The 44897-nt window shown below is 72.4% G+C and carries 31 protein-coding genes, 1 tRNA gene and 1 riboswitch (1 of these 33 only partly in view); of the genes, 6 read left to right on the top strand and 26 right to left on the bottom strand.

The features are described 5' to 3' along the window. Nucleotides 1–437 precede the first annotated feature (437 nt). Nucleotides 438–1274: a hypothetical protein gene (locus ACFZCF_RS28495; RefSeq protein ID WP_388449086.1), complete on the top strand. Its 837-nt coding sequence runs from the start codon at nt 438–440 to the stop codon at nt 1272–1274. 71 nt (nt 1275–1345) lie between these two features. Here ACFZCF_RS28495 and ACFZCF_RS28490 read toward each other — a convergent pair whose 3' ends face one another. The 3 genes from ACFZCF_RS28490 to ACFZCF_RS28480 form a co-directional block, all read right to left on the bottom strand. Further along, nucleotides 1346–1675 (bottom strand): hypothetical protein, encoded by a 330-nt coding sequence (locus ACFZCF_RS28490; protein ID WP_388449088.1) that lies wholly within the window; start codon nt 1673–1675, stop codon nt 1346–1348. An 86-nt stretch (nt 1676–1761) separates the two neighbouring features. Beyond that, complete coding sequence (locus ACFZCF_RS28485; protein ID WP_388449090.1) at nt 1762–2664, bottom strand: Bax inhibitor-1/YccA family protein; 903 nt, start codon at nt 2662–2664, stop codon at nt 1762–1764. 185 nt (nt 2665–2849) lie between these two features. Then, a tRNA-Leu gene (locus ACFZCF_RS28480) sits at nt 2850–2935 on the bottom strand. Nucleotides 2936–3337: 402 nt separating this feature from the next. On the opposite strand from ACFZCF_RS28480, the gene ACFZCF_RS28475 reads away from it, so the two are divergent. Continuing rightward, nucleotides 3338–4108 (top strand): ABC transporter ATP-binding protein, encoded by a 771-nt coding sequence (locus ACFZCF_RS28475; protein WP_388449092.1) that lies wholly within the window; start codon nt 3338–3340, stop codon nt 4106–4108. A 58-nt stretch (nt 4109–4166) separates the two neighbouring features. Continuing rightward, nucleotides 4167–6698, top strand: coding sequence for an ABC transporter permease (locus ACFZCF_RS28470; RefSeq protein WP_388449094.1), 2532 nt, complete (start codon nt 4167–4169; stop codon nt 6696–6698). Between the two features lie 55 nt (nt 6699–6753). On the opposite strand, the gene ACFZCF_RS28465 is transcribed toward ACFZCF_RS28470, so the two are convergent. The 9 genes from ACFZCF_RS28465 to ACFZCF_RS28425 all read right to left on the bottom strand — a co-directional run bounded on the left by ACFZCF_RS28465 (nt 6754) and on the right by ACFZCF_RS28425 (nt 17375). Next, on the bottom strand, nt 6754–8049 hold the full coding sequence (locus ACFZCF_RS28465; protein WP_391289757.1) for a class I SAM-dependent methyltransferase: 1296 nt from the start codon (nt 8047–8049) through the stop codon (nt 6754–6756). A gap of 162 nt (nt 8050–8211) precedes the next feature. Beyond that, a complete protein-coding gene (locus ACFZCF_RS28460; RefSeq protein ID WP_189950587.1) occupies nt 8212–9600 on the bottom strand; it encodes an NAD(P)/FAD-dependent oxidoreductase in 1389 nt (462 codons plus the stop codon). 368 nt (nt 9601–9968) lie between these two features. Beyond that, on the bottom strand, nt 9969–10883 hold the full coding sequence (locus ACFZCF_RS28455; RefSeq protein ID WP_391289754.1) for an exopolyphosphatase: 915 nt from the start codon (nt 10881–10883) through the stop codon (nt 9969–9971). Beyond that, nucleotides 10880–11431, bottom strand: a complete 552-nt coding sequence (locus tag ACFZCF_RS28450; RefSeq protein WP_388449100.1) for a DUF501 domain-containing protein — start codon at nt 11429–11431, stop codon at nt 10880–10882. Before ACFZCF_RS28450 ends, ACFZCF_RS28455 begins: the two co-directional genes overlap by 4 nt. 20 nt (nt 11432–11451) lie before the next feature. Next, nucleotides 11452–11922 carry a septum formation initiator family protein gene (locus tag ACFZCF_RS28445; protein WP_388449102.1) on the bottom strand — a complete coding sequence of 157 codons (471 nt, stop codon included), beginning with the start codon at nt 11920–11922 and terminating at the stop codon, nt 11452–11454. Between the two features lie 90 nt (nt 11923–12012). Continuing rightward, entirely contained in the window at nt 12013–13299 is a 1287-nt protein-coding gene (eno, locus tag ACFZCF_RS28440; protein ID WP_031013622.1) for a phosphopyruvate hydratase, read from the bottom strand. A 288-nt stretch (nt 13300–13587) separates the two neighbouring features. Next, nucleotides 13588–14316, bottom strand: coding sequence for a transglycosylase family protein (locus ACFZCF_RS28435; protein WP_388449105.1), 729 nt, complete (start codon nt 14314–14316; stop codon nt 13588–13590). Between the two features lie 4 nt (nt 14317–14320). Beyond that, nucleotides 14321–14497, bottom strand: a riboswitch (cyclic di-AMP (ydaO/yuaA leader). A gap of 264 nt (nt 14498–14761) precedes the next feature. After that, entirely contained in the window at nt 14762–15892 is a 1131-nt protein-coding gene (locus tag ACFZCF_RS28430; RefSeq protein ID WP_391289751.1) for a transglycosylase family protein, read from the bottom strand. A 142-nt stretch (nt 15893–16034) separates the two neighbouring features. Next, nucleotides 16035–17375, bottom strand: a complete 1341-nt coding sequence (locus ACFZCF_RS28425; protein WP_388449282.1) for a cytochrome P450 — start codon at nt 17373–17375, stop codon at nt 16035–16037. Nucleotides 17376–17563: 188 nt separating this feature from the next. Here ACFZCF_RS28425 and ACFZCF_RS28420 point away from each other — a divergent pair, with 188 nt between their 5' ends. Beyond that, nucleotides 17564–18769: a globin domain-containing protein gene (locus ACFZCF_RS28420; protein ID WP_391289750.1), complete on the top strand. Its 1206-nt coding sequence runs from the start codon at nt 17564–17566 to the stop codon at nt 18767–18769. A 102-nt stretch (nt 18770–18871) separates the two neighbouring features. Here the strand turns inward: ACFZCF_RS28420 and ACFZCF_RS28415 are convergent, their stop codons facing one another. The 3 genes from ACFZCF_RS28415 to ACFZCF_RS28405 all read right to left on the bottom strand — a co-directional run bounded on the left by ACFZCF_RS28415 (nt 18872) and on the right by ACFZCF_RS28405 (nt 21668). Next, nucleotides 18872–19831, bottom strand: a complete 960-nt coding sequence (locus ACFZCF_RS28415; RefSeq protein ID WP_391289747.1) for a nucleoside triphosphate pyrophosphohydrolase — start codon at nt 19829–19831, stop codon at nt 18872–18874. Nucleotides 19832–19857: 26 nt separating this feature from the next. After that, nucleotides 19858–20550, bottom strand: a complete 693-nt coding sequence (locus ACFZCF_RS28410; RefSeq protein ID WP_391289745.1) for a SurA N-terminal domain-containing protein — start codon at nt 20548–20550, stop codon at nt 19858–19860. A 122-nt stretch (nt 20551–20672) separates the two neighbouring features. Further along, nucleotides 20673–21668, bottom strand: a complete 996-nt coding sequence (locus tag ACFZCF_RS28405; protein WP_391289743.1) for a glycosyltransferase — start codon at nt 21666–21668, stop codon at nt 20673–20675. A gap of 126 nt (nt 21669–21794) precedes the next feature. On the opposite strand from ACFZCF_RS28405, the gene ACFZCF_RS28400 reads away from it, so the two are divergent. Beyond that, entirely contained in the window at nt 21795–24257 is a 2463-nt protein-coding gene (locus tag ACFZCF_RS28400; RefSeq protein ID WP_391289741.1) for a YfhO family protein, read from the top strand. Nucleotides 24258–24268: 11 nt separating this feature from the next. On the opposite strand, the gene ACFZCF_RS28395 is transcribed toward ACFZCF_RS28400, so the two are convergent. From ACFZCF_RS28395 to ACFZCF_RS28375, 5 genes are all read right to left on the bottom strand, one after another. Beyond that, a complete protein-coding gene (locus ACFZCF_RS28395) occupies nt 24269–25213 on the bottom strand; it encodes a helix-turn-helix domain-containing protein (RefSeq protein WP_391289739.1) in 945 nt (314 codons plus the stop codon). 370 nt (nt 25214–25583) lie between these two features. Continuing rightward, nucleotides 25584–25988: a VOC family protein gene (locus tag ACFZCF_RS28390; protein WP_388449121.1), complete on the bottom strand. Its 405-nt coding sequence runs from the start codon at nt 25986–25988 to the stop codon at nt 25584–25586. 56 nt (nt 25989–26044) lie between these two features. Beyond that, complete coding sequence (locus ACFZCF_RS28385) at nt 26045–27634, bottom strand: protein kinase (RefSeq protein WP_391289737.1); 1590 nt, start codon at nt 27632–27634, stop codon at nt 26045–26047. Further along, nucleotides 27631–28230 (bottom strand): hypothetical protein, encoded by a 600-nt coding sequence (locus ACFZCF_RS28380; protein ID WP_391289735.1) that lies wholly within the window; start codon nt 28228–28230, stop codon nt 27631–27633. Before ACFZCF_RS28380 ends, ACFZCF_RS28385 begins: the two co-directional genes overlap by 4 nt. Before the next feature lie 78 nt (nt 28231–28308). Then, nucleotides 28309–30366 carry an N-6 DNA methylase gene (locus tag ACFZCF_RS28375; protein WP_391289734.1) on the bottom strand — a complete coding sequence of 686 codons (2058 nt, stop codon included), beginning with the start codon at nt 30364–30366 and terminating at the stop codon, nt 28309–28311. A 189-nt stretch (nt 30367–30555) separates the two neighbouring features. Here ACFZCF_RS28375 and ACFZCF_RS28370 point away from each other — a divergent pair, with 189 nt between their 5' ends. Then, entirely contained in the window at nt 30556–31272 is a 717-nt protein-coding gene (locus ACFZCF_RS28370; protein ID WP_388449130.1) for a hypothetical protein, read from the top strand. Nucleotides 31273–31337: 65 nt separating this feature from the next. On the opposite strand, the gene ACFZCF_RS28365 is transcribed toward ACFZCF_RS28370, so the two are convergent. The 6 genes from ACFZCF_RS28365 to ACFZCF_RS28340 form a co-directional block, all read right to left on the bottom strand. Then, a complete protein-coding gene (locus ACFZCF_RS28365) occupies nt 31338–31790 on the bottom strand; it encodes an SUKH-3 domain-containing protein (protein ID WP_391289731.1) in 453 nt (150 codons plus the stop codon). After that, on the bottom strand, nt 31787–42436 hold the full coding sequence (locus ACFZCF_RS28360) for a LamG-like jellyroll fold domain-containing protein (protein ID WP_391289730.1): 10650 nt from the start codon (nt 42434–42436) through the stop codon (nt 31787–31789). Before ACFZCF_RS28360 ends, ACFZCF_RS28365 begins: the two co-directional genes overlap by 4 nt. Nucleotides 42437–42727: 291 nt before the next feature. Beyond that, nucleotides 42728–43342: a BMP family ABC transporter substrate-binding protein gene (locus ACFZCF_RS28355; RefSeq protein ID WP_391289728.1), complete on the bottom strand. Its 615-nt coding sequence runs from the start codon at nt 43340–43342 to the stop codon at nt 42728–42730. After that, nucleotides 43339–43683 carry a hypothetical protein gene (locus tag ACFZCF_RS28350; RefSeq protein ID WP_391289725.1) on the bottom strand — a complete coding sequence of 115 codons (345 nt, stop codon included), beginning with the start codon at nt 43681–43683 and terminating at the stop codon, nt 43339–43341. The genes ACFZCF_RS28355 and ACFZCF_RS28350 overlap by 4 nt, the downstream gene beginning before the upstream one ends. A gap of 148 nt (nt 43684–43831) precedes the next feature. Further along, nucleotides 43832–44593: an N-acetyltransferase gene (locus tag ACFZCF_RS28345; RefSeq protein WP_388449140.1), complete on the bottom strand. Its 762-nt coding sequence runs from the start codon at nt 44591–44593 to the stop codon at nt 43832–43834. A gap of 136 nt (nt 44594–44729) precedes the next feature. Continuing rightward, nucleotides 44730–44897: the end of an HNH endonuclease family protein gene (locus tag ACFZCF_RS28340; RefSeq protein ID WP_388449283.1), read on the bottom strand. 612 nt of this gene lie beyond the right edge of the window; only the last 168 of its 780 coding nucleotides appear in the window; its start codon lies off the right edge, out of view; its stop codon occupies nt 44730–44732.

Genomic DNA, 44897 nt, shown 5'->3' with positions numbered 1-44897 from the left:
CCTGAGGAACGAAGGCGGCACCTGCCCGCAGCGGAGGCGAGGCTCAGCGCGACCATCGAAGCGAGCGGCTGAGCTGAGCCGTAGCGGAGGGTAGGGGTCGCCTGAGGAACGAAGGCGGCACCTGCCCGCAGCGGAGGCGAGGCTCAGCGCGACCATCGAAGCGAGCGGCTGAGCTGAGCCGTAGCGGAGGGTAGGCGGCCGCTTTCTCCATGGGCCGAGGGCGTCAACCACCCCGCGTCCAAGCCGTGACCGAATCTCCCCCAGGATGTGACATACATCCCGGGGGAGTTCGTTTTCGCAGGTCAGGGTAGTTGTGGGCCCAAACGCCCGGCCAAAATACCTGTCCGTTTCGTGACGTAATGCACTGACAGGGGCTCCCGAGGCGCGACAAGCTGATGTAGGAAGTCGGGGGATCGACTCGAATCGGGAGTACGTCAGTGAGCGCCATGTCTCTTGCCCTGCTGCTGACCACGGCCGCTGCCACGGCCGTGGGCGCTGCTGCCCTGCACCACGTGCGGGGTCTCCGCAAGGAGGTCACCGCCCTGCGCACCGAGCTCGCCGCGGACCGCGGCGTGACGGTCCCGGCGGCCCGCACCTCGCCCGCCGCCGAGATACGGGCCGCGGTCGCCGAGGCGCTGGCCGAGGAGCGCGAGCGCGAGCTCGCCGAGGCGCGGGCCTTCTGGGCGGCGCAGGAGGCCCGGGACGCGGCCGACGCGCCCTCCGCCCTCCTGGGCGGCCTGGGCGGCGAGGAGCCCACCGGGCTGTTCGTGCCGCGCCAGACGGACTTCGTGGGCCTGGAGGCGATGGCCCTGGAGGCCCTGGAGGCCGAGGCGGCGGCGCTCGACGGCATCGCCGACCCGGTGGACGACTTCCCCGAGTACCCCGAGGATTCGGCGGAGCTGGCCGCCGCCCGCCGCCGGCACCCCTCGCACCCGGACTTCGTGCCGGTGCAGACGCCGGTCGTCACGGACCACGAGCGCACGGTGGCGCGCCTGGAGGAGCTGGCCGACACGGCCACGGCCCTCACGGACGTCCGCCCCGGCCCGCTCGGCACCCTCGACGTGTACGTCTTCGCCGACGGCACGACGCTCTGCATGACCCCCGGCCACCGGGAGACCGCCGAGCGCCTGGCGGAGGCCCTCCGCGCCGGCCGCACCCCGGTCCTCCTCGGCGGCTCGGGAGTCTCCGGCGCCTTCGCCCTGACCTTCTCGTACGGCGACACGGACGAGGAGAACGTCTACATCCTCGCGGACCGCGTCATCGCGTCCCTCTGATTCACCGCGCGCCGGGGTGACACCCCGGCCGAGGGGATCCCGAGCGGGCCGCCGCGGATCCCCCGCCGCCGCTACAGCCCCGACCGCTCCAGCGCCTCCCGTACCAGTCGCACGGCCTCGTCCAGCTCCCGCTCGCGGGAGGGGGACGGGGCCGTTCGCAGTACCTCGGCGAGGTCCGTGCCGGCGACGGCCAGCTGGTCGGCGACCGCGAAGACGCCCGCGTCGGGGATGATCCGGGGCTCCTGGCCCGGCGTCTCCGCCGCCTGCGCCCGTACGGCGAGCTCCCGGGCCAGGGCCAGCCCCTCGTCGGCCGCGCCCCGCTGGAGGCGGCTCTGCGGGGCCGCCCGCAGCCGGTCGGCGAAGCGTTCCACGGCGGCGGTCAGTTCACTCGTATCCAGCACCCGGCCGACCCTACCGCCCGGCGCGCACGCGGAAGGGCCCGCCCGGCGGCTGCCGGACGGGCCCTTCCCCCGAGTCACGGGGTGCGTCAGTCGTCGCCCTGCAGGATCGACAGCAGACGCAGCATCTCCAGGTAGATCCACACCAGGGTCATGGTGAGGCCGAAGGCGGCCAGCCAGGCCTCCTCGCGCGGGGCGCCGTAGGTGACGCCGTCCTCGACCTGCTTGAAGTCGAGGGCGAGGAAGCAGGCGCCCAGGATGACGCCGATGACACCGAAGAGGATGCCGAGGCCACCGCTGCGGAAGCCGAGGCCGTCGCCGCCCGCGAAGACCGCGAACAGCAGGTTGACCACCATGAGCAGCATGAAGCCCATGGCCGCGGCCATCACGAAGCCGGTGAAGCGGCGGTTGACCCGGATCCAGCCCATCTTGTACGCGATGAGCACACCGGCGAAGACCGCCATCGTGCCGAGCACGGCCTGGATGACCACGCCGTCGGCGATGTACGTCGAGACGGCGGCCGAGATCACGCCGAGGAAGACGCCCTCGAAGGCCGCGTAGGCCAGGATCAGCGCCGGCGACGGCTTGCGCTTGAAGGACTGCACGAGCGACAGGACGAGCGCGACCAGGGCGGCGCCGATGGCGATGCCATAGGACTTGCCGAGGTTCGCGGGGTCGACCGGCAGCAGCAGCCAGGACAGGACGGCGGTGAGCACGACCGTGCCGAGCGTCATGGCCGTACGGCTCACGACGTCGTCGATCGTCATCACATTGCCGCGCGCCTGCTGCGGGGCGCCCGCCTGGACGTCCTGCGGCGCGTAGGGGTTGGTGGCGTACGGGTTGGTCGTGCCCTCGGCGTACGGGTTGCCGGTCGCGTACGGGTTCGTTCCGACGGCGGGGCCCCCGGCCTGCGGCTGCTGCGCGTTGAAGCCCGCGTAGCCGTTGTCGCGGCTGAACCCCCGTCGCGAGAAGACCGGGTTGCTGCTCCTCATCTCACTCCTCCATGGACGGCCGCACTGCGCGGCCTTGCGTCAAGGGTAATGCGTAGGCAAAAGAAACTCTCTAGTGCTCGGGGAGGATCTTTTGGGAAGGCGGTGGAGAGGGCGAGCGGGGCCGAGGAGAGAGGGAGAGCGGGGGGAGGGGCGGTGCGTCCGGCCGCAGGGTCTCTGGGGCCGGGTGGTGCCCGGAACCGGACTTGAACCGGTACGGCCCGAAGGCCAGCGAGGTTTAAGCTCGCCGTGTCTGCTATTCCACCATCCGGGCGTTGCCGCGATTGCTCCGCGTTGGCACAGGAGCCTATCGGGGCCCTTCCCTCGTTCAGCGGTAACGAGGGCGCGATGTTGTCTTATTTTATTGACGTCTGAGGGTGCGTCAGCGCAGGTGAGCAGGGTTTTCGCGAACTGCCGCCGAGGTCGCGGGCGCAAAGCCACCACCCCCGGATTGACCAGATCTCGCCGCAGGTGTGTCACCTCGCGCCGCGGCCCTCTCGTCGGGGTCGCCGTCATACCAGAGGAGGAGGCGCGAGGGGCGCGGTCCGACCCGAGAGGGCCCTGGGAACGGGCACGTGGGCGGACGACCGGAGCGCGAACGTTCGAAACGATGGAGTGGTTCCCGGAACACCGGGTCGCCGCTCATCCGATCGAACGTCGTGACAGGAGTCCCCACGTGACCACCACCCCCACCGTGCCCCGCACCACCGCGGTGGCCGCCCGCGCCACGGAGCTCTCGAAGGTCTACGGCCAGGGCGAGACCCAGGTGGTCGCGCTCGACCGGGTCAGCGTGGACTTCCGCCAGGGCGAGTTCACCGCGATCATGGGCCCCTCGGGCTCCGGCAAGTCGACGCTCATGCACTGCGTCGCCGGCCTCGACTCCTTCTCCTCCGGTTCGGTCCGGATCGGCGACACCGAGCTGTCCACCCTCAAGGACAAGCAGCTCACCCAGCTCCGCCGGGACAAGATCGGCTTCATCTTCCAGGCGTTCAACCTGCTGCCGACCCTCACCGCCATGGAGAACATCACGCTCCCCATGGACATCGCCGGCCGCAAGGCGGACCAGGAGTGGGTCCGGAAGGTCATCGACATGCTCGGCCTCTCCGGCCGCCTCAAGCACCGCCCGACCGAGCTCTCCGGCGGCCAGCAGCAGCGCGTCGCCGTCGCCCGCGCCCTGGCCTCCCAGCCGGAGATCATCTTCGGTGACGAGCCCACCGGAAACCTGGACTCCCGCTCCGGCGCCGAGGTCCTCGGCTTCCTGCGGAACTCGGTGCGCGAGCTCGGCCAGACCGTCGTCATGGTCACCCACGACCCCGTCGCCGCCTCCTACGCCGACCGGGTGATCTTCCTGGCGGACGGCCGGATCGTCGACGAGATGCTGCACCCCTCCGCCGACGGCGTGCTCGACCGCATGAAGGCCTTCGACGCCAAGGGCCGTACGAGCTGACGCGGACGCGCCGGCCCCGCACCTGACTTCCGTCCCGCCTTCCTCCAGGACCTCACCCATGTTCCGTACCGCCCTGCGCAACGTGCTCGCGCACAAGGCGCGGCTGCTGATGACCGTGCTCGCCGTGATGCTCGGCGTCGCCTTCGTCTCCGGCACCCTCGTCTTCACCGACACCCTCTCCCAGGCCTTCCGCGGCCAGGCCGCGAAGAGCTACGACGACGTCGCCGTCGCCGTGAGCATGCGGCCGGACCCGGAGGAGGCCGCCGAGAACCCGGGCCTCTCCCAGGCCGTCGTCGACAAGGTCGCGAAGCTCGACGGCGTCACCGGCGTCCAGCCCCGCGTCGACGGCTTCGCCGGCGTGCCGGACGCGAAGGGGAAGCTGATCGGCTCCGGCTGGTCCAACAAGGGCACCAACTTCGCCCCCGGCGCCGACGGCAAGGACCCCGCCCTCGCCTTCACCTCCGGGAACGGCCCCGCCGGACCGGACCAGATCGCCCTCGACAAGGAGACCGCCGACAAGGGCGGCTACCAGGTCGGCGAGCGGGTCCGCGTCGCCACCAACGGCCCGGTGAAGGAGTACACCCTCGCCGGCGTCTTCACCACGGAGGACGGCGCCGTCAACGCCGGCGGCAGCCTCGTCGTCTTCGACGCCCCGGTCGCCCAGAAGCTCTACCTGAAGCCCGGCTACTACTCCGACCTGAACGTCTCGGCCGCGGCCGGCGCGGACGACGAGAAGCTCCGCGACGAGGTCCTGAAGGTCGTCCCGAAGGCCGCCACCGCGCAGACCGGGCAGGCCCTCGCCGACGAGCAGGCCCGCGACATCGAGTCCGGTCTCGGCGCGCTCAACCAGACGCTCCTCGCCTTCGCCGGCATCGCGCTCTTCGTCGGCGTCTTCCTGATCTCCAACACCTTCACCATGCTGGTCGCCCAGCGCACCAAGGAGCTCGCCCTGATGCGGGCCGTGGGCGCCTCGCGCAAGCAGATCACCCGCTCCGTCCTCGCCGAAGCCGGGATCGTCGGCCTGGTCGCCTCCGCCGTCGGCTACGTCCTCGGCATCGGGCTCGCCGTGGGCCTGCGCTCCGGCATGGCCGCCTTCGACATGAAGGTCCCGGACGGCGAGCTGGTCCTCGGCGCCACCCCGCTCCTCGCCGCCTTCGGCGTCGGCGTCGTCATCACCATGCTGGCCGCCTGGCTGCCCGGCCGCCGCGCCGCGAAGATCCCGCCGGTCGCGGCCATGAACAGCGTGCACGCCACCCCGAACGCCAAGTCGCTCGTCGTGCGGAACGCGATCGGCGCGGCGATCACCGCGATCGGCGCCGTCCTGATCGTGCTCGGCGCGAACGCCGGCGGCGACGAGGGCCGGATGACCATCGCGGGCGGTGCCTTCGCCACCCTCATCGGCGTCATCATCCTCATCCCCTTCCTCTCCCGGCCCGTGATCGCCCTGATCCGCCCCTTCTTCGTGAAGGCCTTCGGGATCTCCGGCAAGCTCGCCGGCCTCAACGCGGTCCGCAACCCGCGCCGCACCGGCGCCACCGCCTCCGCGCTCGCCATCGGCCTCACCCTGGTCACCGGCCTCACCGTGATCGGCGTCAGCGCCGGGCAGGCCCTCGACAAGATGACCGTCGAGCAGATCAAGGCCGACTACATGGTCTCCATGGCCAGCGGCGGGGGCCTGTCGAAGGAGACCCTGGCGGCCCTGGAGAAGGCCCCGGGCGTCACCGCGGTCTCCCCGCAGCAGGCCGGCGCCTTCGACCTCAAGGGGACGTACGTCTCCGCCTCCGGCGTCACGCCCGGCGACATCGAGAAGGTCCTGAAGGTCGACGTGCTCCAGGGCTCGCTCGCCGGGCTCGCCGACGGGCAGATCGCCGTGGCCGACAAGACCGCCGCCAAGCGCGGCCTGAAGGTCGGCGCCTCCGTCCCGGTCGAGTACCTGGACAAGAAGAAGGGCGCGCTGAAGGTCACCGCGATCTACAAGGACAGCGAGTTCCTGTCGCCCGTCCTCGTGGACGCGAAGATCCTCGACGCGCACGACCCGCAGAAGTACATCCCGCAGATCTTCGTCTCCACCGACGGCGGCCCCAGCGGCGCGCACGAGCGGGCGCTGACCAAGGCCCTCGGCGACAACCCCGCCATCTCCGTCATGGACGAGAAGGACATCCGCGACACCTTCGGCGGGCAGATCAACCTGCTCCTGAACATCATGTACGGCCTGCTCGCGATGGCCCTGATCATCGCCGTCCTCGGCGTCGTCAACACCCTCGCGATGTCCGTCTTCGAGCGGCAGCAGGAGATCGGCATGATCCGGGCGATCGGTCTCGACCGCCGCCGGGTGAAGCGCATGGTCCGCCTGGAGGCCGTGGTCATCTCGGTCTTCGGCGCGATCGTCGGCATCGGCCTCGGCACCTTCCTCGCCTGGGCCATCGGCAAGACCTTCGAGTCGAGCCTGCCGGGGTACGCCCTGGTCGTGCCCTGGGACCGGGTGGGGATCTTCCTCCTCCTGGCCGGCCTGGTCGGCGTGCTCGCCTCGCTGTGGCCCGCCCGCAGCGCCGCCCGCCTGAACATGCTCTCCGCCATCAAGGCCGAGTAGCGGCGGCGGTACGAGAAGGAGGGCCGGTGTCCCCGAGGGGGCACCGGCCCTCGCGCTACTCCGTCCACTCCCGGGACCGCAGCGGCAGCCCGCTCGTCCCCGACGGCGTCGTCCTCACCGCCAGGAACTGGTTCACGCCGATCCGGTTGCGCTCGAAGGAGACCGCCGAGGCCGCCATGTAGAGCCGCCAGATCCGGGCCCGCCCGGGCGAGGTGAGCCGCACCGCCCGCTCCCAGTCCCGCTCCAGGTTCGCCACCCAGCGGCGCAGCGTCAGCGCGTAGTGCTCGCGGAGCGCCTCCACGTCCCGGACCTCGAAGCCGGCGTCCTCCAGGGCCGTCAGGGTGCGGCCCATCGGGGCGAGTTCGCCGTCGGGGAAGACGTACGCGTCGATGAACGGGTCCACCCGGTACGCCTCCTCGTCGGGCTCCGGGCGGCGCGAGATCTGGTGGTTGAGGAGCCGTCCGCCGGGCTTCAGGAGGCCGTACAGGAGGTCGGTGTACTCCCGGTACTTCGCCGCTCCCACGTGCTCGGCCATGCCGATCGAGGAGATCGCGTCGAACGGCCCGTCGGGCACGTCACGGTAGTCCTGGACCCGGATCTCGATCCGGTCGGTGAGCCCCTCCTCGGCGATCCGCTTGCGGGCGAAGGCGGCCTGTTCGCGGGAGAGGGTGATGCCGACGACCCGGGCGCCGTACTCGCGGGCCGCGTGGATCGCCATCGAGCCCCAGCCGCAGCCGACGTCGAGGAGCCGGTCGCCCTCCTTCAGGGCCAGCTTGCGGGCGACGAGGTCCAGCTTGGCGCGCTGGGCCTCCTCCAGAGTCCCGCCGTCGGTCCAGTAGGCGCACGAGTAGACCATCGACGGGCCGAGGACCAGCGCGTAGAAGTCGTTGCCGACGTCGTAGTGGTGGCTGATCGCCTGCCGGTCGCTGCGTCTGCTGTGCCGTCCGCCGCTGCGGCCCCTGGCCTCCTCGGCCGGCGGCTTCGGCGGCGGCAGCGGTCCGGCGAGCCGCAGCAGCTCCCCGGCGGCGGCCCGCATCCGCGGGTCACGCGCGGTGGCGAGCAGGCCGCGGGTCTCCTCGCCGCGTTCCCAGATCAGTCCGGAGAGCCGGTCGAGGGCCTCGTAGAGATCGCCCTCGACGTCGATCTCGCCGGCCACCCAGGCGCGGGCGAGGCCCAGTTCGCCGGGCTTCCAGATCATGCGGCGCAGCGCCTTGCGGTCCCGGATCACGAGCACGGGTCCGTCTCCCGCCGGCCCTGCCTCGCTGCGGTCCCAGGCGCGCAGGCGCAGCGGCAGGGGACTTCCCAGCAGATCCTCGGCGAGGGTCGCGAGCCGCGTCGCGGCGTCGGCCATGGTGAAGCACCTCCGTGGTCCTTGCCCCAGATTGGTTCGTCACCAAGGGAACACCGTCCGTAGGGGTTTCCCATCCCGCCGCGACGCAAGGAGTGTGCAAAACACGCCGAAGGGCCGCCCGCACCACGGATGACGGACGGCCCTTCGGTACTGCGGGGGGTGTTACGACGCCTTGGCCTTCTCCGGGGCCTTCGCCGCGGCGGGGGCCGGGGCGGGCTTGGCGGCCTCGTAGAACTCCTCGCGCGGCGTCTCCATGGCGCCGAGCGAGACGACCTCGCGCTTGAGGAACATGCCGAGGGTCCAGTCGGCGAAGACGCGGATCTTGCGGTTGAAGGTCGGCATCGCCATGCCGTGGTAGCCACGGTGCATGTACCAGGCGAGACGGCCCTTGAGCTTGATCTTGAACTTGCCCATGACGATCATGGCGACGCCCTTGTGCAGACCGAGGCCGGCCACGGCGCCCTTGTTGGCGTGGCTGTACTCCTTCTGCGGGAAGCCGCGCATGCCGGACACGACGTTGTCGCCGAGGATCTTGGCCTGGCGCAGGGCGTGCTGGGCGTTCGGCGGGCACCAGGCGCGCTCGGCCGGGACGCCGGCCTTGATCGCGGCCAGGTCCGGGACCTGGGCGTTGTCGCCCGCGGCCCAGACGTAGTCCATGCCGTTGACCTGGAGCTTCTCGTTGCAGTCCACGTGGCCGCGGGGGCCGAGCGGGAGGCCGAAGCGGGCGAGCGCCGGGTTCGGCTTGACGCCGGCGGTCCACACGATGGTGCTGGAGTCGACCTCCAGGCCGTTCTTGAGCACGACGTGGCCGTCCACGCAGGAGTCCATGGAGGTCTCCAGGTAGATCTCGATGCCGCGGCTCTCCAGGTGCTCCTTGCCGTACTGGCCGAGCTTGGGGCCCACCTCGGGGAGGATCTTGTCCGCGGCGTCGACCAGGATGAAGCGCATGTCCTCGCGCGACACGTTCTGGTAGTACTTCGCGGCGTCGCGGGCCATGTCCTCGACCTCGCCGATCGTCTCGGCACCGGCGAAGCCACCGCCGACGAAGACGAAGGTCAGGGCCTTGCGGCGGACCTCCTCGTCGGTGGTCGAGTCGGCCTTGTCCAGCTGCTCGAGGACGTGGTTGCGCAGACCGATGGCCTCCTCGATGCCCTTCATGCCGATGCCCTGCTCGGCGAGGCCGGGGATCGGGAAGGTGCGGGAGACGGCACCCATCGAGATGACCAGGTAGTCGAACGGCAGCTCGTACGCCTCGCCGACGAGCGGCGCGATCGTGGCGACCTTGCGGTCCTGGTCGATGGTGGTGACCCGGCCGGTGAGCACCTCGGCTCCGCGCACGACGCGTCGCAGCGGGACGACGACGTGGCGCGGCGAGATGCTGCCGGCGGCGGCTTCGGGGAGGAAGGGCTGGTAGGTCATGTACGACCGGGGGTCGACGACCGTGACGGTCGCCTCGGCGTAACGCATCTTCTTGAGGATGCGCCGCGCGGCGTACAGGCCAACGTACCCGCCGCCTACGATGAGGATCCTGGGACGCTCCGTGGTGCTCATGCCATCGAGTATCCACCCACTCGGCGGGGTCACCTCGTGCGCCCCTTCACAAGCTTCCGAGGGGACTCTGCTACACTCCGCCGCCCACGTGATCCAGGTCATGGCGTGCAAAGGAACCGGAATGCACTGGTGAACGTTGTTCACCCCCATTGAACTGGCCTGGAGAGCGCCCGTTAACGCTGAACCAGCAGGTGCGTTCACACGATGGAAACGTCGAGCGATGGGGCCTCCGCGCCTACGAAAGGGCCCTGAGGGCCCCCTCGGAGGGTCCGAAGACCTCCCCTAGGTGCCATCAGGGCCCTTTTCCTTGTGAAGAACTTCACGAAGCTTTTCCGACAGGCTGTCGCCGGGGCCTCGATAGCTGCCCGCTATGCCACGGATAGGGCGATCCCATCGAGGATGTCGTGCTCGCTGACGACCACCTCGGCGGCTCCGACCCGCTCGACGATCTCCTGGAGGACGAGCGCGCCGGCCACGATGACGTCCACCCGGCCGGGGTGGATGGTGGCGATCGCGGCCCGCTCCTCGTGGGTGGAGGCGAGCAGCCGGCCGGTGACCTCGGCGATCCGGTCGGCGGGGATCCGGGAGTGGTGGATCTTCGTGGAGTCGTACTCCGGCAGGCCGAGCGCGAGCGCGGCGACCGTGGTGACGGAGCCGGCCAGGCCGACGAGGGTGGCGGCCGAGTCGATCGGCACGGTCTCGGCGGCGAGGTCGAGGGCGGCGCGGACGTCGGCGCGGATCGCCTCGGCCTCCTCGGCGGTCACCGGGTCGTGGCGGACGTGCCGCTCGGTGAGCCGGACGCAGCCGATGTCGACGGAGCGGGCGGCCTCGACCTCCCGCGTACCGACGACGAACTCGGTGGAGCCGCCGCCGATGTCCACGACCAGGCGGCGGTCGTCGCCGGGCAGCGAGCCGGTGGCGCCGGTGAAGGAGAAGGCGGCCTCCTGGTCGCCCGAGATGACCTCGGGCTCGACGCCCAGGATCGCGACGACCCCGTCGACGAAGTCCTGCCGGTTCTCGGCGTCGCGGGAGGCGGAGGTGGCGACGAAGCGGATCCGCTCCGCGCCGAGCTCCCGGATGACCGCGGCGTACTCGCGGCAGGCGGCGAAGGTCCGCTCCAGGGCCTCGGGGGCGAGCCGGCCGGTCCTGTCGACGCCCTCGCCGAGCCGCACGATCGTCATCCGCCGGTCCAGCTCGACCAGCTCGCCGGTCTCCGGGTGGACGTCGGCGACGAGGAGGCGGATGGAGTTGGTGCCGCAGTCGATTCCGGCGACCCGGGTCACTTGACGGACTCCTCGTCGTCCGGGCGGTGGTCCGCGCACGGGTTCACGCACGGTCCCTTGGCCCACCACTCGGGGAGCATCGCGAGGGCCTCGTCGCCGAAGGGGTTCACGCCGGGGCCCGCCACGAGGGAGTGGCCGACGAGGACGTGCAGGCACTTCACGCGGTCGGGCATGCCGCCGGCGCTGGGGAAGCCCTCCAGGACCTCGATGGCGTCGCGGCGGGCGAGGTAGTCCTCGTGCGCGGCGCGGTAGGCGGCGGCGAGCTCGGGGTCGGTGGCGAGCCGGGCCTGCATCTCCTTCATGACCCCGTTGGCCTCCAGGGTGCCGATGGCCGAGGCCGCCCGGGGGCAGGTGAGGTAGTACGTGGTCGGGAAGGGGGTGCCGTCGGGCAGCCGGGGCGCGGTCTCGACGACGTCCGGGTTGCCGCAGGGGCAGCGGTGCGCGATGGCGCGCAGACCGCGCGGCGGGCGGCCGAGCTGGGCTTCGAAGGCGGCGACGTCCGCCTCGGTGGGCTCGGTGCGTTCGGTCTGCGGAGGGGGCGTGTCCATGTCTCGGATCCTGGGTCGGTTCAGTTGCGGTCGGCGTGGTCGACGCCGTCCCAGAGGTTGTCGTACCAGGGCCGGTCGGCCGTGCCCTGGTCGGCGCGGGGGCGGTCGGCCGCCCCGGGGTCGTTCACGGTGAAGCCGGTCTCGCCGGGGAGCACGTAGTGGAGGTGCTCGCGGGCGAGGCGCCGGACGTAGGCCGGGTCCTGGAGGCGGGCCTTCTCGTCCCGCAGCTCCTCGACCCGCCGGGCCGCCTCGGCCGCCCTGCGCTCCTGTTCGGCGATCTCGCCCTGCTGGGAGACGTAGCTCCTTATCGGGTAGGCGAGGGCGACGACGAGGGAGCAGACCACTAGGGCGAGGAAGGCGGCGCGGCCGGTGAGCCGGGAGCGCCGGGCCTGGCGGCGGGTCTGGGAGCGGTAGACACGGGCCGCGGTCTGCTCGCCGAGCAGCCTGATCCGGGTCGCGGTGGAGAACCGGTCCCCGTTCTTCACGGCCATGCCGTCTCGCCTCCCCTGATCGCGCGTACGTCCCCGCACACGGTACGGGACCGTGTGCGGGGACGTACGTAACTACAGGCGCCGGGCAGGTCAGCCCTTGAAGCGCGGGAAGGCGCTGCGGCCGGCGTAGACGGCGGCGTCGTCGAGGATCTCCTCGATGCGCAGCAGCTGGTTGTACTTGGCGACGCGCTCGGAGCGGGCCGGGGCGCCGGTCTTGATCTGGCCGCAGTTGGTGGCGACGGCGAGGTCGGCGATGGTGACGTCCTCGGTCTCGCCGGAGCGGTGGGACATCATGCACTTGAAGCCGTTGCGCTGGGCGAGCTCGACGGCGTCGAGGGTCTCGGTCAGCGAGCCGATCTGGTTGACCTTCACCAGGAGGGCGTTGGCGGACTTCTCCTCGATGCCGCGGGCGAGGCGCTCGGGGTTGGTGACGAAGAGGTCGTCGCCGACGAGCTGGACCTTGTCGCCGAGCTTCTCGGTGATGACGTTCCAGCCGGCCCAGTCGTCCTCGAACAGCGGGTCCTCGATGGAGACGAGCGGGTACGCGGAGACGAGCTCCTCGTAGTACTCCGTCATCTCGGCGGCGGAGCGCTCCTTGCCCTCGAAGAGGTACTTGCCGTCCTTGTAGAACTCGGAGGCGGCGACGTCCAGGGCGAGGGCGACGTCCTTGCCGGGCACGTAGCCGGCCTGCTTGATGGCCTCCAGGATGAGGTCGAGCGCCTCACGGTTGGAGCCGAGGTTCGGGGCGAAGCCGCCCTCGTCGCCGAGGCCGGTGGAGAGGCCCTTGGTCTTCAGGACGGACTTGAGGGTGTGGTAGACCTCGGTGCCCCAGCGGAGGGCCTCGGAGAAGGACTCCGCGCCGATCGGGGCGATCATGAACTCCTGGATGTCGACGTTGGAGTCGGCGTGCGACCCACCGTTGAGGATGTTCATCATCGGAACGGGCAGCAGGTGCGCGTTCGGTCCGCCGAGGTAGCGGAAGAGCGGGAGGTCGCTGGCCTCGGAGGCGGCGTGCGCGACGGCGAGCGAGACGCCGAGGATGGCGTTGGCGCCGAGCGACGACTTGTCCGGGGTGGCGTCCAGGTCGAACATGGCCTGGTCGATCAGGCGCTGCTCGGTGGCGTCGTAGCCGACGAGCTCCGGGCCGATCTGCTCGATGACGGCGAGGACGGCCTTCTCGACGCCCTTGCCGAGGTAGCGGTTCTGGTCACCGTCGCGGAGCTCCAGGGCCTCGAACGCACCGGTGGAGGCACCGGACGGCACGGCAGCACGGCCGGTGCTGCCGTCGTCGAGGCCGACCTCGACCTCGACCGTGGGGTTGCCTCGGGAGTCCAGGATTTCCCGGGCTACGACGACGTCGATGGACGGCACGAGCATCTCCTTCTGGGATGTGACGCTAGGTGTGACGCATGGGTCGCAAGGTCTCGTTCGCCTTGCGACAAGAGCCTAACCGGCTCCGGCGCTCCAGCCAGCCGACCGCCCGTCCCCTGGGACGAAAAAGGGCCCAAGAGCATGCAGGAGGGGACGAAAGGACCGTGAACTACTGGACGGTAACGACGGAACCCCGGTCCCGAGCCACGGGGGAAGGGGCTCGGGACCGGGGTGGTCACCGCGGGAGGGTCGTCGGGCGCCGGTGAGCCGCCGGACTCACCGGTGCCGCGGGGCTCACTTCAGGTGGAGCTGCTGACCCGGGTAGATCAGGTCGGCGTTCTCGACGACGTCCTCGTTGAGCTCGAAGAGCTCGGCCCAGCCGCCGTCGACGCCCTGCGCCTTGGCGATCTTGCTGAGGGTGTCGCCGGCCACGACCTTGTACTCGCCGTCGCCCTTCTTGACCTTCTTGCCGGTCGGGGTGGTGACGGTCTTCTTGGCGGCGGCCTGCGGAGCGGCCTGGGTGCGCGGCTTCGGGGCCTGGCGCTGCTCGCTGCGGGTGGCGGGCTGCTCGGCGGAGCGCTTCGGGGCGCTCTGCTGCGGGGCGCTCTGCTGCTGCGGGGCGGCGGCCTCGGCGGCGCCACCGTCGTAGGAGGCGGAGGAGAGGCCGACGCCGCAGCTCGGCCAGGCGCCCTTGCCCTGGCCCGCGAGGACCTTCTCGGCCACGGCGATCTGCTGCGACTTGCTGGCCTGGTTGGCCGTGGGGGCGTAGGCGGTGCCGCCGTACGCGGCCCAGGTGGAGGCCGAGAACTGGAGGCCGCCGTAGTAGCCGTTGCCGGTGTTGATCGACCAGTTGCCGCCGGACTCGCACTGGGCGACGCGGTCCCACTCGGAGGCGGTGGCGGCGGAAGCGGTGCCCGCGGCCATCAGCGGGGCGGCGACGGCCGCGCCGGTGACGCCGACGAGGGCGACGACGCGGGTGGCCTTGGAGGGACGACGACGCTTGCCCGTGCCGGAGAACAGCATGGAGTTTCCTCTTCACCGACGCCTGTGAGGTGAGCTGTCGGGTTCGGGCTTGAAGAGTTCGCCCGGCCACACGTCCTTGCGTGCGGCTTCACCCCTAGCCGGTCGTTCCGTCCGTCTGGTCGACGGCCGGGACCGGCACGAACCTTGGGTCCCCCACTCCTGCCTGCGGCGCTTTCGCGACGACAGTTCCCGGCGACCGACGGCAGGACTCGGCGTTTCGGTCGACGGGGCCCGCGGTGGCGAGCGGTGACGACCGTAGACACACAGGTGCTCGAAGTTCAAAGAGGCTTACGTCGGACAAAACGCCCTTACTTGCACTCCGTCAGACCTCGTTTGCGCAGGTGAGGCCTGACGGAAGCAAAGTTTGCGGACGCGACACGCCAGTTGGGGCGAAGAGACCCATGTCTCACTTTCCTAAAAGCGGACATACACCCCTGAAGCGCCCTCACTTCGCCGCGGCGTCCGCCTTCAGCTCAAGGCTCTGACCAGGGAGGATGAGGTCCGGATCGGCCCCGACCGTCTGGCGGTTGGCGTCGTAGAGGGCGTCCCAGCCGCCGACAAGATCGTTCTCCTGAGCAATCTCCGACAGGCTGTCACCCGGCCGCACGGTGTAGGCGTCACTTGCGTCCGACTTGACGGTAGTTGATGTGACCTTGTCCGCAGCTGCGGCATGTCGCCCGTAATCCTGCATAGTGTCCGTTACGCCACTTTCCTCCGGGGCGGCCTCGCCCCGGTGCTTGCCCGTGCCCGGCGTCGCCGACGGCGCGTCAGGCGTGCCCTCCGCGCCGGGGGTCACCGGGGTGGTGGGCGCCAGGGGGGCCTCGGGGGCCTCCGGCGTGTCCTCCGGGGCGCCGGGCGTGCCCGGCGTGCCCGTGGAGGCGTCCGGGGCCGCCGGAGTGGTGCCGGTGGGCGCGTCGGGGGTGGCGGTCGCGGGCGGCGGGGTGGTGGCGCCGGCGGAAGGCGGCGTCGCGGGCGCGACGGGGGCGGTCGGGGCCGCCGGGGCCGTCGGGGCGGTGGTGCCGCTCCCCTTCTCCTCCACGGCCTCGGGGGCCCGCGGCGTCGTCTCCGTCGCCTCCTCGGCCTCCTCGACCTCGGCGGGCGCGGAGGGCACGGCGGTGCCGCCGGTCCAGTTGGACTCCGGCGCCACCCCGCCCTCGTCCTCCTGCTGGACGGCGGGGCCCGGCCGCACACCCGTGGGCTTGCCGTCGTTCTTCAGGCCCGCGATCGGGGCGCAGGTGTCCCAGTCGGTGCTGCCGGCGGAGAGCGCCACCTCGGCGACGGCGATCTGCTGGGCGCGGCTGGCGAGGTCGGGGCTGGGGGCGTACGCGAGCCCGCCGTGCCGCTCCCACGCCTCCTGCGTCATCTGGAGGCCGCCGTACGCGCCGTTGCCCAGATTGGCGCTCCACTGGCCGCCGGACTCGCAGGCGGCGACCCGGTCCCAGGTGGCCGCGTCGGCGGCGGAGGCGGAGCCGGTGGCGAGGAGCGGCAGTGCCAGGGCGGATCCGGTCACTCCGGCGGTGACGACGAGCGCGGGAGCCTGACGGGGTCGACGGTGTCGTCCGTTTCCGGAAAGCATGTCGGGGCCTTTCGCGTGACGGCGGTGACGGCGGTGACGGCCGTGGTGGGGCCGAACGTTGGCGCGAACGTAGCCGCATTCGAACGTCCGTCACAAGTCGGTGGCTTCGCGATCACGCGAAGATCACATTTCTGACACGCCGTCATCCTCCGTGTCGGGGTGCGGAAGGGGTGAACTCCACCGGAAGCGTGCGCAACCCCCTCATGATGAGCCCGCCGCGCCACCGCAGTTCGTCCGGATCGACCGCGAGCCGCAGGTCCGGCAGGCGCGTCAGGAGGGTGGCGAGCGCGGTCTGCCCCTCCAGTCGGGCGAGCGGCGCGCCCAGGCAGTAGTGGATGCCGTGCCCGTACCCGAGGTGCTGGTTGTCCTTGCGGGCGAGGTCGAGGGTGTCCGGGGCGCCGAAGCGGTCGGGGTCGCGGTCGGCGGCGGCGAGCACGACGAGGACCGGGTCCCCGGCCGGGATCGGCTGCCCGCCGATCGTGAGGGCGGTGGTCGCGTACCGCCAGGTGGCCAGCTCGACCGGCCCGTCGTAGCGCAGCAGCTCCTCGACGCCGGTCTCCAGGAGGCCGGTCCCGCCGGCGGCGAGCGCGTCCTGGAGGAGGGCGCGCTGCCCGGGGTTGCGCAGCAGGGCGTAGGTGCCGTTGCCGATGAGGTTGATGGTCGTCTCGAAGCCGGCGAAGAGGAGGACGAAGCACATGGCGACGGCCTCGGCCTCGGTGAGGTGGTCGCCGTGGTCGGAGGCCCGGATGAGTCCGGAGATGAGGTCGTCCGCGCCGTCCTGCCGCAGGGCCTCCCGCTTGCGGTGGATGAGCTCCGCCAGATACCCGCGGATCTTCTTCACCGACCGGGCGACGCCGCCACGCGGTCCGCCGCCGTGCCGGATCATCATCCCGGCCCAGTCCCGGAAGTCGTCCTGGTCCTCGGCGGGCACGCCGAGCATGTCGCAGATGGCGTAGATGGGCAGCGGGAAGGCGAACTCGTGGATGAGGTCCGCGCTGCCCCGCGCCGCGAAGTCGTCGATGAGCCGGTCGGTGAGCTCCTGCACGCGCGGCGCGAAGGCGGCGACGCGGCGCGGGGTGAAGGCCTTCGACACCAGTCGGCGCAGCCGGGTGTGGTCCGGCGGGTCGATGTTGAGGAGATGGGTCATGAGCCCGGCACTGCGCTCGCCCGGGATGCCGGTCTTGCCCGGCTCGGCGTGGTGCACCGGGTTCTTCGAGAGGCGCTGGTCGGCGAGGGCCTGCCGGGCGTCCGCGTACCGCGTGACGAGCCACGCCTCGACCCCGCTGGGCAGCGTGGTCCGCCGCACCGGCGCGTGCTCCCGCAGCCAGGCGTACGCCGGGTAGGGGTCGGCCGCGAACTCCCAGCTGAACAGGGCGGGTACGGGCCCGTCTCCGGCGCCGCCCGCCGCGCCGCCGGAGACGGGACAGCCGCCGGGGGCACCGGACGCCCCGGTCGTCGCGGCGGGGGCGGCGGCCGGGTCCACCGCGGAGGGCGTTCCGGGGTTTCCGTTCGTACCGGGCGTTCCGGGCTCTCGGGGCGTACCGGGCGTCGGGGCGGGTCCTTCACTCACTCCCCGACCGTACCGTCCGGCCCGGCGCCCCCCGCCGGCCGACCTGACGTGATCAGCGGCTGGTGATCACGTCGTGACGGGCCGTGCCCTACATTTCCCGCGTGGACCTCGCCTTGCTCAGAAGCACGTTCGCGGTCGTCGAGAGACGGGCCGAACACGCCGTCACCTACTTCTACTCACACCTCTTCTGGCGCAACCCCGGCGTACGGGCGCTCTTCCCCGAGGACATGGTCCCGCAGCGCGACCGGCTCTTCGCCGCCCTCACCCATGTGGTGACCGGGCTGGACGACCCGGGCCTGGCCGCCTATCTGGGGCGGCTGGGCCGCGACCACCGGAAGTACCTCGCCACCCCCGCCCTGTACGCGGCGGTCGGCGAGAGCCTGCTCGCCGCCTTCGCCCACACCGCCGGCTCGACGTGGACGATCGAGGCGGAGAAGGCGTGGTCGGAGGCGTACGGCCACATCGCGGACCTGATGCTGCGGGGCGCGGACGAGGCCGCCCGCACCGGGGAGCCCGCCTGGTGGGACGCGGACGTCGTCGGCCACCGGCGGCACGGCGAGGACCTCGCCGTCCTCACCCTCCGCCCCCGGCGGCCGTACCCCTTCCTCCCCGGCCAGTACGCCGGCGTCAGCTCGCTCCGGGTCCCGCGGGTGTGGCGCACGTACTCGCTCGGCAACGCGCCCCGCGCGGACGGCACCCTCGACCTGCACGTGAGCCGGATCCCCGGCGGGGTCATGTCCACGGCCCTGGTGGACGAGGTCCGGCCGGGCGAGACGCTGCGGCTGAGCGCGGCCGGCGGGGCGGCGACCCACCGGACGGCGCCGGGCGGGCTCCGTACCTACATATGCGCCGGCACGGGCTGGGCGCCGGTCAAGGCGCTCCTGGAGGAGGCCGCCGACGCCGACCCGGAGGCCGCGGGCCGGATCTTCGCGGTGGCCCGCTCCCGCGAGTACCTGTACGGGCGGGCGGAGCTGGAACGGCTGGCCACCCGGCTGCCCGGCCTGAGCGTCACGTACATCGCCTCGGCCCCCCGCCACCCGCGCGACCAGGCGACCGAACGCCTCCTCACCGCGCTGCGGGCCTGCGGCCGCTGGCCCGACCACGACGTGCACCTGGCCGGCCCGCCCGGCTTCGTCACCGAGGTAGCCGAGGTCCTGGCGGAGCTGGGCGCCGACCCGGCCCGCACCCGCCACGACCTCCTCCCGCCGGTGAGCCGCTCCGCGCCCCGGCCCGCCAGCCGCGCCGAATGGCTCCTGGAGCGCCCCGCGGCCCGCTGGCACGACCCGGCGGCCCGGGCCCCGCGCTAGGGCCTTCCGGACCGTGCCGGGCCCGCGGCGCCCGGCACGCACTCCCGAGGAGGGGCGCCCCCAGCCGCGCCGTCGCCCCGGGCCCCGTCGCCGGGGACCGGCTCAGACGCCCTCCGCCACCCGGATCGCGTCCCGGTACGCCCGGGCCGCCGCGCGCAGCGCCGCCTCCGGGTCCACGCCCTCGGCCTCCGCGCGGACCGCGAGCGCCAGGAGCTCGTACCCGATGCCCTCGCCGTGCGGCGGCGGCGCGTCGAGGCCCGCGGTGCGGACGCGGCTCGCGAGCTTGGCCGCGAGTGCGAGGCCGGGCTGGCCGACGGGGACGCCGTCCGTCACCGACTCCCTGCGCTTCACCTCGGCCTTGGTGCGCAGCCAGTGGGCGCGGACGTCCTCGGGGGTCTCGGCGGTCGCGTCGCCGAAGATGTGGGGGTGGCGCTGGATCAGCTTCTCGACGAGTCCCGCGGCCACGTCGTCGACGGAGAACGGCTCCTCGGCGTCCTCCTCGGCGATCCGCGCGTGGAAGACGACCTGGAGGAGGACGTCCCCCAGCTCCTCGCGCAGCTCGTGCCGGTCGCCCGTCTCGATCGCCTCGACGAGCTCGTACGCCTCCTCGATGGCGTACTTGGCGAGCCCCTGGTGGGTCTGGAGCGAGGACCAGGGGCACTGGCGCCGGATGACGTCCATGATCTGCACGAGGTCGAGGAGCCGGGCGCCGGGGAGGTCGTAGGAGCCGGGCAGCAGCTCCAGGTCGGGCATGGCGACCCGGCCGGAGCCGGCGAGCCGGGCGAGGCCGTCGGTGAGCGCCCGGTCGCCCTCGCCGGAGGGCAGCACCAGGACGGTGCGGCCGCCGGCGCAGGCGGTGGCCAGCTCCTCCGCGGTGGGGCGGACGTGCTCGACGGCGACGCCCGCCTCCCGCAGGTACGGCAGCTGGGGGTGGTGCTCGTCGGGGCAGAGCACCCGGTCGGCGTCCCGCAGCGCCTGCCAGGCGGGCCAGGACAGCAGTCCGGGCGCCACCCGGTGGCTGGCGGTGAGCAGGACGACGCGGCCGGGGTTCTCGGAAGTCACCCTCCGAACCTACCCCGGGGCCGGGCTCAGCCGGGAAGCTGCTCCGGTCCCGCGGCCGCCGGGTCCTTCGAGACCTTCAGGAGCCACGGGGCCGTGTCGGCGCCGGTGTCGAGCTGGACCTTGGTGTCGTCCCAGGCGCCGTAGCGGGGGTTCACGTCGATGTCGAGGGAGGCGGAGGCGTCGGCGAAGAGCGCCTGGAGCTTCTGCTGGCCCTCGGGGGTCTCGGCGATCCCCTGCTTCTCGATGATCTTCGTCATGAGGACGTTGCGGCGGACGACCTCGTCGACCTGGCCGGGGGCGACGCCCTGCTGCTGGAGCAGGAGGGCCGCCAGGCCGTCCTCGCCGCCGTTCTCGCGGACGAAGGCCTCGCGGGTCTCCTGGAGCTCGGCGCGGCTGGCGGTGACGCCCTGGTCGGCGGCGACCTTGTCGAGGATCCGGTCGAAGATCATGCCGTTGAGCTTCTGCCGGCCGAGGTCGCCGGTGGCGGCGATCAGCTCGGCGGACTGCGGGGACTTCGCCTGGGCGTCCCGGGCGGCCTTCACCTGGGCCTGGAGGGCGGAGACGTCGATCCGCTCGCCGCCGACGACGGCCGCGGCGCCCGGATGGGCCTCGCCGCCGCACGCGGTGAGCAGCGGGGCCGCGGCGAGGAACGCGGCGGAGAGGGCGAGCGCGGTGCGGCGGCGTGCGGGGCGGTCGTGGCGGCGGTCGCGGCGGTGCAAAGGAGCCTCCCGGGCTGGTCGTGCGTCAGTTGGACGACCTTGCGGTGATCGATGTTAGGGAGTCGCCGGGACCGTAGCCACTACTTCGCGGGGACAACTTCCCTGTCACCGCGTCACGGGGGTCACTTCCGGACGACCGTCTCCCACAACGAGGCACCCGCCGCCCGGGTGTCGGCCCGGGCCCCCTCCGTCTCCCGGCCCGTGTGCGTCTCGGCGACCAGGTAGTGCGGCCGCCGCTTCACCTCGTAGTAGATGCGGCCGACGTACTCGCCGATCAGGCCGACCATGACCATCTGGACGCCGGCGAGGGCGGTGACGGCGACGAGGAGGGTGACGTAGCCGGGCGTGTCGACGCCGTTGGCCAGGGCGTCGGCGACGATCCAGGCGGCGTAGGCGAGGGCCAGGGAGACGAGCAGCAGGCCCAGGTAGACGGCGGCGCGCAGCGGCTTGTTGTTGAAGGAGAGGAGGCCGTCGAGGCCGTAGTTGAGGAGCTTGCCGAAGGTCCACTTGGACCGGCCCTCCTCGCGCACCGCGTTCTCGTAGGCGAAGGTCGTGGTCCGGAAGCCGACCCAGGAGAACAGGCCCTTGGAGAAGCGGTTGTACTCGCCGAGCCCGAGGACCGCGTCGACGGTGCGCCGGGACAGCAGGCGGAAGTCGCCCACGCCGTCGACGAGTTCGACGTCGACGAGCCGGTTGATCGCCCGGTAGTAGAGGCGGGCGGTGAGGGTCCGGGTGACCCGGTCGCCCTCGCGGGTGCGGCGGGCGACGACCTGGTCGTACCCCTCGGCGTGCAGCGCGACCATGCGGTGCACCAGCTCGGGCGGGTGCTGGAGGTCCGCGTCCATGATGACGACGGCGTCGCCGGCCGCGTGCCGGAGTCCGGCCAGCATGGCGGCCTCCTTGCCGAAGTTGCGGCTGAAGGAGACGAAGCGGACCCGGGCGGGGTCGGCGGCGGCGAGGTCCCGCAGGATCGGGAGGGTCCGGTCGCGGCTTCCGTCGTCCACGTACACGAGCTCGAAGTCGCCCTCCAGGGCGTCGAGTTCCTTGATCACGTGGTCGTGGAAGCGGGCGAGGACGTCCTCCTCGTTGAAGCAGGGGACGACGAGAGAGAGCAGCACACCGGTCACCCAAAGGCAGGCCGGTGACCCTCCCTCCCCGCCGGAGTGACGCCGAGACGACCATTGCGTGAACTGCCCCGCGCCGGTCGCCTCCCGCCCCTCCGGCGCTGCGATATTCGACCCGCCATGCGAACTGTCTTGCGAATCCCGTCCCGTGCCGTCCCGCCCGCCGTCGTCCCGTCCCCCGCCGCCCCGGACGCCTCCGGCCCGGCCCCCGCGCGCCGCGCCACGGCCGGCGCCGCCGGGCTGGCCGGCGTCCTCGCCGTCGCCGCCGTCTGCGCCGGGGACGCGGTGGCCCGGGTCTTCCCCTTCGGCCCGCGCCACCGGTCCGTGAACGACCTGGCCAACCAGTTCGTCCCCTTCCACGCGCACCTCTGGGACCTGCTGCGCGGCCGCGCCGACGGCGGCCCGCTGCTCGACTGGCGGGCGGGCTGGGGCACCAGCTTCCTCCCGGACTACGGCACCTACCTGTCGAGCCCGCTCGCGCCGCTGGTCGCGCTGGCCCCGCGCGCGGACGTCGAGTACGCCGTCTACGCCCTGACCGTCCTCAAGACGGCCCTGGCGGCCGCCGCGACCGCCCTCCTCCTCCGCCGCCTCTCGACCGCCCCCGCCTGGTGGTGGCCCGCCCTCCTCGGCGCCGGATACGCCCTGTGCGGCTGGTCCCTGGTGGAGGGCGCCTACAACCCGATGTGGCTCGACGGCCTGATCGCCTTCCCGCTGCTCTGCCTGGTCGCCGAGTGGGCCCGCGAGGGCGTCCGCCCGCTGCTGTCGGTGGCGACCGTGGCGGTCTGCTGGACGGCGAACTTCTACACGGCGTACATGGCGACCCTCGGCGCCGCCCTCTTCCTCCTCGCCCGCCTCGCGACGGCCGGCCCCCGCCACCTCCGGGCACCCGTCCGGGCCGCCGTCACCACGGTCCTCGGCGTCGGACTCGCCGCGCCCGTCCTCGCCCCCGTGCTCCTCTCCACGCGGCAGGCGCACCCCGGCGTCGTACGGGACTTCGCGGCGGCGGGCGCGGCCGACGCGCTGGCACGACTGCTGCCGGGGACGTACGGCTTCTCCACACCGGCCGCCTTCGTCGCCGCCCCGGTGCTGCTGCTCGCCGCGACGCTCGCCTTCCGGCGTGACGTGCCGGGACGGGAGCGACGGGTGTGGACCGGGCTCGTCCTCGCCGTCGCCCTCTCCTTCCAGTGGGGCCCCACCCACCTGGTGTGGCACCTCTTCGCGACCCCCAACGGCAGCCCGTACCGGCAGACCTTCGTCCTCGCCGGGCTCCTGGTGATCGCCGCGTACACCGGCCTCGCCCACGGCCTGCCCGGCCGCCGCGCCCTCGCCGCGGGATCCTCGGCGGTCCTGGCCCTCACGGCCGCCGCCCTCCCCAGCGAGCTCGCCACCCGCCCCGCGCTGCTCCTCGCCCTCACCGGCCTCGCCGCGACCGCGGGCGCCCTCGCCCTGCCCCGCCGGCGCCGGTACGCCGCCCTCACCGCGCTGCTCGTCACCGGCGCGCTCCTGGGCCAGGCCGCCGCGACGACCGCGTACGCCGACCGCCGGCGCCTCGCCCACCTCGACGACTACCCGCCGTACGGCCCCGAGCAGGAACGCCGGGCGGCGGCCCTCGCGGCGGCCGACGGCTGGCCCGCGTACCGCACCGACTCCGGTCTCCCCCGGGTCGCCGGGAACGACCCGCTGCTCCTCGGCGGCCAGGGCGCCGCGTACTACAGCAGCCACACGCCCGCCGCCCTCACCGGGCTGCTCACCGCCCTCGGCGGCGGCTGGACCTCCCGCGGCCGCAACCTCCAGAGCCTCGACAACCCGGTCGTGGACGCCCTGTTCGCCGTCGGCGCCCGCTGGCGGGACGGCGGGGTGGCGCGGACGGACACGGTCCTGCCGCTCGTGACGGTACGGCCCCCGGGCCCGGCACCGGCCTTCGGACCGTCCCCTTTCCGCAACCAGGAACTCCTCCTCGGCGCCCGGGTGTACGCCGCCCCGTCCGCCGGAGCCTGCCCGGTCGGCACGGAGGTCTTCCTCTGGGCGCCCGAGCGCACCGGCCCGGCCCGCCTCGGCGGCGGTGCCCCGGTACGGCTCCTCGGCGGCGGGCCCAAGCGCCGGGCCGCGCTCGCCTCCCTGGGCGTCCAGACCGCACCCGGCGTCCGCCCGCAGGTGCCGGACGGCCGGGGCCCGGCGGAACTCGGCTGCCTGGACCGGACCCGGCTGCGGACCGCCGTGGACGCGCTGCGGAGCTCTGCGGCGGTCACCGTCGCCCCCACCACGACCGGCCTCACGGCCCGCTTCCCGCACCCCGTGACCGGCACGGCGCTGATCGCCGCCCCCGCGATCCCCGGCTGGAGCTGCGGGGGCCGGACGGTGGAGCCCTACGCCGGTCTGCTCGCCGTCCCGGTCACCGGCGCCACCACCCTGAGCTGCGCCTTCCGGCCGCCGGGGCTGCTGCCCGGCCTGGCGGCGGCCGGTGTCTCCGTGCTGGTGCTCGTGGGTCTGGCGGCGGCGCGGCGGGGTCAGCGGCGGCGGGCCCTGCGGACCAGCGGCACGCCCCCGGCGGCGCAGAGCGCGGCCGACGCGGCGACGGCCTGACCGACGCGGTGTCAGGCGGCGGTGTCCACGCTGCCCGCTTCGCAGTGTTCGCAGAGGCCGGGCGTCGAGGAGCGGAACGTGCGGTCGGAGTCGTCGCAGGACATGAAGACGGGTACGTCGTGGATCTCGATGCCCCCGCGCGGGGCGGCGGGCCGCGGGTCGGGGGGCGGGAGGAAGCGCGCGGGCGGAAGGAAGTGGTCCAGCCGATGGGCGAGCAGGCCGGCCGGGTGCGTCATCGGGACCGGCAGGCAGGCCGTGAGCGCCCCGGTGATCTCCTCGTCGTCCATCGCCCGCGCGAACCACCGCCGCACGCCGGGCGCCAGGCGGACGACGTCCCGTGACGAGAGCATCAGCCGGGGGTCCACGCGGCTCAGCGAGCGCAGGAGCCGGGTGGCGCGGTCGTCCGGCACCGGGGGCTCGGCGGCCGGCTTCGCCCGGAGGGGCCTCACGGGCGGCGGCACCGTCTCCCTCGCGGGCTCGGGGTCCGGGACGGGGGTCCGGTCGGGCTCCGGGACGGGGGTCCGGTCGGGATCGGGGTCGGGGGTCCGGTCGGGATCGGGGTCGGGGGTCCGGTCGGGATCGGGGTCGGGATCCGGGTCGATGTCCTCGTCCTCGGCCGGGCGGGCCGTGTTGCGCGAGACCGTACGGGTCACCAGGCGGCCGCCGGGGAGGCGCACCCGGCGCCGTTCGAGGTAGCCGGCGGCCTCCAGTTCGCGCAGGGCGGCGGCCACGCGGACCTCGCCTTCCGAGGCGGCGGCCGTCAGGGCGCGGATGCTGATGTTCGTCCCGTCGGGCAGCGACTGGATGAAGCCACCGAGGCCGCGTGCGACGAAGGAGAGGCGCGGGTCCCGGAGGAGGCCGTTGCTGATGCGGGTGGATTCGGACTCCGCCAGGGGGACGTTGTCGTGGATGACGCCACCGCGCGCGGAGGGCGCGCTAAGGTGCTGGGTGTCCATCGGGAAGGTCTCTCTTCCTCGTTGGTCAGGCCCTCGATCGGGATGGCCGTCCCGGCCGGGGGCCGAACTTTTTCAGTTGGGGTCGGCGTGAGCATATGCCAGGAAACCGCCCCGGAATCCAGTCGAGTTGGTCAGATTCCCCCGGGAGTGTGACGTCGCGTTCTCGGCTGACGCGTGGGGGGTCGGGGGGTGGGTCGGTACCACCCTCTCCCTCCCCCCTGATAACCCCCCAGGAAGATCTCGCGCAGCGCCGCCCCGCGGCTCCTCACGACCCGGTGCGGTCAGGAGGAACGGCCGGGAGCGCTCGCTCCCGGCCGTGCGCCCGGATCCCGGCCGTGGAGCCGGAGCTCCTGGATCCGGGATCCGGGGATCAGGGGCGCGCGTACGGCACCGTCATGATCTCCATGTTGTGGCCGTCCGGGTCATCGAAGTACGCGCCCCGGCCGCCGAAGAGGCCGTTCACCTCGTGCGGCTGCCGGTGGGCCGGGTCCGCGTAGTAGGTGACGCCGGCCGCCTCCAGGCGGCCGATCATCGCGTCGAAGTCCTCGTCCCGTACGAGGAAGGCGTAGTGCTGGCTCTCGATGGGGCCCTCGGGCGCCTGGTAGAAGTCGAGCGTCACGCCGTTGGCGAGGTCGACGGGGAGGAACGGGCCGAAGGGGGCGCCCACCCGGAGGCCGAGGATCCCGGCGAGGAAGTCGGCGGAGGCCGAGCGGTCGGAGGAGAGGACGACGGTGTGGTTCAGCTGGACGGAAGGCTGGTCGGAAGGAAGTGTCACGGTTTCGACCGTACGTGACGCCTCCCGTCCACGCCCAGCGCGGAGGGGCCGAACAGTCAGGTGTGGTGGTCCAGTTGGCGCTGGTGCTCCAGGGTGCGGCGCAGCTCCGCCGCGAGCGGGTGGTACGCCCCGTAGAGCCGCTCCGCGTCCAGCAGGAGCCGGCTCAGCTCCGCCTGCCCCTCCTCGTGGCGCCCGGTCGCCAGGAGCAGCAGCCCGGTGCGGCGCCGGATGTCGAGGGCCCGGCCGGGGTCCCGCGCCGCGCCCTGCTCGAAGGCGGGGAGGACCGCGCGGAAGGCGGCGAGCGCCTCGGCGGTCTCGCCGAGCTGCTCCAGGCAGAGCGCGATGTCGTAGCCGAACTGGGCGTTGCCCGGGTCGTCGGCGGCGAGCCGGCGCAGCTCGGGCAGGGCCCGCCGGTACTGGCCGTCGTCGAGGAGCGTGGAGGCGTACTGCTTGCGCAGGATGCGGACGACCGGGGAGCCCTCGCCGTGCTCGGCGGCGGCGGCCGGGAGGATCCCGCCGAGGACGTCGACGGCCTGGGTGAGGGCGCCCTCGCCGAGGAGCCGCTTCACCTCCTCCACGGCGCCCGCCACGTCCGCGCGGCGGGGCGGTTCGGCGGGGGCGGGGGGCCGGTCGGGGACGGAGACCCGGGGATCCACCACGGCGGGCGGGGCGGACGGGGGCCCGGCCGGCGCCTGGACCTGCGGCCGGACCGGGGGCTGGACCCGCGGGGGCCCGGGGGTGGCCGGCCAGGGCGCGTGCGGGCGCAGGAAGGGGCGGGTGGGGTCCATGGGGCCGGAGGGGGCGCCGCGCGCGGGGAGCAGCGGCAGCAGCGCCTCGTACACCTCGTGCGCGCCGGACGGGCGGTCGGCCGGGTCCTTGGCGAGGAGCCGCAGGACGAGGGCTTCGAGGGGCTCGGGGACCTCGGGGCGGACCTGGCGCAGCGGGAGCGGCGGCTCGTGGAGGTGGCGGTGGAGGACGCCGAGGGCGGTGGAGCCGGCGAACGGCACGTTCCCGGAGAGGAGTTCGTGGAGCAGCACGCCGAGCGCGTAGAGGTCGGTGCGCGGGCCGACGGCACCGCCCATGGCCTGCTCGGGCGCCATGTAGGCGGGGCTGCCGATGGGTTCGCCGGTGTGGGTGAGGCGGGTGGTGTCGGAGTCGAGGACGGAGGCGACCCCGAGGTCGAGGACGGTGAGGGAGCCGTCGGGGCGGATCATCACGTTCCGCGGCTTGAGGTCGCGGTGGACGATCGGGACGGCGTGGACGGCGGCGAGCACCGAGCACACCTGGGCGGCGACGCAGACCGCCCACTCCCAGGGGTACGGGTCGTGTTCGGCGAGGTGGTCGGCGAGGTCGGCACCGTCGACGTACTGCATGACGAGGTACAGGTCGTCACCGTCGCTGCCGGCGTCGTGGACGGTGACCAGGCCGGGGTGGTCGACGCGGGCCGTGACGCGGCACTCGCGGACGAAGCGGCGGCGCAATTCGTCGGCGGCGGTGCGCGGGCCGGTGAGGGCGGCGGGGCTGAGGAGCTTGACCGCCACGCGGCGGTCGAGGCGGGTGTCGTACGCGGTCCACACCTGGCCCATGCCGCCCTGGCCGAGGACGGTGGCCAGCTCGTACCGCCCGCCGACGACCCGGCCGTTCACCTGCCCTCCTCCTTGCGGAGGAGGTCGCTCAACTCGTCCAGTTCGGCGCGGACCTGGTCGATGCGGGGGGACGGCGGGGCGGCCGGGGGCGGCGTCCGCGGCGGGTACGGACGGGGCTCCGGCGGCTGCGCGTACGGGTTCGGGAGCGGGTTCAGGTGCGGGGACGGGCTCGGGGCCGTGGTCGCCGTGCCCGGGTACGCGGGCGGATAGCCGTACCCGGGTACCGGCGCGGGCGCGGGAGGCAGCGGGGCCGGGAGGGGGGCGGGGGCGTGGTGGTGGCGGGTGTCGACGATGAGGTAGTAGCAGACCACCGCGACCATCTGGACGAGCAGCGCGATCATGCCCGCCGTGTTCATCCACGTGCCGGCGAAGCGCTGTTCGAGCGGGACCACGCACGCGATGTTGAGGAGGAGCTGGGTCCAGAAGAGGGCCCAGTCCCGTCCCGTGCGGCGCATGATCGCGATCCGGAGCATCGCGACCCAGGCGAGGAAGCCGAGGGAGACGACGGCGAGGACGGTGAGGAGCACGCGGACGGCGACGGCCCCGGCGGACGAACCGCCCGGTCTCGGCGCGGAAGCGGGCGGCGGTCCGTACATGCGTTTCCCCCCAGGAAGCTGATCAGGCTACGAGGGTAAGGGACCGGGCGGAGGCCGTCACTCGAACCCGACGGGTCGTCACTCGGACCGGACGCTCCCGTCGGCGAGGCCGTCGTAGAGGCCCTGGACGAGCTGTTCGCCCAGCCGGGAGGCGAGCCGGAGCGCCTCCTCGAAGTCGGCGAGGGCGCGGTACTGGGCGCCGTGCCGGCGCTGGTCCGCGAGCGGCAGCCGGGGCAGCTGGAGGCGGCGGACGTCGAGCCGGGTCGCGGTCGAGGCGAAGCTGCTGGCCTGCCGGTTGTTGGCGGTGCCGCGCAGGAAGCCGGCGAGGAACCAGGGGTCGAGGGCGGCCGGGTCGGGGCGGAGCAGCTGGAGACCGCGGCCGAGGGCGGCGCCGGCGGTGGCGGCGTCGACGACCCGGGCGGACGGGCCGCCGCCGAGGACGGGCACGACGACGTCGTCCTCGGCGACGAGGACGGGTTCCTCCGCCCGGCCGTCGGCGGCCTCCGGGAGGGTGCCGGAGGGGGCGCCTCCGCTGAGGACGTCGTGCTCGGTGAGGACGGCGACCTCGCGGCCCGCGGGGGCGGTGCCCTGGCCGCCGGTGTGGAGGCGGAGGGCGCCGGTGCGGGCCAGTTCGCCGACGGTGGTGAGCGGGCGCGGCTCGGGAGGGGTGGGCGCGGGCCGGGGCACGGCGCCCAGGGTGCGGCGCAGGGTCTCGTCCAGGCGGTCGCGGACGGCGGCGAGTTCGGCGGCGGAGCCGCCGGCGTCGGGTGCGGCGAGGTAGCGGGCCGGGGCCAGGTCGACCTCGTCGTCGAGGAGTTCGATGACGGGGACGGCGCGGGCGACGGACGCGTCGGCGGCGCGGCCGGCCCAGGCGTCGAGGACCGCGTTCTGCAGGGTGGTCCAGGGGAGCTTGTCGCGGCCCGCGTCGGGCACGAGCCCGGCGGTGTCGACGAAGAGGGCCTCGGCCGGGGGCCGGCGGTCGGGGGCCGGGCGGACGAGGACCCACAGGTGGAGCGGGATGCCGTACGGGGGCGCGGCGCCGGCCGGGAGGGCGACGACGGCCCGCAGGGCGCCGCGGCGCAGCAGGTCGGCGCGGACCCGGCGGCCGGAGCGGCGGGAGGCGACGGCGGGCGGCATGAGGAGGACGGCGGTGCCGCCGTCGCGGAGCCGGGCCAGGGCGTGCTGGACCCAGGCGAGCTCGGACTCGGTGCGGGCGGGGAAGCCGTACTCCCAGCGGGGGTCGTAGGCGAGCTCGTCGTGGCCCCAGGCGCGCTCGTTGAACGGCGGGTGGGCGAGGACGGTGTCGGCGCGCAGCGCGGGGAAGGCGTCGGCGCGGAGGGTGTCGCCGGCGGCGGAGCGGATGTCGGCGTCGCCGTGGAGGGCGAGGCGGAGCGCGGAGAGCGCGGCCAGTTCGGGGTCGGCGTCCTGGAGGGCGAGTTCGGCCGGGTGGGCGGCGGCGCGGAGCAGGCCGCCGGTGCCGGAGGCGGGGTCGAGGAAGACGGTCGCGGGCGGGTCGCCGGCGTCGGCGGTCGCGGCGGCGGCGAGGGCGGCCATCAGCTCGGCGAGCGGCGGCGGGGTGAGCGTGTACTGGCGCGGGTTGGCATCCAGGTGGCGGCCGAGGAGGAACTCGAAGCAGGGGCGGGGCCCGCCGAGCTCGGCGGCGAGCTCGGTCGCGGCGCGCAGGAGGGGCACGGCGGGTGCCAGTTCGGCGGCGGTGGGGGTGCGCACGGCGCGCGGGAGGCCGAGGCGGGCGGTGAGGACCTCTTCGAGGGCGCCGGGAAGGGCCGCGGCGAGGCGCTCGTCGGGCAGGGCGGTCAGGGCGGCGAGGCCGGGGGCGCGCTCGCGCAGGAGCAGCAGGACGCAGCCGGTGTGGACGAGGCCGGCGACCGTGCCGGCGGGGTGCCCGGCGAGCTGCTGCCAGACGCGCTCGCGGAGCGGGACCTCGGCGAGCTTGCCCTGGTCGCGGAGCCAGCGCTCGACCTCGGCGAGGGAGAAGGAGGGGCTGGTGTCGGTGCCGCCCACCGGCTTGGGGAAGTCGGCGTGACGACGGCGCCAGTTGCTGACGGCGGCCCTGCCGACGCCCGCGAGCCGGGCGATGCCGGCGGCGGTGACCTCTGTAGCGCTGTCCTCGGGCACCTGCACCCTCCGTCCGTTCTGTGGGGAACTCCGAGCACATCGAGCATACCGACGAACCCCGTTCACGGTGTGAGCCGATTCGAAATTCGTGAACACGGTTGACTCGGTTCACAAGCTCTGCTGTGATTACGTCATCGAAGCACGGAGTCCGTAGGAATCCTCCTCGACACCTGAAAGGTGTTCACAGCCATGTCGAAGTCGCAGACGCAGCAGCGCAACTGGTTCGCCCGCCACAAGCTCCTCACCGCGGCCGGCGCGGTCGTGGTCGTCGTCGCCATCGGCGCGGCGATGGGCGGGGGCGGCGAGGACGCGAAGACCCCCGAGGCGAAGTCCTCCGCCCCGGCCGCCTCCGGCTCGAAGGACTCCGGGGGCTCCGCCTCCCAGGCACCGGAGAAGCCGAAGGCCGCCACTGTGGACGGCGACGGCGACTTCGAGGTCGGCTCCGACGTGAAGCCCGGCCTCTACCGCTCGACGGGCAACAAGGACGCCGAGTGCTACTGGGAGCGCGCCAAGGACGCGAGCGGCGAGGTCGACTCGATCCTCGCGAACGACAACGTGACCGGTACGGCCTACGTCGAGATCAAGGCCTCCGACAAGCTCTTCAAGTCCACGAGCTGCGGCACCTGGGAGGCCGTCGACCCCAAGGCCACCGGCACCCCCTCCGGCACCACCCTCAAGGGCTCCGCCGGCATGCTCAAGGTCGGCGTCGACATCGCCCCCGGCACCTACAAGTCCACCGGCAACAAGGACGCCGAGTGCTACTGGGAGCGGGCCAAGGACGCCACCCACGGCGTCGACTCGATCCTCGCCAACGACAACGTGACGGGCACGGCCGTCGTCAAGATCACCCCGAAGGACGCCTACTTCAAGACGGCGGGCTGCGGCGACTGGACGAAGACGGGCTGACCCGGGAAACGGGAAAGCCCCGCCGATCCACTCGGCGGGGCTTCCCTGCACCTGCGTCAAGCCCCTCAGAAGAAGGTCTTGTCCCAGTCACCGGAGATCAGGGCCTGCATGGATTCCTTGAACCCATTGCCGACACGCTGCATCCCCGCGTCTCCGGCGAGGAACACGTCCCCGTCCTCCGCAAGCAGGACGCATTCTTCGGTGACGAACGCGGAGCCGACAGGAACCAACGGGCGCTGCACCTTCCGGGAGTAGATCCGGATGTTTCCCGGGTAGAAGGAAAGTGCTTCTTCGGCGTCGACGATCACCGTCACTTCCATTCCCTTGAACAACCACGAAACGGAAAGCTCCCGGTACTCCGAGAGGAAGCTGCGCAACTCGGGGGTCACGGAGTATCCCGCGTCCTCGTAGAGCCTGGCCACCTGATCGACAGAAGCCGACCCCAACTCCACTCGGGTTGCTCCGGGGAATGCGCCGATCAGTCGCTCTCGCCGGCTTCCCTCATTGAACTCGCTCATCCGGTCAACACCTTCCTGACCGCTCCCGGAACCCACGTCTGGCAATTGGGGCACATCTTGAACTTCTTACCCTTCGGATTGAGCGTGATGATGTCCAGATCCTCCATCTTCGCTCCGCCGTTCAGCGCATTGGTGCACATACGTGCCTCTGCGCACACGCCCGGCGGGCGACCGTTGGGGAGCTGCGACTCTGTCGGCAGTCGCGAGGCCACATCGGGGTGAAGCCCCGTCTCGGGCCCGCTCTCACCGTAGTAGGTCTTCCCGGTGGTCCGGTCACGCCCCACGCTGAACGCGCCCGGGAGTTCGTCGTCCTCGGAAAGACCCGCCTTGACCTTTTCGATCCGAGCCCTACCGAGCGCGGTCAGCTCCTTCTTGAGGTCGTCGTCGTCACAGTTGTGCACCAGCACCGCGGAACCCGGGTCGACGACCATGACCGTGCCACCGGCGAACACGAAGTACGTGTGCAGGCCCTCGATGCTCAGGTCGTACGTGGTCCGGTCGGCCTTGTACGACTTGACCTCGACGATCGCGGTCGGGGCGCCCTCGCCGTTCTGGAGCTTCTGGCCGACCTGGAGGTCGCCCGCCTGCGTCCAGGCGTTGCGGGTGGACTCGTAGAACTGGTGGTGCTCGGTGGTCTGGATCGTCTTCCGGCCGGACTTCGTCGCGATGGAGACGTCGACGTAGTCGCGGTCGGTCTTGGTGACGATCACCTCCTTGACCTCGTGGACCTCCTTGGTCTTCTTGCCGGGTTCGGCCGTCATGACCTTGTCCCCGACCTTGACCTCGGCGATCTCCTTGGTCTTGCCGTCCGCCATCAGCACCGGCGTCTTGCCGGTGAAGCTGTGCGGGACCTTGCCGCCCCGAACCCGGCAGCCGCCGCCCGAGCCGCTGCCCGGGGAGTCCTTCGCCTTCGGGCCCTGGCCCTTGCCCTTCGCGCCGAACGCGCCGCCCATCACCGCGCCGATCGTCGCCGCCTTCGCGGCTCCGGCGACCGAGCAGCCCTCCTCGCTGTTCACGCAGGAGGTGCCGTACTCGACGGCGCCCGTGAGCGCCTCCTCGCCGGCGTTCTCGGCGACACCGGTCGCGATCTTGCCGGCCGTGCCGGAGAGCAGCTTGCCCGCGGCGCTCGCCGCGAGGCGGCCGCCGACGCCGCCGGCCGCGCCGGTCACGGCGCCGATGGCGACCGCGCCGAGGAAGCCGCCGACCGACTTCGGACCGTCGCTCATCATGTAGCCGACGCCGTTGGCCGCCGCGCCCGCGAGGGCGGCGCAGCCAACAGCACCCACACCGGCCGTGATCGCGGTGCAGCCCGCGAAGACGGCGATGCCGGTGGCCACCGAGGCGATGGTCGAGGCGTGTTGCTTGACGAAGTTGGCTGTCGCCTTCGCCGCCTTCTTGACGGCCCGGCCCACCTTCTTGGCTGCCTTGACCACCTTCTTGGCGACGTGCTTGACGGCCTTCGCTACCTTCCGGACCGCCTTCTTGACGTGCTTGACGACCTTGTGGGCCACACGTTTCACGCGCTTGTAGACGCGCTTGACGTATCTCTTGACCTTCCGGACGCTGTCGGCGACGTACCGGACGGCCTTCCGTACCGCCCGCTTGGCGCGCTTGACCGCCTTCTTGACGGCCCGCTTGACCTTCTTGGCGGCCTTCTTGACGACCTTGGCGACCTTCTTGACGGCCTTCTTGACCTTCTTGTAGGCCGACTTGACGGTCTTCTTGACCTTCTTCTTGACCTTCTTGACGATCTTGTCGGCCCAGTCCGGCCAGTGGCCGGTCGGGTCCATGCCCGTCATCGGGTTGCCGTCCGCGTACGCGTACCGGTTCGCCGAGATCGAGCTCGGGATGCCGTCGAGGCCGACGGTGTCACGGCTGTTGAACTGGCCGGTCTCCGGCGAGTACCAGCGCGCGGCCATGTTGACCTTCGCCGTCGCCGGGTCGGTCCAGCCGGACTGGTAGCCGAGCGCACCGGCCATTCCGGCGGTCTGGAGGACCTTGCCGAAGGGGCTGTACGTCGTCGAACCGGCGAGCGCCTCGCCCGTCGTGGTGAACTGCGCCACCACGTCGGTGTGCAGGTCCGTGAGGGCCAGCACGGCCGAGGCCGCCGTCTTCACGCCGACCAGGCCGCCCGCCGCGTCGCGGCTGTAGGACGTCACGCCGTCCGAGGCCACGTCGTTGCCGGCGCCCGCGTACTGGAACGAGTAGAGCGCGCTGCCCGTCTCGTCCTTGGCGTTCAGGACGCGGTCGAGACCGTCGTAGGTGTAGGTGCGGTTTCCTTCCTGGATGACCCGGTTGAAGGCGTCGACCTTCATGTTCGTGACGCGGCTGGCCTCGTCCGTCACCGAGCTCAGCGTGCCGCGCGCGGTGTACGTGTAGGCGCTGTGGCCGTCCGACGTGAGCCGGTTCCGGGCGTCGTAGGTGTAGGTGTCGCCACCCACCCGGGTCCGGTTGCCGGACGCGTCGTAGCCGTAGACCTCGGTCGTCGTCCCGTTGTTCCAGGACGTGACGCGGTCGGCCCAGTCGTACGTGTACGTGTTGGCCGTCGAGCCGGTGAGCCCCGTCGTCGTCTTCGACGTCAGGTTGTCGTTCGCGTCCCACCCGTAGGTGAAGGACGCGAGCGTCTTCCCGGTCGGCGAGGTCAGCGTGTCGGTGGTCGGACGCTGGAGCTTGTCGTACCCGAAGGTGCGCTTCGCCTTGCCCGTGCCGTAGTCGATCGACGTGACGTTGCTGTTGACGTCGTAGCCGTACGTCGCCGTCGAACCGGTGGCACCGTCGTTCAGCGTCTTGAGACGCCCGGCGGTGTCGTAGCCGAAGGTCGACGTGCCCGAGGCGTCGGTGCGGGAGGTCATCCCGCCGTCGCCGTCGTACGCGAAGGACGAGGCGCCCGACGGGCCGTTCGCCGTCAGCAGCAGACCGCGGTCGTCGTAGGAGAAGGTGTTCTTCTCCGTGCCGAGCCCCGCGACCTCGATGACGCGGTCGTCGGCGTCGTACGCGTACGTGTGGTCGGCCGTGGCCGCCTCCGCACCCGTGCCCGACTGGCGGACCAGCCGGCTCTTCACGTCGTACTCGAAGGAGATCGCCACCCCGCCCGGGGAACGCGACTCCTTGATCCGGCCGGCGCCGTCGTAGACGGCCGTGAACGTCCGGTCCGCGAGGTTCGGATGGGCCGGCGTCGCCGGCTCGATCTGGTCCTCCGGCAGGCCCCACGTGTTGTACGTCGTCAGGAACGGGTTGCCCCGTCCGTCGGTGAAGCGGGTCTGGTTGCCCGCCGCGTCGTACCCGTAGGTCGTGGTGATCGACTCGGTCGCGGAGACCGGCTCGACGACCTTGGTGATCTGCCCGGCGGCGTCGTACGTGAAGGTCTTGGTGTGACCGCGGTGATCGGTCGCCGAGACCATGTTCCCGGCCCGGTCGTAACCGGTCCGGGCCGTGCGCAGCACGGCACCCGTCTCGTCCAGGTCCTCCGTCGCCACCAGCTGCCCGTAACCGTCGTACGTGTTGCGGGTGCCGGTGCCGTCGGGCTCGGTGGACGTGAGCGGCTGGCCGTCCATGTCGTAGGTGAAGCGCGAGACCTTGCCCGCGCCGTCCGTGACCTCGGTGACCTCGCCCACGGCGTTGTACTTGTACGACTCCGAGACGCCCTGCGGCGAGACCACGCGGGACAGCTCGCCGCCCGGCGCGTTGTACTCGTTGATCGCCGTGTAGGCCCGCGCCGTGGGCTGGCGCACGATGTCCGTGCTGGTCAGCTCGCGGCCCAGGTAGTCGTAGGTCGACTCCTGGCGGGCGCCGTTCGGCCGGGTGGCCGACAGCTGGTCGCCGTTGGCGTCGTACGTGTACCTCGTCGTGCCGCCGCCGGGCTCGGTGACCGAGGCCAGGTCGCCCAGCTGCGTGTACGCGTACGTGGTGCGGTTGCCGAGCGGGTCGACCTCGGCCGTGACCTGCCCGAGCTTGTTGTACTCGTTGTAGGCCGTGGCCCTGATCGGCGTGGTGGCGCCCGGCGCGAGGTAGTCCGGCATGGTCGTCGAGGACTCCTGGCCCTCGGCGTCGTACGCCGTCGTCACCACGTTGCCGAGCGGGTCCGAGGACTCGGTCTGCTCGCCGAAGGTGTTGTACCCGGCCATCGTGACGGGGCGGACCGAGACCGGAGTCCCGCCCTTCTGCTCCGCCATCACGGCCGGCTCGGTGACCGAGGTCTGCTGGCCGATCTCGTCGTAGCCGTAGTCGGTGACGTTGCCCGCGGTGTCCGTCTGGGACAGCGGGAGGCCCCGCTGGTCCAGCTTCCAGGACGTGGTGCGGACCGAGCTGCCCGCGGCCGGCAGGGTGCCGCCCTTGAGCGCGGTGACCTGCGTCGGGGTGAGGGCCTCGGAGTAGACCTGGACGTCGTCCAGGCCGCCGAGGTGGTTCTCCCCGTAGGCGCCCTTGTACCAGCGGCGGCCGACCTGCAGCGGACCGGTCGCCTCCCACGGCGTGTCGAAGGTGGCGGCCGTGCCGGACTCGACGCCGTTCACGTACAGGCGCAGCTTGGAGCTCGCCTGGTCGTACACGCCGACGAGGTGCGTCCACGTGTTGACCGCGACCGCGGCCGTGCCCGAGGACACCCGCACGATCGCCGGGTCGTACGTGTCGGTCGCGTGCCGGTTGAAGGTCCAGCCGAACCCGGTCGAGTAGTACAGCTGGAAGCCGGAGGCCTCCTGGCCGTCCTGCGCGAGGAAGGTCCGGTTGGCGGCCGTCGACGTCAGCTTGACCCAGGCGGAGACGGTGAAGCTGCCCGCGGTGTTGACCACGGGGCCGTTCGTCTGCGCCCACGATTCGGCGTTCCCGTCGAAGACGGCGCTGCCGCCCCGGTCGGTGTTCCAGTGCATGCCGGTGCCGTGGCTGCCGGTGTTGTTGGCGCCGGAGGAGTCCGCGAGACCGAAGCCCGTGGTCTCGTCCAGCTTGTAGCGGGCCACCGGGGCCGTGGTGCCGTCGTGGACGGTGGTGCCGGTGATGTTGCCCAGGGCGTCGTACCGGGTGTCCGTGGTGGACACGTCACCCGTCGCCGGGTCCCGGTCCGTCTCGGTCACCACGTTGTCGTCCGGGTCGTAGCCGACCGTCGTCGTCCGGGCGAGCCCGTTCGGGTCGAGGACCTCGGAGACGGTGCGGTCGGCCGCGTCCACGGTGAAGGTGGTGCGGGTCTGCCCGTCGTTGGTGATCTGCTCGATCAGGTTGCCGGCGGCGTCGTAGGTGTTCGCCTGCTCCGTGAAGGACTTGCCGGTCGCCGGGTCCTTGCGGACCACGGTGGCCGACAGGCCGTCGTCGGTGTAGGTGTACGCCGTCTGCCAGCCCATCGGGTCGGTGATCGACGCGAGGCGGCCGGCCGGGTCGTAGGCCCGGGACTCCTGGACGAGCGTGGTCGCCGGCGAGGGGTCGTACGGGTCGCCGGTGTAGTTCAGCAGGTTGGTGGTGAGCGGTCGCTGCTCGCCGTCGTAGGTGTAGGTGTTGACCGTCCCCGCGGGGTCGGTCTCCTTCACCTTGTTGCCGTAGGCGTCGTACTCGAACGACGTGGTGTCGCCGCCCGGGTCCGTCCGGCTCGCCAGCTGGTTGTGGGCGTCGTACGTCATCGACGTGACGCGGGCCGTGTCACCGCCGGTGAGGTCCTCGACCGACTGCGACAGGATGTTGCCGTCGGGGTCGTAGGCCGTGGTGGTCCTCGCCTGGTGCTTGGCGCCGGTGACCCGGTTGGTGACCGCCGGGGCGGTCTCGGTGACGACCTGGTCGTTCTTGTCGTACGTCTGGGTCGTGACGAGACCGGCCGGGTTGGCGTCCGAGATCTCCTTCTTGGAGATCTCGCGGCCCAGGTTGTCGTACGTGTACTCGACCTTGGCGCCGTTGGCGTCGGTGATCCGGGCCAGGTCGCCGTTGGCGTAGTAGGTGTACGTGGTCTTCCGGCCGCCCGGGGTCACGACCTGCGCCACGAGGCCCGCCGGCGCGACCGCCGTGCCGCCCTCCGCCGCCGGGGTGGTGGCGGTGGTGTACGTGGTGGTCGCGGTCCGGCCGTTGGGGTGGCCGGCCACGGGGGGCGTGGTCACCGACAGCAGGTTGCCGCCGGCGTCGTAGCTGTAGCTGGTCAGGTACGCGTTGTCCGTCGGGCCCGAGGAACGGCCGTCGCGCTCGGTGAGCATCAGGTCGTTGCGCAGGTCCATCGGCGGGAAGGCCGTGGTCGCGTCCGGGTAGTAGGTGAAGTACTCCGTCGAGCACTTGTTGGCCGCGGTGTTCTGGCAGGTGGTCTGGGAGACCGCGTTGCCGCGCACGTCGTGGCCGGTGATCGAGCGGTTGCCGTTGGCGTCCGTGACGGTGTGCAGGAAGCCGCCGGTGTCGTACCCGTAGGTGGTGCGGGCGCCCTCGGTGTCGATCGCGGCGAGCAGGCGGTTGCCCATCTCGGCGTCGTACACGTAGGTGAGGGTCTTGTCCGTCGGGTCGGTCAGCTTGACCGTCTTGACGGGGGCGACGCCCGAGGAGGCCTTGTAGGCCGACCAGTGGGCGGCGACGTCCGCGTCGGTGAGGCCCTTGGCGTGGACCGCGACCTCGGCGAGCGAGCCGGTGAAGTAGGAGACGTCACCCGGGGAGCTGTACCACTTGGAGAAGCCGGCGCCGATGAACGTCCGGGACGTGGTCTGGTCGTTCGGCGCTCCGGTGCAGGTGCCCTGCTTGACGCCGTCCAGGTAGAGCGTCTGCGTGGTGCCCGCGGCCGACAGGACGGCGTGGTGCCACTTGTCGTCGGTCACGGTGCCGGTGGAGCCGAGGGTGGCGTTGCCGTTGCAGGTGCTCGACCACCAGTGGCCGTGCAGCTTCTCGTCGGCACCGACGTAGAGCAGGTCGCTCCAGCTGCCGGTGACGCCGCCCGGGTTGTTCGGGGCGACGCTCTGGTCGCTCATGATCACGCCGGGTTCGGCGGTCTTGAACCAGAGTTCGACCGAGCGGTCGGCCTTGGCGTGCAGCGGCCCGTACGGGAGCTCCGCGAAGGAGGTCGATCCGTCGAAGGTCGCCGCGCTCGCGTCATCGGGGCCGAAGGGGCCCTCCGTGCCCTGGATGACGTTGTTGTACGTGCCGAATCCGGTGTTCACCTGGTTCGCGGCCTGCGCCGCGCCCTGGGTGTCGTCCAGGCGCCAGTAGCCGGCCGGGGCGGAGCCCATGACGGCGGAGCGGTAGACCTGGGACGAGCCGGTGATGGTCGGCGGGTTGAGCTTCCAGGTGCCGCCGTTGCCGTCGGTGGCCTGGAGGACGCGGTCGTCGGTGGTGTCGTAGACGACCGACGCCTGGGTCTTCAGGTTGGGCGTGGTGATCTTCTGGAGCAGTCCTGCGGACCGCTTGGCGGCCTGGAACTGCGCGGAGATCACGTCGGCCGGCAGCGGTTCGGCGTGGATGGCCACCTCGGCCAGCTGTCCGGCGAAGTGGCCGAGCTGGTCGGCGGTGTTCATCGCCGGCCAGCCGCGGTTGTTCACACCGGCACCGAGCGCGATGTAGGTGCTGTCCATGGACTTGATCTCGCCGGCCTTGCTGCCCTGCGCCTCACCGTCCAGGTAGAGGGTCTGGGTGCTGCCCGCGCCCGTCAGCACCGCCTGGTGCCACTGGCCGTCGTTGACCGGGGCGGCGGAGGTGATGGTGGTGCCGCAGGCGCCCGTCATCAGGCAGCCGCGCAGCTTGCCGTCCGTGCCCACGTACAGCGCCGGCGTGTTCTTGGTGGTGTTGACGACCGGGTTCGGGTCGCTCAGCGGCTTGTCACCGTAGTAGAAGAGGACGCCGCCGGCCTGGGTGGTCTTGAACCACAGCGAGACCGTCGTGTACGACGGCATCGCTCCCGGTGCCACCGGCATCTCGACGTACGAGGTGGTGCCGTTGAAGGTGGCCGTCTTCTGCGTGGAGCCGGCCAGCACGGAGGTGCCGCCCGGCGTCACGTTCTTGTACGTGCCGTTGTACTGGCCCTGGTTGGCGTCGATGGCGTCCTTCGCCACCGTGCCGGAGGTCTCGCCGAGGCGCCAGTACGCGAACGGGTCGGCGTCCAGGACCGTGGTGCGGTAGTGGTTGCCGGTCGCGTAGGCGTAGGTGGTGCACTTCGACCAGTCGGCCGGCGGGCACACCTTGGTGAGCTGGTCACCGGTGTAGGTGTACTGCCAGGTCTGGACGGTGTTGGCGTCGCCGGCTGTGGCCGGGTCGGTGAAGACCGTCTGGACGTGCCAGGCCGACGCGTTGAGGGGCTGGTACCAGGTGAGGCCCAGGCTCCGCTTGGACGTGACGTTGGTGATCTTCGTGAGACGCTTGTTCGCGTCGTAGGTGAAGGTCTCCGTGCGGCCCGCGTAGTCCTTGATCGCGCTCAGCGCGTAGGTGCCGGCCTTCGCGGTCGCCTGCTTGAAGGCGTACTCCGTGAAGTCCTTGTCCGTGAGCGTGTAGCCGCCGGTGACCGCCGCGAGGCGGGCGTAGCGGCCCAGCGGGGGCACGAAGGTGCCGTCGGAGTTGCGGCCGAAGGCGACCTGCTCACCACCCGGGTAGGTGATGATCACGCTGGTGACGACACCGGCGCTGTCCTTGACCTCGACGGCCTTCATGTCGGCGATCGTCGACCAGCCGGCGCCGAACGCGGAGTCCACGCGCGGGTCGAGGCTGTTGTAGGAGCGGTCGATCTCCAGGGACGGGCCGATGACCGGCACGTCGGCGTCGGTGTCCTCGGTGGTGTAGTTGCCGTCCGAGGGGTCGAACTCGTGGCCGTCGGTGTTCATCGACAGGCCCGAGGTGACCGGCGGCTGCGGCACGGTCGTGGTGAGGCTGCTGGCCTCCACGACCTCCGTCATGCCGTCGGTGGCGGCCGCGTACCAGTCGTAGCTCTTCGCCCACTTCAGCTTGCCGGCGGGCACCTTCCAGCTGTTCTTGGCGATCGCCCCGGAGCTGACGACCAGGGCGCCGGTCTCGCCGTCGTAGACCTCGAAGGTGTACGAGAGCGGGTTCGGGCCGTTGTCGGCGTCGCTGGCGTAGACCAGCAGCTCCGGCTGGAGGGTGTTGGCCTGGAAGTTCGCCGGCGGGTACTGGGCGTTGATCTGCGGCGCCGTGTTCGGCGTGTAGGTCAGGACCAGGGCCGGACGGAAGCCGGCGGTCGCCGAGTTGTCCGAGTGGAACTTCTTCCAGTGGAGCATGTCGTTGGTCGGCGCGGTGAGCGCGAGGCCGTAGTTGGCCCCGCCCGCGGCGACGTTGTTGAACCAGGTGGTGGACAGCGTCACCGGCATCTTGACGCCGACGCTCGCCGAGCCCGAGCTGTTGGAGCAGGAGGCTCCGGGCGCCGGGGTGGCCGAGCCGATCGCGGCGCCGAAGGCCGGGCCGGGGTAGGCGGTGACGGCGGACGGCGTCCACGACTGCGTGATCGGGTGGACCGAGAACGACTGGGCGGTGCAGGTCGACGACCACAGGGCGTACACGTTCAGGCTGGCGGCGGTGACCCGCTGCCCGGCGAGCGTGGTGCCCAGGGTGTTGAACTGCAGGAACGAGTTGGTCTTGTTCGTGCCCGAGTCGTACGAGCCGACCTTGATCTGGGTCTCGGTGGAGTGGTCCCCGCCGATGGTGTTCTGCGTGTACGTGGAGTTCGACGCGGTGATGGTCGGGTCGACGGTCACCGGGTAGACGCGCGCCGGGTCGTCGAGCCAGGCGCGGTCGGCGGTCATCCGCAGGGCGGGCTGCCCGTCGGCCTTGCCGTCGACGGTGGTGAGCTCGTAGGAGACGTTCCGCGACTGGGCGGCGTCGCCGGAGCGCGGGTCGACCTTGGAGTCCTCCATGAACGCGTGCGGGATGGTCGCGGTGACCTTCCCGTCGGCGTCGGTGAACTCGACGTCGCCGTCGGCGGTGACGCGCGGGGTGAGGCCCTTCACGTCGAGCGGGAAGGTCCAGGAGTTCGCGGCCCGCGGGGAGCGCAGGACGACGTTCTCCTTGAAGCCCTCGGCGAGCGGCACGAGCTGGACGTCGGTGTCGGGGAGGACCCCGGCGTAGGTGACCGTGCCGTTCGCGTCGACGACGGGCTCGCTCTTGGCCGCGTCCCGCAGGGCGTAGGCCAGGGTGCGGCCCTTGCCGAAGTCGACGGAGGCGAGGGCCTTGTCGGCGGCGGTCGGCGCGAACTCGACGTCGAGGGAGTTGGCCGTCTGCTGGAGGCGGCCGTCCTTGTCCTCGGTCAGGGTCGTGTCGATCGGCTTCCAGGTGCCGTCGGCGGTCTTGAAGTTGGTCCGGCCGGTGTAGTGGCGGACGCTGGTGGAGCCGTCGGCGTTGACGTAGTAGTCCGAGGTGGCCGTGGACTTCTTGGCGTCGCGCTTGCTGGTGCGCTCGTCGAAGCTCTTGGCGTTGCCCGGTGCCTTGCCGGTGCGGGTCGGGTCGGGGTCGTCGGTCTCGCGCTGGAAGGGCGCGAGCTCGCCCTTGCCCTTGCCGGGCTTGCGTCCGGCGCCGCCGTCGGCGCTGGTGGCGTCCGCGGAGGCCTTGTGGCTCTTGCCGCGGGCGGTGCCGCTCTGCTGGTCGGGGGTGTCGAGGGGATCGTCGCTCTTCAGCCACTTCCACAGGCCCGAGAGGGTCATCTCGGGCATGCGCACCGGTTCGAGGACGGCTCCGGTCGCCATCGCCGTCTCGGTGGTGAGCATGAGGAAGAACGCTATGAGCGTGGAAAGAGCCGTAGCCCTCAACCTGCGTCTGCCAGTCCTGCCTGGCGGAAAGAGGCGAGGGCCACGGACCCGGCGTGTCTTCATGGGTCGGCCTTTACTTACGCGTTGCTTACAAAGCCTCGCGAGCTTTCCCGATGGCCGATCGCAGGTGCGAACCAGGGGTGCCTTTTTTACTTCCCCTTTAGAGAACGGAGGGAGAAAGTCCGCTTGGTGCGTATCCGTCCCGCCCCCTGACGGGGCCCGGCCGGGTCCCGGCCCCCGCCCCGAAGGTCACTCCTCGCGCGCGAACCTCGCCACGACCGCCTCGACCTCGTCGCCGGCCTTCTCGCCGGCCGCGATCCGCGTCACGTTCTCCGGCAGCCCGCCGGGAGCGGAACCCTCGTCGACCACGACGAACCGGACGCCGTCGTTCGCCGCCGCGGCCTCCGTCGCCGCCGCCACCTGGGCCGGGCCCGAGGCCACGACGACCTCGCAGTCGCGCTGCACCAGACCGTTGAGGAACGGGCGCGCGTTCGCCGCCGTGCGCTCGCCCATGACCGGCACGAACGTCACCCGCACCCGCCCGTCCGCCGACGCGCGCTGCATGCCCTCCCACAGGGGCGCGGCGGGCCCGTCGGACACGATGCCCCGCTCGTCCGTCAGGAGGCAGGCGTCCCGGTCCGCGTAGGCCCGGGCCCGGGTGTCCGGGGGCGTGCCGCCGTCGTCGCCGAGGGCGCCGGAGACCAGCCGGGCCGCGAGCAGCCCCAGCAGGACGAGGAGGACCGACCCGACCGCCCAGCCGGCCCGGCCGCGCAGCAGCCCGGCCGCCGCGGCGAGCACGTCGGGCGCGGTGGAGCGGGCCTCCGCCTTCCGGGCGCGGGTGCGCCACGTACGCCTGGTCTTCACGCGACCCGCCCCTTGCCGCGCGCCAGCAGGACGTGGACGGCCGCGCCCACCGTGGAGAGGGCGAGCAGCACCACGTCGAGGAGGAAGGCCCCGCCGGAGGTGTCGACGGGGGTCAGCGCCACCTGGAAGCACCAGCCGACCGAGGCGGCGGTGAGGAGCAGCGCGGCCAGCCAGTCCGCGCGGGTCCCCCGGTACAGGGCGAGCACCAGCGCGGGCACCCAGCCGAGGACGCCGAGGCTGAACACCGGCACGGCGGCGAGCGCCGCCCGGGCGGGCAGCGGGGGCGGTCCCTCGCGGCGCGGGACGGCGGCGCCCTTCTCCAGGACGAGGGGCTGGTTCACGGTCGGGACCTCTCACGGTTACGGGCGCGCGGCACGTTGCACACGCGTACGACGGGGACGCCGTACGGTACAGCGCCCGCCCCGAAGATCACCCCGCGGGGGCGGCTCCGTGCCCCGCGTCAGCCCGGTTCGGCCCGGGTCAGCCGGCTCAGGAGGCGGCGACGGCGTGCCGCACCCACACGTTGGGCTCGACGTAGACCGCGTAGCCGCGGGCGGCCTCGCAGTGCACGGGCACGAGCGCGCCCGGCACCTCGACCGGGCCGTCCGTGTCGAAGGGGAGCCCCGTCCAGGTCCGCCACTGCTCCAGGGAGCCCGAGACCGTCATCGACGCGGGCGCGACCGCGTCGATCCGGCCGCCGGCGCGGACGTGGACCCGCAGCCACGGGTCGTGGGGCAGCCCGTCGGCCTCCCGGGTGCGGACGGCGTACTCGTGGATGGAGGCCCCGGCCTCCAGGTGCTTGCCGTTGGGCCGGACCGGCGCGACCAGCTCGGAGAAGCCGAGGCGGCGCACGTTCTCCCGCATCGCGGCGAGCATCCGGTGCGAGATCCCGCGTCCGAGGGCGCCGGTGTCGACGGTGATCTCGATGGCGCTCACCGTGTCGGGGGTCTTCCCGTGCCGCAGGTCGGAGAAGGCCCACAGCAGCACCTCGTCCCAGCCCCGGTCGGGCAGGGTCCGCCGCCCGTCGGCGTCGAGGCGGAACGGCACGCTGAAACCGCGGGCGACGACCGTGCCGGACGGGTCGGTGGCCACGAGCACGTACTCGGGGAACTCCCGCACGATCCGGCCCATGTGGGACCAGCCGATCGGGTCGTACATCATGAACTCGGGCCACAGGTCCTTCATGGACCACATCGGCCCTTCGAGTTCGGGGCGCTCCGCGAGCGTGGTGATCGTCAGTTGCTGGTCCATGATCCGCAGGCTAGAGACCGGCCGACCCCGCGCCAACCGATTATCGGACCGGACGGGTCCGACCGGACCGACCGGACCGTTCGGACCGGACCCTCCGTACTGGGACGTCCGTACCGGACCCTCCGTACCGAATCGTTCAGCCGCCGCACTGCCGCAGCATCGCCGTCCGGTCCGGACCGGTCACCGCCAGCTCGTACTTCTCCGCCACCTGCGCGAACCGGACCGCGTAGGCGCAGCGGACGCCCTTGGCAGGCGGCAGCCACGACGCCGGACCGGAGTCGCCCTTGGCCGAGTTGGCGCGGCC

The organism is Streptomyces sp. NPDC007945 (assembly GCF_042958885.1).
Classification (GTDB): domain Bacteria; phylum Actinomycetota; class Actinomycetes; order Streptomycetales; family Streptomycetaceae; genus Streptomyces.
Note: the sequence above shows the minus strand (reverse complement) of the source record. Positions and strands in the feature narration are given on the sequence as shown.

Coding starts and splice junctions, on each gene's coding strand:
- ACFZCF_RS28485 (WP_388449090.1), bottom strand. CDS start 2,664: ATGAGGAGCAGCAACCCGGTCTTCTCGCGACGGGGGTTCAGCCGCGAC.
- ACFZCF_RS28470 (WP_388449094.1), top strand. CDS start 4,167: ATGTTCCGTACCGCCCTGCGCAACGTGCTCGCGCACAAGGCGCGGCTG.
- ACFZCF_RS28465 (WP_391289757.1), bottom strand. CDS start 8,049: ATGGCCGACGCCGCGACGCGGCTCGCGACCCTCGCCGAGGATCTGCTG.
- ACFZCF_RS28460 (WP_189950587.1), bottom strand. CDS start 9,600: ATGAGCACCACGGAGCGTCCCAGGATCCTCATCGTAGGCGGCGGGTAC.
- ACFZCF_RS28450 (WP_388449100.1), bottom strand. CDS start 11,431: ATGGACACGCCCCCTCCGCAGACCGAACGCACCGAGCCCACCGAGGCG.
- ACFZCF_RS28445 (WP_388449102.1), bottom strand. CDS start 11,922: ATGGCCGTGAAGAACGGGGACCGGTTCTCCACCGCGACCCGGATCAGG.
- eno (WP_031013622.1), bottom strand. CDS start 13,299: ATGCTCGTGCCGTCCATCGACGTCGTCGTAGCCCGGGAAATCCTGGAC.
- ACFZCF_RS28435 (WP_388449105.1), bottom strand. CDS start 14,316: ATGCTGTTCTCCGGCACGGGCAAGCGTCGTCGTCCCTCCAAGGCCACC.
- ACFZCF_RS28430 (WP_391289751.1), bottom strand. CDS start 15,892: ATGCTTTCCGGAAACGGACGACACCGTCGACCCCGTCAGGCTCCCGCG.
- ACFZCF_RS28400 (WP_391289741.1), top strand. CDS start 21,795: ATGCGAACTGTCTTGCGAATCCCGTCCCGTGCCGTCCCGCCCGCCGTC.
- ACFZCF_RS28395 (WP_391289739.1), bottom strand. CDS start 25,213: ATGGACACCCAGCACCTTAGCGCGCCCTCCGCGCGCGGTGGCGTCATC.
- ACFZCF_RS28380 (WP_391289735.1), bottom strand. CDS start 28,230: ATGTACGGACCGCCGCCCGCTTCCGCGCCGAGACCGGGCGGTTCGTCC.
- ACFZCF_RS28370 (WP_388449130.1), top strand. CDS start 30,556: ATGTCGAAGTCGCAGACGCAGCAGCGCAACTGGTTCGCCCGCCACAAG.
- ACFZCF_RS28365 (WP_391289731.1), bottom strand. CDS start 31,790: ATGAGCGAGTTCAATGAGGGAAGCCGGCGAGAGCGACTGATCGGCGCA.
- ACFZCF_RS28360 (WP_391289730.1), bottom strand. CDS start 42,436: ATGCTCACCACCGAGACGGCGATGGCGACCGGAGCCGTCCTCGAACCG.
- ACFZCF_RS28345 (WP_388449140.1), bottom strand. CDS start 44,593: ATGGACCAGCAACTGACGATCACCACGCTCGCGGAGCGCCCCGAACTC.